Source organism: Kitasatospora sp. NPDC034035 (assembly GCF_055575755.1).
Window position 1 is genome coordinate 85,682 of sequence record NZ_JBVISA010000018.1, and the last position, 54,451, is coordinate 140,132.

Below are 54,451 nucleotides of genomic sequence, written 5' to 3' on the forward strand. Positions count from 1 at the left end.
CCGGCTACGTCCAGATGCTGATCCGCCTCGGCTACGGGCCCGAAGGCGCCCCCACGCCCCGCCTGGCCGCCGATGACGTGCTGGACCCGTTGTGACGGCGAGCCAGGTGCGGGCCCTCGCGCATGGCGCGAAGGCCTGCCCGGTCCTCGGGCGAGAGGTTGATGACGATCGCGTGCCCCCGCCGGCTCCCGTAGTCGTGGCCGGACACACCCGCACACCCCGCCGGTGTCCCGTGTGGCAGCTCGGGACGGGCCCTAATCATCGGGCAGCGGTACCCGCCAGACCAGTTCGGTGCCGCCCTCGGCGCGGGTGCGGACGGTGAAGGTGCCACCGAGGGCGTCGGCGCGGTCGGCCAGGTTGGCGAGCCCGCTGCGCCGCCCGCCGTCGGACAGGCCGATCCCGTTGTCGGTCACGGTGAGGGTGAGGTCCGTACCGGCGGCGACCGATGCCTCGACGGCGTCGGACTTCGCATGGCGGGCCACGTTGGACAGGGCTTCCTCCAGGACCGCAACGGCGGCGTCCGCGATCTCGGCGGGCACGGTGGCGTCGAGCAGGCCGGTCATCCGCAGGGCCGGGGTGAAGCCGAGGGCGCGCGTAGCGTGTTCGACGATATCGACGAGCCGCGTGCGAAGGCCGACTGCAGCTGGGCCGGACTCGCGCAGGCGTAGGCCGAAGATGGTGGCGCGGATCGTCTTCGCCGTCTCGTCCAGGTCGTCGATGGCCCGCAGGACGCGGTTGGTGGCCTCCGGATGGTCGATGAAGCGGGTGGCACCCTGGAGCGTCATCCCGGTGGCGAAGAGCCGTTGGATCGCCAGGTCGTGGAGGTCGCGGGCGATCCGGTCGCGTTCCCGCAGCAGCGCGACCTGCTCGGAGTCCCGGCGGCGCTCGGCGAGTTCCATCGCCACCGCCGCCTGGCCGGCGAAACCCAGCAGCGGCACGGACTCGCTCTCCTCGAACAGCGGGGCGCCGGCTGCCCGGGCAAGCATCAGCACACCGCGTACGCCCTGTTCGGCGGTGCCGATGGGGACGGCGACGGCCGGGCCGAGGCCCTCCCAGCGTGGCGGACCGGCGGTGATCCTACGGTCCTTCTGGACGTCCGGGCTCACCACGATCCCGTCGGTGCGGACGGCCGCGCCCATGAACGAGCCCTCGACTGGCAGCACCAGACCCCGGTGGTCCTCCTCGCCCATACCGACGGCGATCCGGACCTCCAGTCCGCCGGTGTCCGGCAGCGGTACGGCGACGACGGCGAGGTCCGCCTCGGCGAGTTCTGTGGCGCGGGCGATCAGCAGGTCCAGCACCTCCTGCTCCGTGCTGCCCCTGAGCAGGCTGTTGGTGACCTCGGCGCTCGCCTCCAGCCAGCGCTGCCGCTGCCGGGCCCGGGCGTACAGCCGGGCGTTGTCGATCGCGACCCCGGCCGCGACGGCGAGGGTGGCGAGCACCGCCTCGTCGTCGGCGTCGAACGCGCCGCCGCCGCGCTTCTCGGTCAGGTAGAGGTTGCCGAACACCTTGCCCCGGATCCGGATCGGCACTCCCAGGAAGCTGCTCATCGGCGGGTGGTTGGTGGGAAAGCCGTAGGACGCCGGGTGGTCGGAGATCCGCGCCAGCCGCAACGGTTCGGGGTGGCGGATCAGCTCGCCCAGCACACCGTGCCCGGACGGCAGCGCGCCGATCAGCTTGACCTGCTCGTCCGTGACGCCGACCGGGATGAACTGCGACAGCCGCTGGTCCTCGCCGATCACGCCGAGCGCGCCGTACTCGGCGTCCACCAGGGTGACCGCCGCCTCCACGATGTGCCGCAGGGCCTCGGACAGCTCCAGGTCGCGGCCGACCGCCAGCACCGCCTCCAGCAGGCTGTGCACCCGGTCACGGGTACCCCGGGCTGTGTCCAGCCGGGCCTGGAGCTCGTCCAGAAGGTCGTCCAGGCGCAGCTTCGCCACGGGGGCGGAACTCTCCGACGCGCTGCCCAAGGCATCCTCCACGGCTCACCCGACGCCACTGACCAGCGTAGGTGCGCCCGGCTTGCCGCGCCGGACACGAAGGGGGCCCATCGGTCCAGCGCCAGGACCCCACCGGGCCCCTGGCGGCGGTCACGGATGCGCGGAAACCTGGAAGGGCGAGTGGAACCGGCCCGGCTCCGCCGCCCGAGAGGAGTAGTCAGGGCATGAAGGCACTCACCTACCACGGAAGCGGCCGTCGTACCTGGGGCGACGTCCCTGATCCCGTCGTCCGCGACCCCGAGGACGCCGTCGTCCGGGTGGACGCGGTGACCATCTGCGGCACCGACCTGCACATCCTCAAGGGCGATGTCCCCGAGGTCACCGAGGGCCGCGTCCTCGGCCACGAGGCCGTCGGAACCGTCACCGAGACCGGACCCGGGGTCCGTACCGTGCAGGCCGGTGACCGGGTCCTGGTCTCCTGCATCTCCGCCTGCGGCCGCTGCGCCTACTGCCGAGCCGCGAGCTACGGCCAGTGCACCGGCGGTGGCGGCTGGATCCTCGGCCACCTGATCGACGGCTGCCAGGCCGAGTACGTCCGCACCCCCTTCGCCGACACCTCGCTGCACCCGCTGCCCGACGGCGTCACCGATGAGGACGCCCTGCTGCTCGCCGACATCCTGCCCACCTCCTACGAGGTCGGCGTCCGCAACGGCCGGGTCGGGCCGGGCGACACCGTCGCGATCGTCGGCGCCGGGCCCATCGGACTCGCTGCGGTCCTCACTGCCCGGCTCTACAGCCCGGCCCGCATCATCGCCGTCGACCTCGCGCAGAGTCGTCTCGACGCGGCCGAGCGCTTCGGCGCCGACACTGTGCTCACCGCCACCGAGGCCACCCCGGAGGCCGTCCGGGAACTGAGCCGGGGCGGTCTCGGCGTCGACGTCGCGATCGAGGCGGTCGGCGTCCCCGACACGTTCGAACTGTGCACCCGCCTGGTGCGCCCCGGCGGCCGGGTTGCCAACATCGGCGTCCACGGCAAGCCAGCGGTGCTCCACCTGGAGGACCTCTGGATCCGCGACGTCACCATCACGACCGGCCTCGTCGACACGCACAGCACCCCCATGCTGCTCGACATGCTGGCCGTCGGCCGACTGGACGTCGCCGGGCTGGTCACCCACCGCTTCGGCCTCGACGAGATGCAGGACGCGTACGACGTCTTCGCTGACGCTGCCGACACCGGGGCCCTGAAGGTCGCGCTCTTCCGGACGTGACCGCTGTCGCACGGAGGAGCTGACACCATGACCGACCGGCCCGACCCCGCCGACCTCGCCCGCCGGATCATCCGGCGCCGCGACCAACTCGGCCTGAGCGAAGAGAGGTTGGCTTACCAGGCCGCCATGGCGCCGACCTACCTGCGGCATCTGCTGGAGGCCGGGCCGGAGTTCGACCCGCCCGGGTTCGTCCGGATCGCCGCCGTGCTCGGGATGACCTGGCCGGAGCTCATGGAGGGCCATCGCCCCGACGCCCCGCCCGGACAGACGGAGCCCGCTTCGCGCCCCCTGTTGCTGCATCTCACCGAGCCCCAGTGCTGGGAGCTGATCGGCACCCACGGCATCGGCCGGATTGTCCTGCCCGTCCAGCCGGGACCGGCCGTCTTTCCGGTCAACTACGCGGTGGATGCCGCGACGATCGTCTACCGCACGGCCCCCGCAGGCGCCGCCGCCCCGCCCGACGGCTCCCCGGTCTCCTTCCAGGTGGACCACATCGACGACCGCCGGAGTCGGGGTTGGAGCGTCCTCGTCGTCGGCCACGCCCAGCACGTCGACGATCCCGAGGAGCAATTGCGGCTGTCGGCCCTGCCAGGCGCAACGCCGTGGGCCGGCGGCTCCCGGCCGCTGTGGGTGCGCATCGGGGCGGACCAGATCACCGGCCGCCGAATCGGCACCGGGTGAACGTTTCTCCAGGACACGGGGCCGCGTGGCTCGCCGTGCCGGCCGACGACCAGTCGCTGCTCCGGTGACCTGGCGATCGGGTCGGCCTCAAACGCCCGCGGCGGTGATAACGGCATCGGTGGCGAAGCCGAGCAGCAGGCCCAGCAGGATCATCCTGGTGGTGAGTTCCTTCATCGCGGCGCGTCGGGCTACCGCGAGCAACTCGATGACCACGTAGAGGACGGAGCCGGCGGCCAGCCCCAGGAACGCGATGTTGACGGTTGCGTCGGCCACCTGTTGGCCGACGAGGGTGCCCACGAAGGTGGGGCCGCCCCCGATGAGGCCGAGCAGGGCGAGGGTGCCCCAGGACGGGCGTTCACCGGCGGCGGCCAGTGGGGCGACGATCCCGAAGCCCTCGGTCGCGTTGTGCAGACCGAAGCCGATGACCAGCAGGAGGGCGAGGGAGAGTTCGCCCTTGGCGGCGGAGTTGCCGATGGCCAGGCCCTCCGCGAAGTTGTGCAGACCGATGCCGACGGCGATCACCAGGGCCAGATCGGCGGCCCGGGAGCGGCTGGGGGTAGCGGGTTGTCCGGTCGCTGCCGACGCGCCCGGTCCGCTGGACGTCGGTGCGTTCGGTGCCCGGCGGCGGGTGATCCATCGGTCGTAGCGCACGAGGCCCAGCAGCCCGACGGCCAGGCCGGTCGCGAGCAGCGGGCCATCGGTGGCGACGGTGCTCCATCGGTGCGCGGTCAGGGCCGCGTCGATCGGCTTCCAGGCGACGGTGAGGATGTCCCAGAGCAGGAAGAGCAGGATGCCGACGGCCAGAGCGTTCGGTGCGGCTCGCGGCCGTGGAGCGGGGTTGCGCACGCGCCCGATCGGTAGGCCGAGGTAGATGGTGAGGCCGGCGAGGGCGCCGAGCAGGGCGATCTGCGGACCTGACATGGGAGGCTCCGGGGAGCACGGGTTCCGGGCGGGGCATGCCCTATGAGGTAAGCCTAACCTAACTATCTGACCCTGGTGGTCTCCCGGAGCGTCCGGACGCCAGGGGCGGACGCCGCCGGGCCGGGGAGGGCGAGCCTCCGAGCAGCGCGATGTCGTCCGCGATCCGCCCGGCGAGGGATTCCACGACGGCTGCGACGGGTGCCGACAGGCCGGTGCCCAGACTCGCGTCGGCGCCCTCCACGGCGTACACGACGAGGTGTCCGGGGAGCCTGTCGAGCGCTCGGGCGAGCTCGACGGCCTCGCCGAGGCCGAGCCCGTGGGAGCTCGTCGCGCCGCCCGCCGGCGTCAGCCGTTCACTCTCCAGTGCCAGGCGGTGGACCCGTCCGGGGCGTCCGGGGTGGGCATGGGCGGCATCCACCACGATGGCGAGTTCGGCGCCATCCCACAGCGTGATGAGCCGGGCCGGGTCGCCGTCGCACACCCGCAGCACGGTCCCGCCCGGTAGGGGCTGCCGCTCGGCCCGCTCTGCCAGCCGCGCCACGACGGCCCAGCCCACACCGTCATCGTGCCGGTACTCGTTCCCGACACCGATGACGGCGATCCTCGTGGCGACGTTCATGCGGTTCGCCTTCCCGTTCGTCGTGGCCGCCAGTCGCACCGAGGCCGTCCCGGGACCGTACGGGGAGTGGACGCCGCCACCTGGACCACGCCGAGACGCCTGGTCACGGGTCCGCGCAGATACTGGCCGGGACAGCTCCTGGCCGGGCTGCGTGATCGGTGCGCGGAGGTTGACGTGGCGGACGGCGCGGTGGTGATCGAGAAGGACGGGCTGAGCGTGCTCATCGCCGTCCTCGCCGGGCGCGGTCGTACGGTCGTCGGGCCGACGGTCCGCGACGGGGCGATCGTCCTGGCCGAACTCTCCGGCGGCGAGGACCTGCCCTACGGCTGGGGAGTCGAACTGGAGGCCGGGACGTACCGGCTACGGGCCCGCGAGGACGGCGCCGGGTTCGCCCACAGCGCGGGCCCGCAGTCATGGAAGACGTTCCTGCACCCGCCACGAGAGCGGCAGTGGACGGCCGACCGGGGCGCCGACGGGGAGCTGGTGGTGACGGAGGACCGGACGCCGCCGCCCTCCTATGCGTTCCTCGGCGTCCGCCCCTGCGACCTGCGGGCCATTGCGATCCAGGACCGGGTGCTGACCGGCGGGACGCACGCCGACCCGGCGTACCGGGGGCGCCGCGAACGGGCGTTCCTGGTGGCGGTGGAGTGCACCGAACCGGGCGCGACCTGCTTCTGCGTGTCCATGGGCGCCGGGCCGGCCGTCGGACCCGGCTACGACCTGGCGCTCACCGAGGTGCTCGACGCCGACGGCCACCGCTTCCTGCTGCGGGCCGGGAGCCAGGAGGGGGAGTCGGTCCTGGCCGAACTGCCGAGCCGCACCGCCGATGCCGCGACCCGGTCGGCCGCCCGCGAGCGGGTCGCCGGTGCGGCCGACCGGATGGGCCGCAGCATGCCGCCGGTGGACCTGCGGGCGCTGATGCGCGAGACCCTCACGGCCGAGCGCTGGGACGACGTCGCGGCCCGCTGCCTGACCTGCGGCAACTGCACGATGGTCTGCCCGACCTGCTTCTGCACCACCGCCGAGGACGTCACCGACCTGACCGGCGACCACGCCGAGCGGTGGCGGCGCTGGGAGTCCTGCTTCGATCTGGACTTCTCCCACCTCCAGGCGGGCCCGGTCCGGGAGACCCCGCGCAGCCGCTACCGGCAGTGGGCCACCCACAAACTCGGCACCTGGTACGACCAGTTCGGCAGCTCGGGCTGCGTCGGCTGCGGGCGTTGCATCGTGTGGTGCCCGGTCGGCATCGACATCACGGAGGAGGCCCACGCGCTGCACCTCGAGCGGGAGGGCGCGGCTCGGCCGACGGAGGAGGAGGGTCCGTCGTGACCGTCGCCCGCCACGGATTCCTCGGTGCCCTGCCGCCCGGTCACCGCGACCGTCTGCTGGGCTTCTCCTGTGAGGTCGCCTTCCCCGGCGGCACCCGAATCTTCGAGGAGGACGGCGTCGCCGACCGGTTCTGGATCATCAGTTCCGGGAGCGTCGCGCTCGACGTCCACGTCCCGGGCCGGCGCGAAGCCGTCGTGGAGACCCTCGGCGAGGGCGATCTGCTCGGCTGGTCCTGGCTGTTCGAACCGTACCGCTGGCACCTCGGCGCGCAGACCCGCGGCACCGTGCTGGCGTCCGAGTTCGACGCCGAGCGCATCCGCGCCGCGTGCGAGGAGGACCCCGCGTTCGGCCTGGCGGTGACGAACGGCGTCGCCCAGGTGATCGCCCGGCGGCTGAAGGCCACCCGTACCCGCCTGCTGGACCTCTACGGGCTCCCCGGTGACGGTGGGGCGCGATGACGGCTCCCGTCCCTTACCGGGTGGTCGGCCGCGAGGCCGACACACCCGACACCGCCACGGTCGTCCTGGAGCCGCCCGGCCCGTCCCTCCCACCGTTCGCCCCGGGGCAGTTCGCCATGGTGTACGCCTTCGGTGTCGGGGACATCCCGCTGTCGGTCAGCGGTTTCGACGGGCACCGGCTGACCCACACCGTCCGCGCGGTCGGCGCGATCTCCGGCGCGTTGCACGGGCTGCGGCCCGGCGCGACGGTCGGGGTACGCGGCCCGTTCGGCACCGGCTGGGAGCTGCCCACCGCCGCAGGGCTCGACCTGGTGGTGGTGGCCGGAGGCATCGGTCTGGCGCCGCTACGCCCGCTGGTGCGCGCAGCGCTTGCCACACCCGAGCAGTACGGGCGGTTGAACGTCCTGATCGGAGCGCGGACGCCCGGTGACCTGCTCTACGCCGAGGAGGTGCGCGGCTGGCGGACGGCCGCGAGGACGATGACCACCGTCGACCGCCCCGACACACAGTGGCGGGGCGAGGTCGGTGTCGTCACGACCCTGCTCGACCGGGCGGCCTTCGACCCGCCGGCGGCAACGGCGTTCATCTGCGGGCCCGAGCCGATGATCAGGGCTACCGCCCGCGACCTGGTGCAGCGAGGCGTCGCCCCCGACCGGATCAGGGTCTCCCTGGAACGCACCATGCACTGCGGGACCGGCCACTGCGGGCACTGCCAGCTCGGCCCCCTCCTGCTCTGCCGTGACGGCCCGGTCGTCACCTGGACCCGCGCCCAACCCCTCCTCACGGTCAGGGAATTGTGACGATGCCGAGCACTGCCGACCGGCGCCCGACGCTCGCCGTGTGGAAGTTCGCCTCCTGCGACGGCTGCCAACTCACCCTGCTGGACTGCGAGGACGAACTCCTCGCCATCGCCGAGCAGGTCGAGATCTCGCACTTCCCGGAGGCCTCCAGCGCGAGCACTCCGGGCCCGTACGACCTGTCGCTCGTCGAGGGCTCGGTCACCACCCCGCAGGACGCCGAGCGGATCCAGCACATCCGCGCGGTCTCGCGCCGCCTGGTGACCATCGGCGCCTGCGCCACCGCGGGCGGCGTCCAGGCCCTGCGCAACTACGCCGACGTCGCCGAGTTCCAGGCCGTCGTCTACGCCCGACCCGACTACATCGACACGCTCGCCACCTCCACACCGATCAGCGCCCACGTCCCCGTCGATTTCGAACTGCGCGGCTGCCCCATCGACCGGCACCAGCTCATCGAGGTCATCACCGCCCACCTGGCCGGCCGCAAACCGGACGTCCCCGCGCACAGCGTCTGCTTCGAGTGCAAGCAACGCGGCACGGTCTGCGTGACGGTCGCCCACGGCACCCCCTGCCTCGGCCCGGTCACCCACGCCGGCTGCGGTGCGCTCTGCCCCGCCTACGACCGGGGCTGCTACGGCTGCTTCGGCCCCTCGAACTCCACGAACCTCCCCTCCTTCATCCCCCTCCTGCGCCGCGACGGCATGGACACCCTCGACGTGGTGCGGGTCCTGCGCACCTTCAACGCGGCAGCTCCAGAGTTCGAGGCGGCCTCCCGGAAGGAGCTGGACCGGTGACCCACCGCTGCTCCAGGGTGCTCCACGTCGGATCGCTCGCCCGTGTCGAGGGCGAGACCGCACTGCACCTGGGCCTGGACGGCGGCGAAGTCACCGAGGCCCGGCTGGCGATCTACGAACCCCCGCGGTTCTTCGAGGCGTTCCTGCGCGGACGCTCCTACACGGAACCGCCCGACATCACCTCGCGGGTCTGCGGGATCTGCCCGGTCGCCTACCAGATGAGCGCCTGCCGGGCCGTCGAGGACGCCTGCGGCGTCATCGTGGACGGGCAACTCGCCGCGCTCCGCCGACTGCTCTACTGCGGCGAGTGGATCGAGAGCCAGACGCTGCACATCCACCTCCTGCACGCACCCGACTTCCTCGGCTGCGACAGCGCCGTCGACCTGGCCCGCACCCACCGGACCGACGTCGAACGCGGCCTTCGACTCAAACAGGCCGGAAACGCGATCATGGAACTACTCGGCGGCCGGGCGATCCACCCCGTCAACGTCCGCGTCGGTGGCTTCCACCGCACCCCGACCACCGCCGAACTACGGCCCCTGGCCGAGCGGTTGCGCCGAGCCCGGGACGACGCACAGCAGACGGTCCGCTGGGTGGCGGGCTTCGACTTCCCCGACGCCGGCTGCGACCACGACCTGCTCGCCTTGGCCGAGCCCGGCAGCTACGCCATCGAGTTGGGCACCCCGACCGTGATGCCCGCCCCGCAGACCGCCGGGCTGCCCGACGGGTCCGACCGCGCACTGCCCACCCGTGCCTTCGACGTCCACGCGTTCGGAGACCACGTCGTCGAGAGCCAGGTGCCGCACTCCACCGCCCTCCACTCCTTGCTGGACGGCCGCCGCCACCTCACCGGCTCGCTCGCCCGCTACGCGATCAGCGGCCGCTGGCTCTCCCCGATCGCCCTCCAGGCCGCCCAGGACGCCGGACTCGGCGACCCGCGCCAGGGCACCGTCTGCCGAAACCCCTTCCGCAGCATCGTCGTCCGGGCGGTCGAGGTGCTCCACGCCGTCGACGAGGCGCTGCGCATCATCGACGCCTACCGACCCCCACCGCGCCCCCACGTCGGGGTGTCACCGCGAGCCGCCACCGGTCACGGAGCCACCGAGGCACCGCGAGGGCTGCTCTACCACCGCTACGCCATCGACGGCGACGGAACCGTCACCGATGCCGTCCTCGTCCCGCCGACCGCGCAGAACCAGGGCGCGATCGAGGCGGACCTGCGCCGCATCGTGCAGGACCGCCTGGGAGCCGGCGATGCCACCGACGCCGAACTGACCGCCCTGTGCGAGCGGGCGATCCGCAACCACGACCCGTGCATCTCGTGCTCGGCCCACTTCCTCGACCTCACCGTGGAGCGCACCTCGGCCGGTACCTGAGCCGGTCCCGAGCGGGGCGCGCTCAGACGGTGCCGCGAACGACGACCACGGGGCAGGGGGAGTGTTCCACGCAGTACCGGCTCACGGAGCCCAGCATCGTGCCCTTGAAGCCGCCGAGACCCCTGCTGCCGACGACCAGGAGCCGAGCTCCGCGAGCTGCCTGCAGCAGCACCTCGGCAGGGTGGCCGTATTCGACGCGCTGCCGGATCGGTACCGGGGATTCCATGGTGTCCTCCTCGCGCTCCACGGTGTTCGAGAGGGTGAGACGGGCCGCCTCCTCCACCTCGGAGCCCGGGATCGGCAGGCCCCAACCGCTCCACGGCAGGTAGTCCCAGGCGGTCACGGCTTCAACCGCGGAGCCGTCCAGCCGAGCGAGTTCCACTGCCCAGCGCAGTGCCGTGGTCGAGGACGGCGAGCCGTCGACGCCGACGACGATGGTGCGGGCACCTCGGCGTGCGGATTCCATGACGAACCTCCTGGTCGCTGTGCGGTTGGCGGGATCAGGGCTGTTCAACTGTCCGCCCTGTCACGACGTGACGCTCTTCCGCAGCCGATCTCCCCATCTCCGCGGTGAAGGCCGCTCGGGTCGGCGACTGGACGGGGCGGGACACCGGGCCTCTGCTCGGTGTTCGTTCGGCGGCGGGTTCAGCGGCGGTTGCCGAGGGCGAAGAGCAGGATGACGAAGCCGGCGAACAGGTGGGTGCCGAGGACGTAGATCCCGGCCCGGACCGGCCCTCCCGGGCCCGGGCATTCGGAGAGACCATGAGGGTGTCCGAGAACGCGCCGCGCCGCGCCCGCCTCCCCCGTCACCGGTCGGGGAGGGGCTGCCGTCCGGGTGCGGCGCTCCGGAGGTGATCGCCGTGGTTGGTGCCGATCCGTCGGCCGTCCGGGTGGAGGCCCGGCCGGACCTTGCGCTCTCGCGCCGACTCCGGCCGGTCACGTGGCCGGCCGACCGGGTGGTGCGGTGACCCGGACGGTCAGCCGTCCTGCCGGTCTGACCGCGGAGCAGGCGGCCCGGTCGCTGGTGCTGCACGGGCCGAACGTGGTCGGGGCGGCGCCGCGACCGCCACTGTGGTCGAGGATCGCTGCACAGTTGCGCGACCCGCTGATCATGGTGCTGCTCGCCGCGGTCGTGCTGACGGTGGCGACCGGTGACCACGCCGATGCCATCGTCATCGGCCTCGTCGTCGTGGTGAACACCGCCGTGGGCGTCACCCAGGAGGTCCGGGCGGACAACGCGGTGGCAGCGCTCTCGGCGCTGTCCGCGCCTGCGGCGCGGGTGCTGCGTGACGGCCAGGAGCGCGAGGTGGCGGCCGCCGCCGTGGTGCCGGGGGATGTCCTGCTGCTCGGCGAGGGGGACATCGTTCCCGCGGACACCGAGCTGTTCGAGGCGTCCGCGCTGCTGGTGGACGAGGCGATGCTGACCGGCGAGTCCGTCCCCGTGGAGAAGGACGTGGCCGGTGCCGCCGGACTCAGCGCCGGCACGGTGGTGGTGCGCGGCCGGGCGGTCGCGACCGTCACCGCCACCGGCGCGGACAGCGCCCTCGGCCGGATCGCCGCCGCGCTTCACCCGCGCCCTCGGGCCACACCGCTGCAGCAGCGGCTCGCCGGGCTCGGCCGGGTGCTGGCCCTGGTCACCGTCGCCCTGTGCCTGGTCGTCTTCGTCCTCGGGCTGGCCCGGGGCCTGGCGCCCGAGGCGATGGCGGTCACCGCGATCAGCCTGGCGGTGGCGGCCGTGCCGGAGTCGCTGCCCGCCGTGGTGACGCTCGCGCTCGCGATCGGCGCCCGTCGGATGGCCGCCCGTCATGCCGTGGTCCGCCGGCTCCCGGCCGTCGAGACCCTCGGTTCGGTGACCGTGCTCGCGACCGACAAGACCGGCACGCTCACCGAGGGGCGGATGGTGGTCGAGCGGCTCTGGGCACCCGGCTGGGAGGCCACCGTGACCGGCACCGGCTACCGGCCGCAGGGCGAGATCCGGGTGGACCCACCGGACGGTTTCGGCCAGGCCCGGGCGCTGCTGCGGGCGGCGGCACTGTGCAACGACGCCGGGCTGCGGCCGCCCAAGCCGGGTGAGAACGGGCAGTGGACGGCTCTCGGGGACCCGACCGAGGCCGCTCTGCTGGTGGCCGCCGCCAAGGCGGGCCTCGACCCGGCCGAGCTCGCCGAGCGGTTCCCACGGGTGGACGAGCTGCCGTTCGACAGTCTCCGCAAGCGGATGACCACTGTGCACCGGACATCCGACGGGCGCCTGGAGGCCTGCCTGAAGGGCGCTCCCGAGGCCGTTCTCGACCCGGCCGTACTCGACGAGGACGCGAGCACCCTGGCACGGGCGTCGGCGCGGGCGGCGCAGTTCGCCGCTGACGGCTACCGGGTCCTCGCGGTGGCCGGCGGACCCCGGAGCGCCCAGGCCGGGCCCGTCGAGTCCGGCCTGCGGCTGCTCGGCCTGGCGGCGCTCAGTGACCCGCCCAAGCCCGAAGCCACCGCCACCCTGGCCGCCTGCCGCCGGGCCGGGATCACCCCGGTCCTGATCACGGGTGACCACCCGGCCACGGCCCGCGCGATCGCCGAGCGGGTCGGCCTGCTGGAACGCGGCGCGGGCACGGTGGCCACCGGCCGGGACCTGGCCGAGCGAACCGTCCCGGATCTCACCGCCGTGCGCGTCTTCGCCCGCACGGACCCCCAGCAGAAGCTCGACATCGTCGAGGCCTGGCGTGCGGCCGGCGCGGTCACCGCGATGACCGGCGACGGCGTCAACGACGGCCCCGCCCTCCAGCAGGCGGACATCGGCGTGGCGATGGGTCGGCGCGGGACCGAGGTGGCCCGCCAGGCCGCCGACCTCGTCCTGGCCGACGACGAACTCGCCACCCTCGTCGCGGCCGTGGAGGAGGGCCGCCGGGTCTACGACAACATCCGCCGCTTCCTCCTGTACGCCATGTCCGGCGGTGCGGCGGAGATCCTGGTCATGCTCCTGGGTCCGCTGTTCGGTCTCGCGCTGCCGTTGCGCGCCGGCCAGATCCTGTGGATCAACCTGCTCACCCACGGCCTGACCGGTGTCGCGGTCGGCGCGGAACCGGTCTCCGTCCGGGCGATGCGGCGGCCGCCCAGGGCCCCGCACGAGCACGTGCTCGGCGCCGGCCTCTGGCAGGGCGTCCTCGCGCTGGGCGCGATGGTCACCGCCGTGAGCCTGGCAGCCGCCCGCTGGGCCGAGGCTTCCGGGCGGCCCTGGCAGAGCGTGCTGTTCCTCGCCCTGCTGGCGGCCCAGCTCGGCGTGGTGCTCGGGCTGCGTGAGCGGTTGTTCACCCGGGCGAATCCGTTCCTCCCGGCGGCCGTACTGACGTCGGCGGGGCTGGCGGCGGGCGCGTTGTATCTGCCGCTGCTCCAGGACGTCCTGAAGACCGTACCGCTGTCCTGGACGGACGTCGGGCTGGCGGGGGCAGCCGGGCTGGCGGCCTTCGGGGCGGCACGGCTGGGTGCGCGCGGGCTGATCCTCCCGTCACAGCGGCCGGGCTGAGCAGGGCCCCGGCCCGGTTCCGGTACGTGGAGGGTCCGCCTCACGGCATGCGGCGGCCGTGCTCGGCGGCGACCCGGCGGGCATGGGTGACGATCTCGTCGGCCGCGTGCTCGCTGACCCCGAGGGCGCGGGTGAGCCGGTGGGCACTCCAGCCGTGCCGGGCCAGGAGGACGGCGAGCGGATGGTGCCCGGACGCCTCGGCGACGGGAGGCACTGGCGCGGGCACGACGGCGACCGGCGCCACGTGTTCCGCCGTACGGCGGCGCACCAGGGCTCTGCGTATCTCGTCCGCGCCCCAGACGACGAACGGGAACGGGGCCACGACGGCCAGTTGGGCCGGGGTGAGCGCTGCCGTCCCGAAGACGTGGTGCAGGGGCGGCAGGTAGACGATGGCGGCGGCGAAGGCGAGGGAGAAGCCGATGCCGCCGAGCAGCCGCGGGTTGCTGAGGACGCCGATGGAGCGCAGTGAGGCATGCTCGGTGCGGGCGGCGAAGGCGGTGCCGATCTGGCAGGTGACGATGCCGAGCCAGGTCACCGTGGTGGCCTGCTGGTAGGTCAGGTGCAACGCGGTGCCGGGGCCGGTCGGGTCACCGGGGTGCCAGCCTCCCAGCGTCAGGGTGAGCAGGAACCCGAACATCACCAGGCCGGCCGAGATCAGTCCGAGGAAGCCCCAGGCCCTGGCCAGCATCGAGGGCTGGATCACCCGCTGGCCGCGCGGTCGCGGGGGGCGGTCCATCAGCCCGGGCTCGGCGCGTTCGCGGCCGAGGGCGAGGGCCGGGAGGGTGTCGGTGCCGAGGTCGATGGCCAGGATCTGCATCACCGTGAGCGGCAACGGGATGGCACCGCCGGCGAGCGCGAACACAAGGAAGGGGACGACCTCGGGGACGGCGTGGGTGAAGATGTAGACGATGAACTTGCGGATGTTGTCGTACGTCCGCCGCCCGGCCTCGACGGCCGCCACGATGGTGGCGAAGTTGTCGTCCGTCAGCACCATCGTCGCCGACTCGCGGGCCACGTCCGTGCCGGAGCGGCCCATGGCGACGCCGATGTCGGCGCGCCGCAGGGCGGGGGCGTCGTTGACGCCGTCTCCGGTCATGGCCACGGTGTGGCCTTCGGCGCGCAGCGCGTCCGCGATCCGGAGCTTGGCCTCGGGCGAGGTGCGGGCGAAGATCACCTCCTCGCCCCGGGCAAGCAGTGTGTCCAGTTCCGGCTCGCTCATTGCCGCCAGCTCCGTGCCGGTGACGATGCGGGAACCGCGGTGGCCGATGCCGACCTGCGCGGCGATGGCAGCCGCGGTAAGACCGTTGTCACCGGTGACGACGTGCACGGTGATGCCGGCCCGGTGGGCGAGCGTGATCGCGTCGGCGACCTCGGGCCGGGCCGGGTCGGCCATGGCGATCAGGCCGACCAGGCACAGGTCACGCTCGGCCTCCTCACGGCGGGCGGGCGGCGGTGCGCCGGCCGGCAGCCGACGCACGGCCACGGCGAGCACTCGCAGGCCCCGGGCGGCCAGGACACCGACGGCGTGGGCCACCTCGGTCCGGTCGTCCGGTGTGAGGGCCCGCTCCGCGCCGTGGTCGAGGAAGTACGCGGCGTGGAGGAGCACCTCCTCCGGCGCGCCCTTGGTGCGCAGGACGACCGTGCCGTCCTCGGCGTCGGCGGTGGTCATCAGCTTGATGCGGGGGTCGAAGCGGTACATGGCCCGACGGTCGCGATCACGCCGCTCGGGCGGACACGGCACGCCGAGCCGGTCGGCCAGGTCGAGCAACGCGAGCTCGGTCGGGTCGCCGTGGCCCGAGTCCGGATGAGCCGTCGTGCAGGCGGCCGCCGCCTCGGCGACCAGCCGCACCTGCGGCGGGACGTCCGGCAGGGCGTCGACTGCGCTCTCGCCGCCCGGCGTCCAGACGGCCGTCACCAGCATCCGGTTCTCGGTCAGCGTGCCCGTCTTGTCGGTGCACACGACCGTCGTGGAACCCAGCGTCTCGACGGCGGACAGTCGCTTGACCACCGCGCCGCGCCGGGCCAGGTCGCGCACTCCGGAGGCCAACGCGAGGGTGATGGTCGGCAGCAGGCCCTCCGGAACATTCGCCACCAGCAGGCCGATCGCGAAGCTCACCGCGGCGGCGAGTGAGAGGCCCGCGGCGAGACCGATCGGCAGGAAGGCCAGCCCGACGCCGACCGCGACCACCGCGATCAGCCGGGCGGCCCGCTTGACCTGGTGCTCCAGCGGGCTCTCCTCACGGTGGGTGCGCTGGCTGAGCGCCGCGATCCGGCCGAGCTCGGTGTGCATGCCGGTGGCGGTGACCACCGCCCGGGCCTGGCCACCCGTGCACGTCGTCCCGGAGAACAGCAGGTCGCGGGCGTCCAGCAGCGAGCCCTCGACATCCGCCAGTTCCGCCGAGCGGAACACCGGCACCGACTCACCGGTCAGCGCCGACAGGTCGACCTCGACGCCTCCCGCGAGCAGCCGGGCGTCGGCGGAGATCCGCTCGCCCTCCTCGACCACCAGTACATCCCCCGGGACCAGCGAGCGGGCGGCCACGTCCCGCCGGGCGCCGTCGCGCACCACGGTCGTCTGCTCCGGCAGGAACGCGGCCAGAGCCTCCACCGCCCGCTCGGCCTGCTGCTCCTGGGCGAAGGCGAGCGCGGCGTTGAGCAGGATCACCGCGACGATCGCCACCGCCAGCGCCAAGGCCCCACTGACCGCCGCGAGCGCGGCCGCGAGGGCCAGCAACAGGGCGAGTGGGTGGGTGAACTGCTGCGCGAGCTCGCGGGGCCAGCGCCGCCCGCCGCGCCGGGCAAGGGTGTTGGGGCCGTACACGGCCTGGCGCCGGAGCACCTCGCGCTCCGCCAGACCCGCCGGTGACGTGCGCAGATCCCGGAACAGCAGTGCGATCGGCTCGCGCGGGTCGGGGGCGTCCGAGCGGTCGGACGACCGGAGCTCGGCGGTCGGTGCCATGTTCCCTCCCCGGTGGTCGTGGGGCGGCCCGGTGACCCCGGGCCCTGTACGAACCGTAGGCAGCGGTCCGGGCCCCGCGGCAGGGCCGACCGGCCCCGGGAACGGGGCGAGCGGCCCTGGCCGGGGTGCCGACGACGGCTCACGCTGAAGCTGTCGGCCTCGCCACGCGAACCGACGGCGCAGGCACACGCAGGAGGAGCGCCATGAAGAAGCAGAGGGTCCTGGTGGCCTACGGCAGCAAGCACGGCGCCACGGCCGGCATCGCCCAGGAGATCGGCCGGACCTTGGACCAGGACGGGTTCGACGCCGTCGTCGTCCCCGCCGCAGAGGTACAGGACGTGTCGGACTTCGACGCCGTCGTTCTCGGCAGCTCGCTCTACGAGGGCCACTGGCACCGCGACGCCCTGCGCTGCGCGCATGACCACGCCGAGGCCCTGGCCCGGCGCTCGGTCTGGCTGTTCAGCAGCGGCCCGGTGGACAGCTCCGCCGAGCAGCACGACATCCCGCCGGTGCACGGAGCCGCGAAGGAGGTTCGGCACCTGCACGCCCGCGGGCATGTCACCTTCGGCGGCAGTGTCACGGCGGACACCCCGGGCCGGATCGCCCGCAGCCTCGTCAGACACGGCAAGGGCGGCGACTTCCGCAGCCCGGAGCACATCCAGCGCTGGGCGCACGAGATCGGGAACGCGCTGCGCTCCCCGGACGGGGCGTAACGCCGGGGCGGGACGTCCGCGTGGGCTCAGCGGCCCAGCCCTCGGGGCCGAGCGGCCCTGGCACGGGGGAGCCCTGGCGGCGGAGGGTTGAGGTGTGCCCAGCCGGAGCGCGCAACCGTCGTCGGACCGGACCGAGGAGCCTCAGATGTCCACCGCCCAGTACCAGCCGCCCACTGCCGGGGCCCCGTCGGCCGACGGCGTCGGCGCGCTCACCGGGCCGCTCGGCGCGGAGGACCACGAGACCGGGACGGACACGGATCGGGCGTCGGTCCGGTTGGCCCCCCACCTGGTGGGCGCGGTCGTCCTCGACACGGACGGTGTCCTGACCGACTCCCAGCCGCTGCGCACCATGGCCTGGCAGGACACTCTCGACGCCTATCTGGCCCAGTACGCGCACGTCACCGGTCGTCCGCAACGCCCCCTCGATGCCACGTCCGACCTGCCCGCCCACCTGACCGGCCGACTCGACGCGGACACCGGCGCCGCCCTCCTGGCCGAACGCCCGGTGATCGCCGACCTGGCCGTCCATCACCTCGGTCCGTCGGGGGAAGACCTGCTGCGCTTGCTGGTCCGCCACCAGGACCAGCGTTTCGAGGAACTCCTGAACTCCCGGGGCGCACCGCCGCGTACCGGCGCCGTCCGGTTGCTGCGGGCCTTGCGTACCGCCGGCATCCGTACGGCGGCGGTCTCGACCAGCCGGCGCGGCACGCTCCTGCTTCACCGTGCCGGGCTGGACAACCTGGTGGACGCCTGTGTGGACGCCGGGGACGCAGGTCACTACGGGCTCGCCGGACCGCCTGACCCGGGCCTGTACGAGCTGGCGCTGAGACTGCTGCAGACCGCAGCGGCGCGCTCGGTGCTGCTGGCAGGCACGCCGATGGGCACGGCGGCCGGTGTCCGGGCCGGATTCGGCCGGACAGCTGCCATCTCCTTCGATCATGAAGGGCCCTCGGCGCCGTGGCCGACCGGGGAGCCCCTCGTACGCGGACTGGGCGCTGTCGCGGTCGCCGCGTAGCGGCTGGGTCATCAGCAGACGAGAACACGCTCACCCGATCGCGGTACGACCGTTCAGCCGAATTGTGGTCGATGTTCCGTGCCACGGAGGACGTACCGAGGATGACCGTCATGAGCCCGACCGTGTGCGGACCGCAGCATCGCAATGGGGCGCTCCAGAGGATCAGGGTGTCCGGGTTCAGCTCGGGCGTCGCCTACGGGTCCGGATGCAAAGCGCCGGCCTCGATCGCGTCCGCAGGTCACGCCGGTGGAAGTCGGGGTCCATGCCGCAGATCAGCTGCGCCTCCTCCCAGGCCAGGGAGTGCACGCCCAGCTTCGGCTTCCAGTGGAACTTGACCAGCGTGCTCGCGCCGTCGGCGTTGACGAGGCGGAAGGTGTGGACGCCGAAGCCCTCCATCATCCGGTACGAGCGGGGGATGCCCCGGTCGGACATGTTCCACAGGGTGTGGTGGGTGGCTTCGGTGTGCAGCGACACGAAGTCCCAGAACGTGTCATGAGCCGACTGCGCCTGCGGGATCTCCCGGTCCGGGTGGGGCTTGGCGGCGTGCACGACGTCCGGGAACTTGATCGCGTCCTGGATGAAGAACACCGGGATGTTGTTGCCGACCAGATCGAAGACACCCTCGGTCGTGTAGAACTTCGTCGCGAAGCCGCGGGTGTCGCGCACGGTGTCCGCCGACCCGCGCGAGCCGAGCACGGTGGAGAACCGCACGAACACCGGTGTCTCGACCCCGGCCAAAAACGCCGCCTTGGTGACGGCGGCGGCTGTGCCGTAGCCGCGGAAGACGCCGTGCGCCGCCGCGCCACGGGCGTGCACGGCCCGCTCGGGAATCCGCTCGTGGTCGAAGTGCATGATCTTCTCGCGCAGGTGGTGGTCCTGCAACAGCACCGGCCCGCGCGGCCCGGCCTTCAGCGAATGGTCCGAATCCGGCAGCCGAACGCCCTGGGCGGTCGTCAGATACCCGCCGTTCTGCGCCCGCAGGTCCGCGGAAGCGCCTGTGCCACGGCCGGTCGCGGACAGGCCGGCGGGCGCGCTCTGGTCCGGCTTGGGCGGCAGCGGCGCGCGCGGCTCGGTGGGCTCGGCGACCGTCGGCGACTCTGCCGAGGGCGCACCCGGAACCTCCGGACGGTGGCGGTCCACCATGCCTGTCACGGCCTCAGCCACGGTGTGCACGGCCTTCTGGACGGGCTTGGACTCGCGCATTGATCCTCCTGATCGAACATGTGTCCACCCACTTCGGGATGGATGGGCCGCCTACACACGACTATCGGCCGGGCTGGACGGCTCGCGGCGGCGGCGTACCGCGAGAGGCCGGCTGGATGTCGGGGGTCGTCTGCCCGGGAGCACAGGCGGTACACCCCGGGCCGCCGCAGCATGCACCTGCTTGGCCTGACGGCGCCCGATTGCCCGTCGGGGCAGACCCGCGAACCCCGCCGTGCCGTCCGGTCCGACGGATCAGGCCTGCGCTGCGATGGCGGCGCAGAGCACGGCCACGCCGACGGCCAGCCAGGCGAGGTAGTCGCCGAGGTGCCCGGAGTGCAGTCGGCGCAGCACGCGCACGGCGGAGGGGGCGGGACCGGTAGGTCGGGGCCGCAGGGCGGCTGCGGTGGCGAGGGCGCAGGCCAGTCCGGCGGAGAGCAGGCCGAGGGCGATGCCCGCTCCGGTCCAGCCGGCCACGGCGGCACCGGCTGCCGGGCCGGGGCCGGCGGCAGGAAGGACCGCGGCGGCGTAGCGGGCCGGGTCGGTGAAGGTGGCCGCGCCGCGCGCCACGGCGGTGGCGACGGCGGGTACGCAGCACAGGACGAGTCCGGTGGCCAGCAGGACGGCGGGGACGGCCGGCATCGTGGGTGGCAGGCTCCGCTCCGGCCCGCGGATCTCCGGTTCCTCTCCGTCGCCGGTGGTCTCGTCCTCGCCCTGCCGGATGGCGGGCACCGGCCCGACGCCCCAGAAAACGCGCAGTGCGGCTCGGAGAACGGCTGCGCCGGTGACGGCCGAGGTGGCCACGAACACCACGGGGAGCCAGGACTGGAGGTGGCCGGCGGCGTCCTCGGTCAGGGCTTTGCCCAGGCCGGTGCCGAACGGCGGCAGCCCGGCCAGGGCCAGCGCACCGACGACGAACAGCACGCCCACGAGGCGCAGCGGGCGGGCCCTTCCGTGCAGGCTGAGCTCGTCGACGGATCCGTAGCGGTCCAGCAGGACGCCGGTGAGGGCGAACAGGGCGGCCTTCACCAGGCCGTGCCCGGCGACGTAGAGGGCGGTTCCGGCGGCGCCGGCCGGGGTGAGCAGGGCGACGCCGGTGAGGAACAGGCCGACGTGGCTGATGGTGGAGAAGGCGAGCAGGCGCTTGAGGTGCCGTTGCTGCCAGCACATCAGGGCACCGAGCAGGGCGGTCACCACGCCCAGCGCGACGAAGGTGGTGCGGAACGCCTCGTGCGGGATGCCGCCGGGGCCGGCGAAGACGGTCCAGTAGATCCGGGCGATGCCGTAGACGCCGAGTTCGACCATGACGCCGGACATCAGCATGCACACCGGGGTGGGCGCGACGGCGTGGGCGTCGGGCAGCCAGAAGTGGAACGGCGCGGCGGCGGCCTTCACCAGCAGTGCCGTGCACACCAGGACGAACGCGACGACGGTCAGCGGGTCGGCGTGGTGGGCGGCGAGCTGCCGGCCGAGGCGGGCGAGGTTGAGCTCACCGGTGCGGGCGTACAGGAGTCCGATGCCCAGGAGGGAGCAGTAGGCGGCGAACGAGGTGACGATGCCGAAGGTCAGAGCGCCGTGCAGGGGACGAGGGTCCTCGATGCGGTAGCCGGTCAGGGCGTAGGCGGCCGCGCCCATGAGCTCGAAGAAGACGAAGGCGTTGAAGAGGTCGCCGGTGAGGGCGAACCCGGCCATGCCGGACGGTCAGCGGGCGGACCCGCTGGAGGACGCGGTAGTCGGCGGCCACGTAGGCCAGGTGCAGGGCGGTGGCGAGCACGACGCCGCCCTGGAAGCCGCCGCCGGGCGACAGCTGGCCGTGCGCGATGACGTACACGCCGACCACGAGGGTGACCGGCAGCAGGACGGCGCCGAACAGCCGGGTGGTGGGCAGCACCCGCTCGGGCACGGGCTGTTTCTCGCGTTCGTCGCGGGCCCGCCGGAGCAGCAGGGTGGCGCCGAGGACGGTGGTGAAGAGGATCGACTCCTCGCCGAGGGTGTCGAACGCGCGGAGGTCGAAGTTCACCGAGGACACCACGTTGGCGGTGCGGTTGGCGAGCGCGGCGGCGACGGCCCGGTCGCCGTAGGGGTGTGCTTCGGAGCCGAACCGGGGCAGGCCGGTGCAGGCGGCGATGAAGAACGCGGCGATCACCGCTGCGGCGGCCAGGAACAGCACGAGCCGGACGCGGGCCGTCACCCTCCGCTCTCCTCGCCGTCACGGCGGTCGTCTGCCGTGGGGCGGTTGACCTTGCGGACCGTGAGGAGGATCAGCAGCGGCGTCAGGGCGGTGCCCACGGCCAGCTGCGACAGCGCCACGTCGGGGGCCTGAAGCACCGCGAACAGTACCGAAAGCCCCAGTCCCAGGACGGCCAGGACGACGGCCTGACGGGCCGGATCCCGGCACAGCACCGCCACCGTCGCCGCGGCGGCGACGAACACGACCGCCACACCGATCAGCCACTCGTTCACGTCTCGCCCTTCCCTTCCGAATGCCAGGTGGCCTTGCCGAGCGCGATCGTGGTCACCGTCCCGCCCGCCGCGAACAGCAGACCGATCAGCAGCGTCTTCACCGCCCCGCGCCCGGCACCCTGGTCGAGAGCCACCGCTGCCGCGATCAGCGGCACCCCAGCACACGTGGCCGGGGCGAGCGCGTGCAGCCGCAGGAAGGTGCCCTTGAGGACGGCCAGTGCCACCACGGACAGCAGCACGAATCCGACTCCTGTCCACAGCAGGATCAGGACCAGGACGTGACCGGTTGTCATACGCCCCCGCCCTCGGACTCGTTGCCGCCGGGCGCCCGGCCCTGGCCCGTGACGAAGCGGGTGAAGACGAGGGTGCCGGCCGGGGAGAGAACCGCGAGGACCAGTGCGAGGTCCTGGTAGGAGGAGCGTTGGTAGGCCTGCGGCAACAGCAGGAACACACCCCCGACCACGGTCGACAGCAGGCACATCCCGGCCAGTCGATGCACCGCGCTGCCTCGCGCCGCCACCCACAGGCACACCGGCACCGCTGCCACCAGCAGGACGAGGGCAGCTGCGGCCCAGGCGTTCATGACGCCCTCGCCGCACCGTCGGTGACGACGCGCTCCACGGGGCCCGGCGTTGTGCCGAGCGCGTGTACCAGCACCTCGTCCGGCTCGCCGATCTCCAGGACGCACGTGTCCTCTCGCACCGCACCGCCCACAGCTGCCCCTCCCGTCCCCAGCCGACTGGTCTTGAGTCATCGTCATTCTTCGGAGTCGCACCAGCCGACAGCCGCCCGGCCACCAGGGTGGCCACCGTGCTGGCGCCGACCCAGTACTCGCGCCGCCGGGGATGGTCGGCGGCGAACACGACGGCGCGGGCGGCGACTTCGAGCTCGGGTCCGGCGACACCCTCCTGCTGTACACCGACGGCCTCATCGAGCGGCGGGACTGCTCCGTGGAGGACTCGCTCGCCAACCTCCTCAGCCTTACGCAGAGCAACCGCGCTTCCGACGGCCCGGACGACCTGGAACACAGGCTCGACCACCTGCTGCGGTACACCGACGCGGACACCGACGACGACACCTGCCTCATCGGCGTGCGGGTCGGCTGACCCGCCACACCGTGGCCCAGCCGCCGCGCCACACCGAGGCAGTCCGGTCACGCTCGACCTCCGTGTACCGGGCGATCGAGCAGCCGAGTCGTCGTGGACCAGGGCGGGACCGGGTGTGCGCGTCTTTGGGCTCGGCTGATGGTCCTCTGGTGTTCCGGCGCGGCGTCGGTAACATGAGGAATCCTCACATTACCGCCAGGAGGCTGCCATGCCGGATCGCTTCGACCTGCCGGCGGGGTTCCGCTGGGGTGCCGCCACCGCCGCCTACCAGATCGAGGGGGCGGTGGACGAGGACGGCCGCGGCCCGTCCGTGTGGGACACCTTCACCGCGCGCCCGGGCGCCGTCCGCGACGGGCACACCGGCGAGGTCGCGTGCGACCACTACCACCGGTACCCCGAGGACATCGCCCTGATGAGGGGCCTCGGGCTGGACGGCTACCGCTTCTCCATCGCCTGGCCCCGCGTCCTGCCCACCGGCGCCGGCAAGGTCAATGAGGCCGGACTCGCCTTCTACGACCGCCTGGTCGACGCCCTGCTCGAGGCCGGCATCGCCCCGCTGCCCACCCTCTTCCACTGGGACCTTCCCCAGGCGCTCGAGGACACCGGCGGCTGGCTCAACCGCGACACCGCCTACCGCTTCGCCGAGTATGCGGCCGTCGTCACCGACCGCCTGGGCGACCGCGTTCCCACCTGGATCACGCTCAACGAGCCCTTTGTCCACACGGTCTTCGGCTACGCGCTGGGCACCCACGCCCCCGGCCGCACCCTGATGTTCGAGGCGCTCCCGGCCGCTCACCACCAGCTCCTCGCCCACGGCCTGGCCGCGTCCCTGCTCCACGATCGCGGCCTGGAGGTGATGCTCTCCAACAACCTCACCCCGGTGGAGACGGCCTCCGACTCCGCCGAAGACGCGGCCGCCGCCAAGGCCTACGACGCCCTGCACAACCGCCTGTTCACCGACCCCGTCCTCCTCGGCCACTACCCTGACCTCTCCGCCCTCGGCGTGCCCGAGGACATCTTCGGCGCCGTCCGCCCCGGCGACCTGGACCTCGTCCACGCCCCCGGTCTCGACGGCCTCGGCCTCAACTTCTACAACCCCACCCGCGTCGCCGCCCCCACCGAACCCGGGCTGCCCTTCAACCTCGTCGACATTCCCGACGCTCCCCACACCGCCTTCGGCTGGCCCGTCGTCCCCGTCGCCCTCACCCGACTCCTCCTCGGCCTCCGCGATACCTACGGCAAGGCCCTCCCGCCCGTCACCATCACCGAGAACGGCTGCTCCGTCACCGAGGAGACCGTCCCCGACCAGCCCCGCATCGACTTCATGTCCGCCCACCTCGACGCCCTCGCCCAGGCCGCCGCCGAAGGAGTCGACGTCCGCGGCTACTACACCTGGTCCCTCCTCGACAACTTCGAATGGGCGGAGGGGCTGTTCCGTCAGAGGTTCGGTCTGGTCCACGTCGACTTCGCGACGCAGCGGCGCACGCCGAAGGCCTCGTACGCCTGGTACCGAGACCTGATCGCTGCCCACCGGGCGCGGAGTGCAATGTAGAGCTCGGTAACTTCTTTGCGATATCGGCGAGTTGGGAAAGCTCGTGACTGGTGGTTACGGTCCTCCTGTCATGACAGCCTGTTCGACGGGCCGAAGCCCGCCTCATGCGGTCACCTGCTCCAGCGCGACTCCGGGTGCTCGCACTCCTTGAAGAAGCTGCCCATGCCGCGGGTGAGGCCTGTGGTCGCCATGTGGTCGGAACCTCCGGGGGGCCGTTCGTCGCCTACTCGGCGCGGTTCCTGATCGAGGCGCGGAAGCCGGGAGCCCCGGCGTAAAGGGCGCAGTAGCGTTACGTCGATATGACAAGTACGCTGCGTGTCGCTGGTTGAACACCATGCGGGCCTGGCCGCCGCTCCGTGGGGGGAGTCACGTCCAGGCCCGGCCGCCGGCCAGGTCCCGGTTGGGCTCGTGGGGGAGCTTCAGCCGGGCCCGCCGGTGGGTGAGGGTGTTATGCCCGGTCGAACAGTGGTTCAGTCATGACATGCCGTCAGTATTTCGGCGGCGCCTGGGGTGTTGTCGCTCCGCCCGCGGGGGCGGGGTCGGCCGCGGGCCTCAGCGCTGCGCCGCCGGGCCGGAGTTGGCGGCGTCCCGGCCCGCCGGTTCGGCCTGCTCCGTCGCTTTGGTCCGGTCCGAAGGTTCGGTCGGCGCCGAGGTCGTGAGCGTTCGTTCGGTGAGCGCGAGGGTCGGCCTCAGCACCAGCACGGCGGCGCAGGCCGCGGTGACCGCCGCCATCACGATCAGCGGCGTCCGGTAGTCGAACCGGTCGATGAGGACCGTGCCGGCGGCGAGCGACAGTGACTGCGGGACCAGCACCAGCATCGTGCACGTGGCGTTGACACGGCCCTGGAGCCGGGACGGCGTGTGGAGCTGCGCCGCGGACGACAGCACCACCATGGTCCAGGTGAGCGCGACCCCGTCCGCGACCTCGCCCGCGACGACGAACGCCAGGTGCGGCACGCAGTAGGCGAGCGCCGCCAGCGTGAACGCGAAGGTCCCGAGGCCGGCGGTGCGCGCCATGCCGACCCGCCGGATCAGTGCGGAGACCGTGAGGCCGCCGATCGCCGTGCCGACGCCCTGGACGGCGTTGAGCGTGCCGAGCGCCGAGGGCGGCCGGCCCAGCCCCTCGTCCACGACCGCGAACATGACGGTGTGGCTCAGGCCGATGACGCAGAACGCGCAGGCCGCGGCGTAGCCGATCTGGGCCAGCACCGGTGTGGCGCTGATGTGCCGGATGCCCGCGAGGGCGCTGCGGAGGAAGGGCTCGTGGGACGGCTCCGGTCCGAGCGACTCCTCGAGGAGACAACACGTGGACTGGGAACGCCTGAGCGAGCGCCCCGGGCTGGATCCCTACCTCCAGGAGCCGGCGCTCTTCCTGGACGCCCACTTCGCCCGCACCTTCGGGCTGCTCTGGCCCGAGAACGACCCCCTCGTCCCCCGGGGCGCGGGCGGGCCGCCGGACACGGCACTGGCCGGGTACGTCGCCGCGGGCCTCACCGCCCTGCTGGGCTGGAAGGTCGAGCACGCCACCGGTGCCCGCCTGCCCAACGGCCACGTCCTGGTGATCCAGTCCGCCGGATCGAGCCGCTGGACGCTCCGGTCCCCGGGTGGCCCCGCCGCCGAAGTCCCCACCCTGAGCGGCGAGGCCCTGTACCTCCCGCCCGGCTACCGGGCCGGCGCCGTTCACAGTGACGACGCGAGGCACGTCATCCTCGTGGTCACCGATCCCGGGGAGGAGTCGCCGGCGCCGCCTCCTGCCGCGCCGGCGGCCTGAGCCCCGCAGGACCGAGTGCCGCGCGGTAGCGTTACGTGGATATGGCATGTACGCTGCGTGTCGCTGGTTGAACACCATGCGGGCCTGGCCGCCACTCCGTGGGGGGAGTCACGTCCAGGCCCGGTCGCCGGCCAAGGGCCCGGTTGCGCTTCGTGGGGGAGCTTCAGCCGGGCCCATCGGTGGGCTATCGATGGTATGCCCAGCCCGATGGTGTTTCAGTCATGACAAGCGGTCAGGGTCGGCCCGTCTTCGAATGTTTGAGCGCGGGGCCCGGTCGGCTGGTTCACGGAAGCCCGCCTCCGCGAGTACCCGGTTTCGGCCATGGCGTTCGGCGGGTGGCCTGGGAGGCTGTCTTGTGGCCGGCGGGCGGTGGCCGCTTCCATGGCCGGATGGACCGACCTGATCTCGTTCTCCTGACCGATCACAGCTCGACCGAAGGCAGTCGGGAGGTGCTTGCCGCCGCCGCACGGGCGTTGACCGGGCGGGAGCCCGTGCACGTGGACGCCCGGCCGTTCATGGACGGTGGCGGCGGTCGGATCGAGGCCGACGGCGCGGACGGGTTCCGGCTGGTGACGGACGGTCGGGCGGTGGCCGCCGACGCGGTGGTCGTGTACGAGATCCCGCCGCACCGGCGCCGAGCGTTCGAGGACTGCCAGCGGCTGCTGCGCGGCCACGGTGCCCGCTCGCTCGGCACCGACGCCGAGGCGTGGCGGGCCGCCACCGAGAAGGACTCCACCGTCGCGAGCTTCGTCCGGGACGGCGTCCCGCACATGCCCAGCGTCGCGTTCTCCCGGCCGAGCCCGGAGGCCGCCGCCGAGGCCTTCGAGGAACTCGGCGGCGACGTCTGGGCCCGGCCCTGCGTCGGGATGGGCGGCGACGACGTCTTCCATGTCACCACCCATGCCCAACTCGCCGCCGCCGCACGGTACTACGCGCAGACGGGGGCGGAGTGGCTGATCGCCCGCGACGCCCGCAACTTCCTGCCGGACGGCCGGCGCCACCAGTTCCGGGTGGTGGTGCTGCACGGCCGCGTGGTCCGCGCGGTCGAGCACGTGCAGCCGGACCCGGACGCCCCGTGCAACGAGTGCCGTGGCGCCGTGTCCACCCTGCTGGACGACGGTGAACTGCCGGACAAGCTGGCCGAGTTGGCCATCAGCGCGACCGCGTCCCTGGGTCTCGACCTGGCGGGCGTGGACCTCGCGGCCGAGAGCGGCGGCGTGGTCTTCGAGGTCAACGTCCACCCCGCCTTCGGCCGGCGCGCCCTGGAGCAGGTGGCGCTGCCCTACGTCGCCGCGCACCTCGGCGAGTAGCGCCCGCCGCCGGGAGCGGCCCGGCACGGAGCCGGTTCAGCTCCGCAGGACGGCGCCCAGCACCGACGGGCGGAACAGCAGCGACGGCGGCTCCACCAGGGACATCACCTCGTGGAAGGCCGCGGTGACCACCGGGTCGCGGGTGGCGCCGGCCAGCACCTTGTCCAGGAAGCGGTGCTGGAGCTTCAGCAGGGCGCCGGAGGGCGCGCCCGTGGTGGTGGCGAAGCGGGCGTCCTCGGCGCAGGACATCACCCACGGGTTCTTGGACACCGCCGCGATGGCGCGCCGCGCGTCCCGGGCCGCGGCGTGGCCGATGCCGCCCTGCCGTAGCGCGGTGCGGCGCAGCGCCTGGGCGCAGAACAGGGCGACGGTGACGCCCTGGCCGTACACCGGGTTGAAGGTGCTCGCGGCGTCGCCCACCACCACCAGGCCGTCCGGGCAGCTGCGGTCGTAGTGCCGCCGCACGCCCGGGCCGGGGACGAAGCCGCGCACCTCGCCCGCCGGTTCGGCGTCCCGCAGCGCTTCGCGGAGCAGCGGGTCGCGCAGCCCGGCCAGGTGCCGGGTGAACCCCTCCTCGCCGGGTTCGGGTTCGGCGCCGCGCATCCCGGCGAGGCTGACGATCCAGCGGTCGCCCTCGACCGGCAGCAGGACGCCCATCCGCGGCGCGTCCGGGGCCTTGGTCTGCAGGTAGACGGCCTGGCCGCCGAGGTCGACCCCGGCCGGGCGGTGGAAGAGCCGGGAGGTGTACGCGACGCCCGCGTCCACCCGCTCCTCGGGCGCCGGGCGGCAGCCCAGTTCGGTCAGCCACTTCGGCACCGAGGTCGAGCGGCCCGCCGCGTCCACCACCAACTCGGCCGGGAGGTCGCGGACTTCGCCGCGCTCCGGGCCCCGTTCGCGGATCTTCACCCCGGTCACCGTCCCGGCCGACCCGAGCAGGCCGACCACGTCGGTGCCCTCCAGGAGCTCGATCGAGGACTCGGTGCGGACCCGGTCCAGGACGAGCTGGTCCAGCACCGGCCGGGTGCAGGAGAGGAAGGCCATCCGCGCCGGGTACTCGGCCATCCACCCGGCGGAGCTGAGCCACTTGACCTCCGAGGTGGTCACCCGGATCGCGCCCGCGGCCGTCAGCTCCTGCTTGATCCCGGGCATCATCTCCTCCAGCGCCCGGTGCCCGGCCTCCAGTACCAGGTGCGCGTGCCGGCCCTGCGGCACCCCGGCCCGGAACGCCGCCTCCGCCGGGTAGTGGTCCCGCTCCACCACGACGATCCGCTCGGCCTGGCCGCGCAGCGCCCAGGCTGCCGCCAGCCCGGCCAGCCCGCCGCCCATCACCACCGCCGTGCCCCGCCCGGGGGCCCTCTCCGAAGAACTCATGGCACGTAGCGTAGTGGTGCGTGCCGACCTCCGTAACCGCTTCACCTGGACGAACATCCTCGTAGCGGGCGCCTGTTGACACTCCCTGACACCCCCCCCGGGTCGCGGGCGCTAAGGAAGCGTCAAGAACGGTGCCCGGCGGTGTCAAGGAGGCGTCAGGGAGCGCTCTACCCGGGGTGGTGTGGCACTAGCGTCGCGCGGCGGAAGAGAGATCAGTAGCGAGAAGCGGCAGACAGAAACGGTTCTGCGTTCGGGTTCGCCGGTTATGTCCGGGGCACCGGCGGGCCGTGCCACGGGGGAAAGGGACGTGTGGTCATGACGACCTCCACAGAGCACAGGGACGGGGCGGCGGCCACCTCGAAGGAGGAAAGCCCGCCCGAGACGGCGGAACCCGTCCCGCCGGGCGCCCTCGCCCGCCTCGTCCGGGGCGCCCGTACCGTCGGCAGCCGGGCCCACTGGACCACCCCGCGCCTGGTGCGCGGCCTCACCGCGCTGAGCCTGGCCGCCCTGCTCGGCCTCGGGGTGACCGCCACCGCGGTGCTCGCCGGGGCCCGCGACGGGACCGACACCATCGGCCACCGGGCCGCCCCGCAGGCCACCCGCGCCGCCGACCTGTACTTCGCGCTGAGCGACATGGACGCCCAGGCCGCCAACCTGCTGCTGGTCGGCGCCGACCCCGAGTACACGACGCTGCGCACACAGACCCTGGACACCTACGAGCAGCGCCGCGCCCAGGCCGACGACGACCTCCAGCAGGCCGCCCAGGCGGCGACCGACGACCAGGCCGGGCAGCGCGCCGTCCAGCTGGTGCTCGGCCGGCTCGGCAGCTACGAGGCCCTGGTGGCCCGGGCGCAGCTGCTGGAGGAGCAGGCCGGGTCGCCGGCCGGTCAGCCCTCGCCGGCCGCGCTGGAGACCTACCGGCAGGCCACCGACCTGCTGCGCGGGCAGCTGCTGCCCGCCGCCGACCAGGTCACCGTCGCCAACGACGCCGCCGTCGAGCGCGTCTACCAGCAGCAGCGCGACGCGCTGGGCAGCGGCTGGTGGTGGCTGCTCGCCGTCGGCCTGCTCACCCTCGTCGTGCTGCTCGGGCTCCAGCGCGCCCTCGCCGTGCGCTACCGCCGGGTGGTCAATCCGGCGCTGGCCGCCGTCACGCTGCTGACCGGCGCGGTGCTGGTGATCGGGCTGAACCTGGCGGGCCGGGCCGAGGACCACCTGGTGACCGCCAAGAGCAACGCCTACGACTCGGTGATCGCGCTCAGCCGGGCCCGCGCCGTCGCGTACGACATGAACGCCGACGAGAGCCGCTACCTGATCGACCCGACCCGTGCCGTCGCGTACGAGCAGGTCTTCCTCGAGCAGACCCAGGCGATCGCCCGGATCGAGGGCGCCACCCTGGCGGACTACAACGCCCGGCTGGCGGACGCGGCCGAGCGCCACCGCGCCGACCGCGCGGTGGTCCCCTTCGGCGGCTACCTCGGCAGCGAACTGCGCAACGTCACCTTCGCGGGGGAGCAGGACGCCGCCGAGCGCGTGCTGGACACCTTCCGGCAGTACCAGGCGACCGACCGCAGGATCCGCGACCTGCGCACCGCCGGGAAGCTCAAGGAGGCGGTCACGCTCAACACCGGCCTCTCGAAGGGGCAGTCCAACTACGACTTCGAGCAGCTGGGCAACGCGATCGGGGACACCATCGCGATCAACGCCGCCGCGATGGACCGGGCGGTCGCCGAGACCGACGGCGACCTGGACGGCACCACCGCGGCCCTCGCGGCGGGTGTGCTGGCGGTGGCGCTGGGCCTGACCGCGATCGGGGTGCGGCCCCGGCTGCGCGAGTACCGGTAGCCGGAGGCGCGGTCGGCTTCAGCGGAGCCGCTGGTCCTCGGTCTCAGCGGAGCCGCCGGTACTCGGCGTCCGGGTCGAGTTGGCGCCGGTACTCGACGTGCAGCCGGACGGTGCCGTCCGGTCCGGCCAGCCCGGCGAGCGGGCCCCGGCCGGCCGGCAGCGGGCGCGGCCGCGGCCACTGCTGGGCGAGGACGGCGAGCGCGGTGCCGTCGGCGCCGCGCACCACCCAGGTGGCGCGGCCGCCGCCGATCAGTGGCAGCCGGGGCCGGGGGAGCCCGAGGGCGGTGAGGGCCGCCGGGACGTCGAGGCCGTCGGGGAGGGCGGCCGTCGCGGTGTGCGGGGCGTCCACGTCGTCGCCGGCGGCGACGCTGTCCCGGGTGAGGAGGATGCGCATGACGCGAGGTTAGCTCGCGGCGGAGCTCACCCGGGTGCCGGATTGACAAGCCACCTTGCCGTACCGGCAAATGGCAGGCATGGTCGACGAAGACTTCGAGAGCGTCCTCACCACGGTGGGTCCCCGGTTGCGGGCCCTGCGCCGGGAGCGGGGCACCACGCTCGCCAAACTGGCCGCGGCGACGGGCATCTCACTCAGCACCCTGTCCCGGCTGGAGTCCGGGCAGCGCAAGCCGACCCTGGAGCTGCTGCTGCCGCTGGCCCGGGAGTACCGGGTGCCGCTGGACGAACTGGTCGGCGCACCGGCCACCGGCGACCCGCGGATCCATCCGCGCCCGGTGACCAGGAACGGCCAGACGATCATCCCGCTCACCCGTCACCTGGGCGGGATGCACGCGTTCAAGCACATCGTGCCGCCGGGCCGGAACACCGAGCCGGAGCCGGAGTTGAAGGTCCACGAGGGCTACGAGTGGCTGTACGTGCTGTCCGGCCGGCTGCGGCTGGTGCTCGGATCGCGCGACCTGGTGCTGACGGCCGGTGAGGCCGCCGAGTTCGACACCCGCACCCCGCACGCGTTCGGCAACGCGGGCCCGCAGCCGGTGGAGTTCCTGAGCCTGTTCGGCCCGCAGGGCGAGCGGATGCACGTCAGGGCGCGCCCGGGAACCTCTGTTCGGTAGGTTCGTTCCTGACAGGGGGTCTCCGTTGGGGCTCCCGTCAGGCCGTCGGGAGGGGCCGAGAACATGAGTGTGCAGCAGAGCGCGGAGTCCGGCGAGAGCGGCGGAGCCGGGGAGCGCGACGAGGCCGAGGACGGCCGGGCGGCCGGGGGCGGGGGCGGGGGCGTGCGCGCGAGCGCGGGGCCCGGTGCGGGGTCGGGCGCGGGGTCGGGCGCAGGGGAGGATCCGGACAAGGGAGCGAAGCGCCCGCGGAAGAAGCGCCCGTTCTGGCAGGAGCTGCCGATCCTGCTGGTGATCGCCCTGCTGCTCTCGCTCGGCATCAAGACCTTCTTCGTGCAGGCCTTCTCCATCCCGTCCGGGTCGATGGAGCAGACCCTGGCGATCGGTGACCGGGTGCTGGTGGACAAGCTCACCCCGTGGTTCGGCGCGGAGCCGGAGCGCGGGGAGGTGGTGGTCTTCCACGATCCGGGCGCCTGGCTGGAAAGCACGCCGACCACCTCCGGCGACTCCGTCATGGACTCCGCCCGGAAGGCGCTGAGCACCGTCGGCCTGATGCCCTCGGCGGACGAGAAGGACCTGATCAAGCGGGTGATCGGGGTCGGCGGGGACACCATCCAGTGCGAGGCGGGCGGCCCGGTGAAGGTGAACGGCTTCGCGCTGGACGAGCCGTACCTGTTCCCCGGTTCGACGCCCTGCGACGACGACCCGGTCGGCACCATCACCGTGCCCAAGGGCAAGCTCTGGGTGATGGGCGATCACCGCAACAACTCGCGGGACTCCCGCTGGCACCACAACGTGACCGGCGACGGCTTCGTGCCGGTGGGCAACGTGATCGGCCGGGCCTTCGTGGTGGCGTGGCCGCTGTCGAACTGGTCCACCCTGCCCGTGCCGGGCACCTTCGACAAGGTGCCGGCGGGGGCGGCCGGGGCGGCCGGCGCCCCGTTCGAGGCGCCGCCCGCGTCGGCGGCGCTCGCGCTGGCCGGGGTCGTGCCGGTGGCGCTGTGGCGGCGCCGGCGGCCGGTGCGCACGGGCCGCTGAGCTGATCCGCCCACCGGCTCGGCCCGATTCGGCTAGGCCCGTTGGGGATTGGGTCGACCGGCTTCGACGAACCCCTCCCGCCGTTCTCTACACGCCTGTAGAGTCCCGGGGTGTGCTGTGCTGCACCTCCGGCCGCGACGGCCGCCCCGCACCGGGCGGCCGCCGCGGCCGAGGCCGGGTCGGGAGGCGGAGCCGTGATGGAGAGTCAGTGCGGTCCCCGGGGAGCCGAAGAGCCGGCGGACCGGGAGAACCGGGTGGACCGGGTCGACCCGGCGGACCGCGACGTCCAGTGGGTCTACCAGCCGGTCGAGGTGGACCTCGGCGACGGCGTCTGGGCGCTCGGCCGGATCAGCGGCTGGTGGCAGGACACGGCCGGCGGGCGCTGGTGCCGGCTGCGGGTCGGTCGCAGCGGTCGGCCCGCGCGCTGGGAGAGGTTCGACCCGGCGCGGGTGCTGTTGTTACCGGTCGCGGGGCTCTGAACAGCCCGGCCGCAACTCCTTGGCGGAACCGTCGGGCGGCCCCTGTCGTCCCTGGGAGCGACCGCCGACATGCCACTTCAGCGACCGGGGACGACGTGACTTCGGAGATCTACTTCAGCAGCAACTACCGCGACCTGTGCGAGCAGCACGGCACCGGCGCGGGCTTCCAGTTCGAGTTCTCCTGCTACCGCTGCTCGGACACCTGGCGTTCGCCGTTCGAGGCGTTCCGGACCGGCCAGATGGCCGGGTGGATCGGCAAGGGCGTCAGCGCGGCCTGGAACCTCATCGGCGGCAACGCCAACACCATCAGCAACGCCGCCGACGGCCTGGCCGGTCAGACCTGGGGCGGCTCGCGGGACGCCGCCTTCCAACGGGCGATAGCCAACGCCCAGACGCACTTCAACCGGTGCGCCCGGTGCACCCACTACGTCTGCGGCCGCTGCTTCAACCCCGCCCAGGGCCTCTGCTTCAGCTGCGCCCCGGACACCGCGGCCGAGGCGACGGCGGCGCAGCACCGCGGCCTCAACGACGCGGTCAGCGACCGCGCGTACAAGGCGGGGCAGCAGTCGGGCGCCGCGTTCGACGTCGACGCGCCGCGCCAGCTGGTCTGCCCGCAGTGCCACACCGAGACGCACGGCACGCCGTTCTGCCCGGGGTGCGGCTTCCGGCTGGCGCAGGCCGTCCAGTGCGCGAGCTGCCACCAGGACGTTCCGGACGGTGCCGCCTTCTGCCCGTCCTGCGGGACGAGACGCTGACACGGAGTCGGCGCGGAGGGCGAGACGGCGGGGCGACCCCGGGACGGCGGTCCGGGGCCGCCCCGCCGTCGTGTGCGGGGGAGCGGCCGCGGGCCGCCGCTCAGCCGTACGAGACGTTGGCGCAGGGGTCGTCGTCCGCCGAGCGGGCGGTGCCGCTGACGCTGGTGGGCAGCGGGGCCGGGGTGGTGGCGCCGGGGGCCGAGGTGGCGGCGGTCGCCGGGTTGGCGGCCGCGAAGTCGTGGCCGAGGACGACGTTGACGCCCCGGCCGCCGGGCTGGACGGTCGCGCCCGGGAACAGCTTGGCGACCGCCTCGGCGGAGCCGCGCTCGCCCGCGCCGTACTCGACGACCGTGGTGCTGCGGGCCTTCCCGGTCGCGTTGCCGACGGTGGTGACGGTGTATCCGGCGCCCTTGACGGCCTCCGCGGCCTTGCCGCCGAGCCCGGCCTGGCCGGTGCTGTTGAGCACGGAGACCTTGATGTCGGCGGCCCTGGCGGCATCCGTGGTCGAGGTCTCGGACGGGGTGGGTGTCGCCTCGGCGGCGGATCCGGAGCCGGCGGGCGCGCTCGCGTCCTGGCCGTCGATGGTGCGGTCGGCCTTGAGGGCGGCCCAGAGCTGGTCGACGTCCGGGTGGACCAGGGCGACCCGCGGTCCCTCGTAACGCCAGGGCGTGGTCAGGAACTTGACGTCGTGCAGGTCCACGTTCTTGAGGGACATGGCGAAGTCGAGCAGTTTGGCGGCCGAGCCGAGGTCGGGGTCGACGGTCAGCGACTTGGTGGCCGCGTCGGCGAGCGGCAGCAGGGTGGTCGGGTCCATGCCGCGGGACTTGATCTCCTTGATGAGGGAGGAGAGGAAGGCCTGCTGGCGCTTGGTGCGGCCGATGTCGGAGCCGTCGCCGATGCCGTGGCGGACCCGGACGTAGTCGAGCGCGGTCTGGCCTTCGACCTTCTGCTTGCCCTTGGCGAAGATCAGCTTGCCCTTATGGCCCAGATTGGGGTTGAGGTCCCCCTCGTGGATGTCGTTCGGGAGGCAGACCTCGACGCCGCCGACCGCCTTGGTCATCGAGGCGAAGCCGTTGAAGTCCACCACGATGGTGTGGTCGACGCGCAGGTTGGTCAGCTTCTCGACGGCGTTCTGGGTGCAGGCCGGGTTGCCCTGCTCGGTGTTGCCCACGGAGAAGGCGCTGTTGAACATCACATTGGTCTGCTCCTTGGTCCACTTGCCGCCGGGCAGCTTGCACGGCGGGAGGTTGACCAGGGAGTCGCGCGGGATGGAGATGCCGACGGCGTGCTTGTGGTCGGCGTAGACGTGCAGCAGGATCGCGGTGTCCGAGCGGGCGCCGCCGTCCCCGCCGCCGCCCAGGTCGCTGTTGCCGTTGCCACGGCTGTCCGAGCCGATCAGCAGGACGTTCACCGGGGTCCGGCCCTGGGCGTCCGGGGCCGCGGCCTCCGGGCGGTCCTTGCTGACGGCGTCGCGGTCGAAGGTGGAGATGTTGCTGTCCAGGCGGTAGTAGAGGGCGCCACCGGCGAGGAGCACGAGCGCGGTGCAGCCGGCGGTCGTCCAGAGCACCTTCTCCTTGGTGCTGCGCTTGGGCTTCTTCTTCGCCCGGCTCGCCGGACGGCCGTCCGCGGTGTCCGGTGTGTCCTTTTCGCCCCGATCCGGAGTGGCCTTTCGGCTCGCCGCCCGGCGTCCGCCCGCCCGGTTCGGCGAAATCTCGGCGTCGGGGGAACCCTTGCGGCCAGACACGTCGTCATCCTCCACAGTTGCCACGGAGCCCCCGTCGGAGCGGTGGGCTTGCGTGGCCCGGGGCCGGAGCCGATCCGGGCGAGGGCCCGTCGCCAAACTTTTACACCGCTGTAGAACTTCAGTGGAGCATACTAGGCGCAGATGAGAAAACCAGCTGGTCAGACCATGAGAATTGGCTGACCGGGCTCATCCACACCACCCCGAACCCGCACGAGGAGCACGATGACTCACCGGATCGCACGTTCGATAGCCGGCGCCCTGGTGGCACTGCTGGCCGCCGCAGGCCTCACCGCCGCGGCGTCGAGCGCGACGGCCGTGGCCGCACCCCGAACCGTCGCCGCTGCCGCGTCGGGCCCCGGCGCACCGGCCTACGCGGGCCGGGCCACCGCCGCACCGGCCGCCTCGTCGATCGCCTCGTCCGTCGCCCCGTCGAGCAGCGATGCCTCGCACCTCGCGGCCAAGGACACCAAGAAGAAGAAGGGCTTCCTCGCCAAGCTGGGCAAGTTCTTCCTGGTCGTGATCATCCTGATCATCCTCTTCTTCGTGCTCCTGATCGTCGGGATCATCTACGCCGCGAAGCGGATCTTCAGCCGCCGCAAGTAGGCACAGTTCGCCGACACTCCCGTCCGGGCCGGCTCGACACCGGCTCACCGACGTTGATGCGGAGCCGCCCCCGAGGGCGGCTCCGCGCACGACCTGCCCAGCCGTACGGCTAGTGTCCGGTCACGTCCTTCATGGCGTCCTTGGCCTTGCGGCCGGCCTGGGCGATGTCGCCCTTGACCTGGTCGCCTTTTCCTTTGGCGATGAGTCGTTCATTGCCGACCGTCTTGCCAGCGGCTTCCTCGACCTTGCCCTTGGTCGTGGTCGCGGTGTGCTTGGCCTTCTTGCCGACACTCATGGTGTCCTCATTCCTCGAGGAGACGGGATCCATTGACGCGTATGCCCCGGGTCGGCGATTTCAGACCCGTGGCCTGCGGAAATGTGAAGCCCGAGCCGGTCCGCGAGCCGGCGGCGCCGCGGTAGGTCGCGGTCGGTCGGGGTCAGTCGGGGGCGAGGAGGGGGCCGAGCGGGCCGAGGTCGATGTTGAGGTCGTCCGGGGTGAGACCGAAGTGCTCGCGCAGCTCGTCGACGCGTTGTTCCAGGGCCATCAGGGTCAGGCCCAGGGACTCGACCTGGTCGTCGTCGAGGTCTCCCTGGTCGATGCGACGCAGGGCCTGGCGCTCCATGAGCTGGTGGACCAGCTCGACCAGGGCCAGGACCAGGCAGGTGAGGTCGCGGGCGACGGTCTCGGGTTCCAGCGGGACACGGCGGGCGGCCTGGGGTTGTGTGTCGGGCGCGCTCACGTCGGCTCCTGGTCGGTGGCTTGGGTCGCGGCGCGGACCGAGGCGATCATGGCGCGCAGGCTGATCCGCACGAGGTCCACATCGGCGATGGACAGGGTGATCTCGCCCGCGATGACGACCCCGCCGGCGAGCAGACGGTCCAGCAGGTCGACCAGGGCAACGTTCCGCTCGGGCACGGTGGGCGGCAGCCCGGGCCGGGCGGTGGGGGGTCGGGAGCCGGTGGTCATCGCTGCTCATCGCCGGGTTGGACGGCCGCGGTGAAGGAGTAGGGCGGCCAGGGGCCGGTCGTCTCCAGGCGCAGGCCGGGAAAGCGGGCGGACGCCGCGTCGACGGCCGCGTGGAAGGCGGCCGTGCGGGCCTGCTCGACGAGGTAGGTGCCGTTGAGGACCATGGGCTCGGTGCGGCCGACCGTTTCGGGCCGCTGCAGGGGGTGGCGGGTTGCCTCGGCGGCGGCCTGCGCGAGCGCGGTGTGGACGTCCTGGGCGTCGTCCGCGGCCTGCTGCTGGTCCTGCTCCCGGCGGTGGTGCTGGGCCTGGCGGCGCAGGAGGTAGGCCGTGCCGGGGCGCGCCGCCGGATCCTGCCGGGTATCGCCGCTCTCGGCGGCGGCGTCGGGCGTCGGGCCGGCGAGCCTGGCGTAGGCCTTGACACCCCACTCGACGCGCCCGGTGACGCGCCCGAGTGAGGCGAGCAGTTCGTCGTGGTGCCGCTCGAGCATGGCGGCCGCCCGCCGGTCGTCCCGGTAGAGGGTGGCGAAGCGCAGGGGCAGCATCGGGGCCGTACGGGCGAGGGTGTCGACCACGCGGTGGTGCGCGCGGACGGCGTGCTCCAGCCAGGCGGCGTCCGCGAGGTGCGCGCGGAGCGGCTCCTCGTCGAAGTCTCCCCGGGGCACACTGCCGGCCAGCGCGGTCAGGTCCGGCGCGGCGATGGCGCGCAGCGTTTCGCCGGCCACACCGGTGAGACCGGGCGGGGGTGTGCATCCGGCGTCGGCGATGGCGTAGAGCCAGGTGTTGGTCGGCGGCTGGGTGCTCATGAGGGGTCGATCCGGGGCGTGCGCCGGGTGCGGGTGGTCTTGCGGGCGGGGCGGGGGGCGGCCACCTGCTCGGGGGTGGTGTCGGTGGTGTCGGTGGTGTCGGTGGCACTGGAGGCGTCGGTGGCGGCGGACAGGCTGTGGGAGGCCTCGAGTTGGCCGAGGCGCTCGCGGAGGAGCCGGTTCTCGGTGGCGAGGTCGCGCCGGCCGGAGGAGAGACTCGGGTCGTGCTCCCACCAGTCGATGCCCATCTCGCGGGCCCGGTCGACCGAGGCGATGAGCAGGCGGATCTTGATCGTGAGGAGCTCGATGTCCAGCAGGTTGATCCGGATGTCCCCGGCGATGACGATGCCCTTGTCGAGCACCCGCTCGAGCAGGTCGGCCAGATTCGCGGACTGCGGAGCCGCGGAGGTCCTCGGCAGGTGCGACAGCGGGCCGGCGCCGCCGTAGCCGCTCAACTCACTCATGACAGCTCCTCGTTCGCCCGGCCCCGGTGATAGCGGCGTTCCCTGCGGTAGGAGACGAGCTCGCCCTCGGGATCCAGCACGACCTGGTAGACGGCCAGGATGTCGGTCGAATCGGGAATGCGGTGTGCCTCCAGCACCTCCACCCCCACCTGCCAACCGTCCTGGGTGCGGTCGAGCGAGGCGACGCCCTCCGGGCTGCGCCCGGTGAGGTCCTGGACGCAGATGGCCGCACGCACGGCGGCGCCTCGCGCGTCGAGCCGGTCGGCGGAAGGGGCACGGCGCCGGGGTGGTGCGGCGGGGTGCTCGGTCTCCTCCTGCGGCTCGGGGGAGTGGCGGCGGGGTGCGTGCCGCGTCGGATCGGACGTGGCGCGGCGCCGAGGTGCCGGGGCCTCGTCCTTCCGATCGGGCTTGGACGTGGGGCGGCGCCGAGGGGCCGGTGGTTCGTCCTCCCGATCGGGCGCGGGCGCGGCCCGCCGCCGTGGCCGGGTGGGCTCGGAGTCCGCGGCGGGGCGGCGGCGCCTTGGAGGCTCCTCCGTGTCCCGGGGCGGGGCGGAAGGGCGACGGGGGCGTGGCTCGCGTTCGGGCATGGTCTACACCTCCAGGCCTCCGGCGGCGCCTTTGGCCTGCCACAGGCGCTGTACGAGTTCCTCCTCCTGCGCGGCGGCGTCCTCCTCACCGATCGTGCCGTTGGCGCGGGCTTCCTCCAGTTCGGCGAGCTGGGCGCGGATGGCCGTGGGGTCGGTCAGCTCCCGGCGGGCTTGCTCGTAGAGCTGTTCCGCCACCCAGACGACGCCGCGTACAGGGGCCAGGGGAAGGGTGAGCAGTCCGGTGATCAGACCCATGGCTAGGGCGCCTCCTCCGCGGGTGCGGCCTCGGCCACGGCGTCGGTGGCGAAGTCGTAGGGGGCGAGCGGGCCGAGCAGGCGTGTGGTGATGTACCCCGCCCAGTCGCGGGCGAGGTCTTCCGCGGCTGCTTCGAACGCGTCCCAGTCGGTCTTGGCGACGAGGAAGGACGCGCTGACCGCCTGGTCGCCGGACCCGTCGGCGGCGGGCGAGGCGTTGACGGCCGCCGCGAGCGGCGCGAGGCGTTCCAGTGCGATCGCGGTGTCGGCCTCCCGGTGGGCGGCGATCTCGTTCGCGATCATCTCGCCGAGACGCACCCGGTCGTAGTAGGCGGCCTCCTCCGGGAGGGCGGTGACCTCCTCCCGTAGCCGGGCGATGTCCTCTCGGTCGGTGAGTACCGTTCGCAGGATGCGGTCCTGCTGGTAGATCGCGCGCAGGGTGAACTGGGCGGTGTCGCGCAGGCCTTCCAGTGCGCGCAGGAATTCCTCCTCGTGGGGGGCGAGCAGGTCGTCGGCCACGGCCGACACGTCGCGGACCACCGCACCGAAGCGCAGCGGCAGCACCGCCGCGTGGGCGGCCACGGTGTCCAGGACACGCGCGTGGCCCCGCAGGTCGGCCGCGGTGCCCAGCGGTCGGTCGGTCACCACATCGCTGACCAGCGCCGCGATGCCCCGGTGTCGCACCAGGGTGACCGGCACGGGCGGGTCACCGATCCCCTCCAGTCCTGAGGGGTCGGCGCCCGCCGGCACGATGCCGTAGACGTAACAGGCCCGTTCGTCGGCGGGTGCACGGCCGTTCATCACTCGCGCTCCCTACGCTGGGTGCGCGAGCGGGTCCGGGGCCGTTCCTTGGGCTCGGGCTCCTCCTCGTCGTTCCCCGTGACCCGGTCGATCACTTCGCCGACCGTTTCCTTGACGCCTTCGAGCGCGCCTTTCGTCTTGCTCCGGGCCCCGCCCTGGCGCATGTTCTGCATCAGTTCGGGCAGCCCCTCGCTCTTGTCCTCCTTCAGGTCGAGGCGGTTGACCGCCTCGGCGAACCGCAGGTACGTGTCGACGCTGGCGACGACGATGCGCGCGTCGATGGTCAGCAGCTCGATCCCGACCAGGGAGACACGGATGTAGATGTCGATGACCAGTCCCTTGTCGAGGATCAGGTCGATGACGTCGACCAGACCGCTGGACGAGGGCCGGTCCAGGTAGTGGCTGGGACGGGGGGCGACGGTCATGACGGCTCACCTCACCCGTGCCGGCGCGCGCCTGCGGGCCCGTGGGGCCGGTCGTTCGTCGGTGTCCGCCTGCGGGGGCTCCTCGTCCTCGTCCTCGTCCTCGGCGTCTTCGTCGTACTCGTCCTCGGCGTACTCCTCCGCCGGTTCCTCCTCGTCGTCGTACTGCTCGTCTTCGCTCTCGCGCTCCTGCTCCTCGTCCTCGCCATCCGGTTCGTCCTCCCATTCCTCCTCTGCGGCGTAGTCGTCCTCGGGCTCTTCCTGATCCTCGTCCTCCTGGTCCTCCTGGTCCTCCTCGTCGTACTCCCCGGGCTCCTCGTCGTACTCGTCCTCGCCTTCCTCGGCCGGTTCCTCCTCCTCGTCGTACTCGCCGGATCGCGGCTCCCGCTCGTCCTCGGAGTCGTCCTCGGCGTCGTATTCGGCCTCGTCCTCGTCCTCGGGTTCGTCCGCGGTTTCGTCCGCGGTTTCGTCGAAGCCGCCCTCGGCCTCTTCCTCTTCGAGGGCGTCCTCGTGGGAGCGCACGACCTCGCTGTCGCGGATCTCCCCGCGCCAGCCCTCGACCCCGTCCGGGTCGAGAATGGTGCGGGTCATCACGTGCCGGCGGAAGTGCTTGAGTTCGAGGCGTGTCCGCCGACCCTGGGCCCGCCACAGGTTGCCCGTGCGCTCGAACAGGCCCTTCGGGTGGTACTCGAGGACCAGGAGGATCTTGGTGAGGTTCGGCGTCAGCTCGTGGAAGGTGACGGTGCCGTCGGTGGAACCCTTCTCGCCCTGCGACCGCCAGACGATCAGCTCGTCCGGCACCTGCTCGATGATCGTCGACTCCCAGGTGCGGTGGGAGAGGAAGATCCCGGCCTTCCACTTGAGCTTCTCCTCGGATTCCTGAGACACGCTCTCCAGCCGTTTGGTGAAGCGGGGAAAGTCCTGGAACTGGGTCCACTGGTTGTAGGCGACCCGCACGGGGACACCGACCTCGATCTCCTCGACGATGTTGGTGACCTTGAGCTTGGCGCCCTTGCCTCCGCCTCCTCCCCCGCCGGTGAGCTTGTTGCCGACCATCTGCTTCACGCCTGCGGCTCCCGCACTCAGCAGAACCCGCATCGCGGACGTTCCGCCGCCCCCGCCCTGTTCACCGTGATCGTCGGAGGGACGACCGCCGCGCTCCACGTAGTCGGCGAGCCGGCCGGTGGTCTCCGCCACCTTGTCGCTCGCCACCGCGACGGCCCGTTCCCCCGCCGCGGTCGCCAACTCGCGCGCCTGTTGCAGCAGCCGGTCGGTGGGCAGTGCCTCCAGCACCTCGCCCAGCCCGCCCAGGCCTCGGTCCTTGGTCTGCTCGGCCATCACCTTCACCCCCGCTTGCGCGCCGACGAGGCGCGCGCGCTCGTGGTCTTGCGCGCGGCGGTGGCGCTGCTCTTCTTCGCCGGCGCAGCCGCGCTCTTACGGCCGGTGGAGGAGGAGGCCGCGCTCTTACGGCCGGTGGACGAGGAGGCGGCGGTCTTACGGGTCGAAGCCGACGCCGTCTTCTTCGCGGCCGCGGCCTTGCGTGGGGCGGCCGCCTTCTTCGCCGGAGCCTTCCTCTCCGGAGCCTTCGACGACGGAGCCTTTGACTCGCTCGACTTGCTCGCCGGTCGACCGGACGATGCCGCACTCTTGCGTGTCGTGCCGCTGCTACCGGTCGTACGGGAGCGTGAAGGGGTCGTCTTCGTCGCGGAGGCGGAAGTCCGCTTCGACGCGGACGGCGACGCGCGGCGCGGGGCCGACGACGTCGAGCGAGAGGTGGCAGCCCGGGAACGCGGCGCCCGCTGCTTCTTCGCGGTGCCGCTGTCGTGGGCCTGGTCCTCCTCGGGCTCCTCGTCCGGCTCTTCGTCCGGCTCCTCGCGCTCCTCGTCCGGCTCTTCGTCCGGCTCCTCCTTCTCCTCGTCGGGCTCTTCGTCCGGCTCTTCCGGCTCCTCGTCGCGTCCTGCGGTGCCCTCCCGCAGGTCCTCGGTGCGCCGCTGCAACTGGTCGGTCAGGGCGCTGACCCGGTTGCTCGCCGCCGCGATGGCCGCTTTCTTCCCCGCCTGGGCCAGTTCGCCGCGCACGTCGCCGGCCAGCTGACGAAGCTGGGGCGACGATTCCAGCACCTCACCGAGCAGCACCCCGGGGTTGGCATTCAGACGTTTTCCCGCCGCCATTCCGGCGAGGGCCAGCGCCCATCGGGCCTTGTGGAAGCGCCCGAGGACGTAGGCCGCGCCCAATGCGACGGCAAGTTTGGCGTTATTCATGATCGATGTCCCTGGAAGAGTCCCTGAAGCGGCCCCGGCCCTCTCCAGTGGGAAAGCCGCTCCACGGCCCGCCCGTGTACCCCGGCCCGGCCCCGACAAACAACCTAGGGTCACTGTGTCCGGCGCACCCGACTCGGCTGAGGGCCGAATCGGTCGACTGAATCGTTCGGGGCCGGGCCACTTGACTGGGCTTCATATGTGTCTCTCGGTGCCGGATGCCTCTCAGCGCACCACGCCGTGACAGCACGTAACCTCCGTGCTGCCGGCGCTACCCCCTTGCCCGATGACCGCGGGGCAGGGGCGGGTCAGCGCAGCAGGGTGGAGAGGAGTTCGGCGATGGTGGGGCCGGCGTCGGCGGGGTGCCGCAGCTGTTTGCTGTCGATGACGCTGTAGTGGTTGGCGCGGCCGCGGCGCTCGTGGGTGAGGTACCCGGCCTGTTCGAGGTCGACGATGATGCGTTGGACGGCGCGTTCGGTGAGCAGGCAGCGGGTCGCGATGTCGCGCACGCGGATGCCGGGGTCGCGGGCGATCTGGACCAGGACGCGGGCGTGGTTGGTCAGGAAGGTCCAGTGCCGCTCGGTCCTGGTGCCGTTCTCCATGTCTCCACCATAGGACTTCCGCTTCACGACTGCCGAAACACGACAGCAGATTCGTGCAATGGTTGACATGCCCGGAGAACGGGCGAAGAGTGGGTGAGCCGCACTTCGCGTCGCGTCCGCAGTGGATTCGCACGGCGGCCTGTCGTTTGGAGATGGTTTGTGTGAACCCGATCAACAGGAAGGCACCGGAAGAGCTCAGGGTGAAGGGCGCGGAGAAGTGCTTGCTTGCCTGAAGTCGGAGACCGTCCGGGTCGGCGATGCCCTCGTGTGCTCCTTCACCGGGGACATGATCATGGACAGTGGGCCCATCGCCGCCCAGGCCCTGGACGCCGCGCTCGACCGGCGCCCGGCTCTGCTCGCAGTCGATCTGGCCGGCGTCACGCTGTTCACCTCCACCGGCCTCAACCTGCTTCTCCGCACCCGCCGACGTGCGCTGGAGGCCGGCATCCCGCTCGTGCTGATCGCCCCGTCGCCGCGGACCCTGCGGGTCCTGGACATCACCGAGACCGCCACGCTGTTTCCCGTCCACGCCACCGCCGAAGACGCCGTCCGGAGGAGTGGGCCGCGTGGCCCGGGCCCGGTTCCTCTCAACTGACCCGGTGCGAGGGACCGGCGCTGGGGGTGCGGGTTCGCTGTCGGGGGACCGGGACATACCGGGACACCGACCTATTGCCGTGCGGGGAGGGTCTCCTCCTCCGGGGCCGCCGCCGCACCACCCGCCGCAGGGCCTGCGCGCAGCCCGGGCGCGAGCAGCAGGGTGGTGGCCAGTGAGGCCGCCGCCGTCACCACCATGCCGGTGGCCGGCGACGTCAGCTCGGCCACCGAACCGGCCACGGCCGCGCCGACCCCCTGCATGGTCAGCATTCCGGAGCTGTGCAAGCCCAGCGCGTGCCCGCTCAGTTCGTCCGGTGTCAACGCCATCAACCGCTCCTGCAGCAGCAGCCCCGCCGCGTACCCGAAGGCGGCGACCGTGACCAGCACCAGGGCTACCGGCCTCCCCGGGTGGACCGCGAAGACCAGGTACGGGGCGGCGAGCAGGACGCAGAGCGGGACGGCCAACCGGTCCCGCCGGCGGGCGGGCAGGAAACGGCCCGCGACGGTGTCCCCGACCAGCATGCCCACCGCCCCGAGGGCGAACATCAGGCCGGCGTCGGCGGGCGAGTACGGGACGTAGAGCGACTCCACGCCGACGATCAGGCCGTTCGGTACCCACAGTGCGAGACAGACGTACCGTCGCGGCACCGAGGACCAGAGGCGCGCATTGGTGCGCCAGGTCTCGGCGACCGACGTCCGCCCCGCGCCCCGGGGCGGACGGCTGCCCAGCCCGCACCGTGCCAGCACCGCGGCCGGCAGGTACAGGCCGGCGGACAGCAGCAGCGTGCCGCGCGCCGAGAGGACCGTCACCAGCGCGCCGCCGACCGCGAAGCCGCAGATCTGGATGACGCCGACCGACATGTTGAGGACGGACCGCCCCAGCAGGTACCCGTCCCGGGTCAGGACCTCGTTGAGCAGCCCGTACCGCACCCCGCCGCCGACGGAGTCGACGACGCCGAGCCCCAGCAGCACCGCGAACACGGCCCAGACCGGCAGCCCGGGGATCGCCTGCAGGGCCGTGCCCGCGCCGAGGAGCAGGCTGAGGCCGGTCATCGCCGCGCGGGGCGGCAGCCGGTCCGCGCCGGACAGGACGGTGGCCGCACCGACCAGCTGGGCCAGCGCGGGGCCGAACATGGCCAGGGAGGAGAGCAGCGCCGAGCCCGTCCGCTGGAACACCAGAATGCCCAGGGCCAGCCCGCCCACCGTCTGGGCCGCGGTCTGCCCGGCCGAGGCGAGGAGGAGCGGGGTGAACTCCCTGGTACCGAAGAGCTCCCGATACGTACGCATGCGGGGAGTCTCTCCGGCATGATCGACGCGTCGGCAGACTTTCGCGGGGAGGCGAAACCACATGGGCTGGTGGCGGGTCGACGCGGACACCCTCGCCGGGGGCCGGTTCGTGACGTCACCGCTGGCGGAGGCGCTCGCCGGCCTGAAGACCCTGCACCGCGGCAGCGCGAGTCACGTCGGCGAGCACCGATGGCTCGCCGCCCACCTCGCCGACTACCGGGACCGCCTGGCCGGCGACCCGGTCACGGCGGCCTTGGTCGGGGCCGCGTTGGGGCGCCGGTGGAACGCCACCTTCCTCACCCCCACCCCCCTCGGCGACGGCGAACCCACCTTCGCCGAGGAGCTGGAGCAGGTACGCGGCACCCCGGCCGCCGTCGTCCGCGCCGACCTGGCGGAGTCACTCGACCGCTCGCTGCCGGACCTGCTGCGGCGCGACGACCTGGCCCCACGAGCCGCTGACCTGCTGGAATGGGTGTGGACGGAGACGGTCCAGGACACCTGGCCGCGCCGCCGGCGGATCATCGAGGCCGACATCCTCGCCCGCACCGCCCGGCTCGGCCTGCACGGCTGGGCCACCACCCTCGACGACATGCGCCCCGGGATGCGCTGGCTCGGGGAGGACCGCCTGCAGATCACCGGCTTCGACAGCCCGCCGCTGGAACTCTCCGGCGTCCAGCTGATGTTCGTCCCGGTCACCCTGAACCAGAGCTGGGTCTGCTGGGACGCCCCGCCCGTCGACGGCCGGCGCATTCCCCCCGCTCGGCGCCTGCCCCCCGCCGGGCGCATGCTCCCCGCCCGGCGTTTCGCGGTCGTCTACCCGTGCTCGGGAGTCCTGGTCGACGACGACCGCCGCCCGGTGCCGAAGGCCCTGGCCGCCCTGCTCGGCCCCGCCCGCGCCGAAATCCTCGCCCTGCTCGACACCCCGAAGACCACCACCCAGCTGGTGGCCCTCACCGGCCTCCCGCTGGGCTCGGTGGGCCGGCACCTGCGGATCCTGCGCGAGGCCCGGCTGACCCAACGCCGGCGAGCGGGCCGCTCCGTCCTCTACTGCCGGACCACGACGGGCCGGACCCTGGTGGACGCACAGCTGTCCGAACCCGGAGCGCACTGACAACGGCGCGGCACGACGGTCTCGGGGGATTCGAGCCGGGCCCGGCCCCGTCGGGATCCGGCGGGCTCGCCGGATCCCGACGGGGCAGTCGGCCCGGTGTCAGCTCTTCGGCGCGGCGGCCGGGCTCGCGGCCGGGCCGGCGTTGCTGTACGCGCCCGTCACGATCGGCCACTCGTGCTGGTAGATCTTGAAGGGCAGGTCCTTCTCGAACAGCGGGGTACCGAAGACGGCGATGCGGCCGAGCACGGCGCCGTCGATCTCGACCCCGCCGGAGAGGGCGGCCTTGCCCTGGACGACCGGCTTGCCGGCGCTGCTGTCGATGGTGACCGCGCCGTCCACCGCGGCCTTGAGGTACGGCTCGACGGTGGCCTTCACGCCCACGGAGTCGTACAGGGCGACCGAGCCGTCCGCGACCAGCCCGCTGCGCACGTTGGCCTTGCCGTCGAGCGAGGCCTTCACCGGGGAGATGGTGGTCTTGATCGGCTCGCTGGTGCCGGTCCAGCCGCCGGCCTTGGTGTAGTCGGCGTGGACGGCCCAGTCGCCGTCGGCGGCCTGGGCGACGTCGACGGTGACCGTGCCGTCGGCGGAGACCTCGGCGTAGACGGTGACGTTGACCGTGATCACGACCGGCACCTCGCCGACCATCACCGTGTAGGGGGAGGTGAGCGTGGCGATCGGTATCTTGACCTGGCTGATCGACTTGCTCAGGCCCGCGGTGACGCGCCAGTTCGCGTGCGCGCCGAGGTCGAAGCCGACCTTCGCCTGGTCGAGGCTGAGGAGGCCGCCGCCCTGGTAGGAGAAGGTGACGCTCGGGTCGAGTTCGATCGAGCCGGTGAGCTGGGCCTTCGCCCCGCCGGGCAGGTCGATGGTGTCGTCGGCGTCCAGCTTCAGCGCGGCGGAGGCGGAGCCGGCGGCGCCGTCGGCGCGGGGGACGTAGGAGACCTTGACGTCCTTGAGCTGCGGGGTGACCTTGATCTTGTGCGGGTCGAGCGCGGTCTTGACGTTCGCCCAGGCCTGGCCGAGCAGTTCGGAGATGGTGGCCGGGCGGGTGCTGACCTCGACCTTTCCGGCGGCGGCCGGCTTGACGGCGGTGACCGCGAGCAGGGCACCGTTCGGCGCGGCGGCCGAGGGCGGGCTGTCGATCACCTGGCCCGGCTTGACGGCGGCGGCGACCGCGGCCGTGGCGGCCGGACTCGGGGTGCCCTTGCCGCTGTCGACGACGGCGAGCACGGCCTTGCCGGACTTCTGGTCGTAGGCGGCGAGCTTGAGGTCGGGCGTGCCGGTCACGACGGCGGGCGTGCCGGACGGGGCGGGGGCGGGTGCGGCGGCAGCCGCCTTGGACGGGGACGACGGCGAGGACGAGGCCGGGGCCGGCGCGGGCACTGGTGCGGCGGCCGGTGCGGCGGCCGGGGTGCGGTCGGCGACGGGGGACAGCAGGGTCACCTTCGCGTCGCCGGCCGGAGCCGGGCCCTGGGCCTGGGCGGTGGACGCGGAGCCGGGGGCGCCGGCGACCGTGTCCGGGGCGGCGGCATCGGTGGACTGGACGGCCGGCGTCGTCGGGTCGCAGGCGCTGAGCGTGAGCACAACGGACACGGCGAGCGCGGGCAGCACGAGGGTGCGCATGTTCATGCGGAGGGTCACCTTCAGTGAATGTGGGACAGGAGAGGAGCAGCGCACCGGCCGCCATCCACCGCGAGAGTGTCAGGGGCATGCCAGGCGTCGCGTCGGCAAGGTCCACCGCGGGAGGAACGACAGGATTCCGGGGCGAAAAGCGCCTCGGATCGAAGCCCGGGGTGCAGGTGCGGCACCGGGCGCGATCCACCGGCGCCCTAAAACTAGAGCCAGTAGTTTTACCTGGTCGAGAACGTACACTAGTCCGTGATCACAGCACGCATCGGGGGTGGCGCAGCCGAAGGAAAGAGGAGAGACGATGGGCAGACCGCCGCGGTCGCTGCTGACCAGAGAGGGGATCATGCGGGCGGCCCTGGAGCTGGTCGACGAGGAAGGCGCCGACGCGCTGTCGACCACGCGCGTCGCGGCCCGGCTGGGCGTCAAGGGCCCGTCCCTCTACAACTACGTGGCGGGGCGCGACGAGATCATCCAGGGAATGTTCGAACTCATCGTCGCCGAGATGGACCTCGACCCGGCGGTCCGGCCGTGGACGACCGCGCTGGCCACCTGGGCGCGCGCCTACCGCGCCACGTTCACCGCCCACCCCAACGCCATGCCGCTGCTGGCTGCCCGTCCGGCCCAGTCGGTGGCGGCACTCCAGGTCTATGCCAACGCCTTCGCGATGCTGCGTGAGGCCGGCTTCCCGGAGGATCGCCTGCTGACCGTGACCATGGCCCTCAAGCAGTTCGTCATGGGCTCGACCCTCGCCCTCGAAGGACACCCACTGGGCACCGCACCGGCGGAGGACCTTCCGCCGGGACTCGAACCGTTCTTGAACCCCGCGCCCGACTTTCGCGAACAGGTCTTCGAAACCGGGCTGGCCCTTCTGATCCGGGGATTCCGGGACGAACTGGACGACCTCCGGGCCCAGCAGCCGAGCTGACGCGCCCGAAGCGCCGCGCCGGAGCCCTGACGACCCGCCGCCGCACCGGGCGTCGCGGCCCGTCGCCCGGCGCGGGCGCGTTCGACCTGCTCCGGGACGACGTCCACCTCGGTGACCGCCGCGAAGCGGAACCCCGTCAGCGCGGCCTGGCCCGGGCGGCGAGGAGGGCGATGTCGTCCTCGGCGGCGGGCGACGGGGGCGGGACGAGGGAGTGGAGGACGGCGTCGAGGAGGTCGTCGAGGTCGCCGGTGGCGGGCAGACGCAGCGCGGCGAGGCGCTCCAGGGAGGCGTCGATGTCCTCGCCGCGCCGTTCGACCAGTCCGTCCGTGTAGAGCAGCAGGGTCCGGCCGGGGTCGAGGGGGTGGGAGGTCTGCTCGTAGCCGCCGAGGCCGGTGCCGAGGGGCGGGCCGGTGGGGACGGGCAGCAGTTCGGTGGGCTGGTCGGGGGTGATCAGGGCGGGCGGCAGGTGGCCCGCGCTGGAGAGGGTCCAGCGGCCGCGGCCCGGGTCGGCGAGGGCGAGCAGGCAGGTCGCGGGGCGGGCGGAGTCGTCGGCCGAGATGACCGTGTCGAGCTGGCGCAGGATCCGGTGCGGAGGCAGGTCCATCCCGGCGATGTCGCGCAGGGCGGAACGGTAGTGGCTCATGTCGACGGCGGCCTCGACGCCGTGCCCCATGACGTCGCCCATCGCGAGCAGGGTGCGGCCGAACGGCAGCCGGACCGTCTCGTACCAGTCGCCGCCGACCACCGAGCTGGTGCCGGACGGCAGGTAGCGGGAGGCGAGGGCGAGGTTCTGGTGCGGGTTGCCGGGTTCGCTGAGCAGGGCCCGCTGAAGCTCGAGGGCGATGCCCTGGGAACGGGCGTAGCGGCGGGCGTTGTCGATACCGGTGGCGGCCCGGGCGGCGAGGTCGCCGAGCAGGACGGCCTCGTCGGCGGTGAAGGGCGGGGTGGCGGCGGTACGGCCGAGGGTGAGCAGCCCGACGAGGCGGCCGCGGGCGGCGAGCGGCAGGACGAGCAGGGAGGCGGTCCCGGCGGGGCAGGCGTCCTCCGGGCCGGGCTCGGCGAGCACGGCGATGGCGCCGGCGAGGCTGCGAGCGGCGGCCGATCCCTCCCGGTGCCGGATCGATTCGCCCGGGCGGGTCAGGTCGGCGAGCGCGTCGGTCAGGGCCGGGACGGCCCGCACGGCGGCGCGGTGCAGCCGCTGGGATGCGCCGCGGCCGGCCCGGGCGGGTTCGGCCTCGGGCGGCAGGACGTCGACGACGGCGAGGTCGGCGAGGCCGGGCACCGCGAAGGCGGCGAGTTCGGCACAGGTGGTGCCGATGTCGAGGGTGGTGCCGATCCGCTCGGCGGCGGCGTCGAGCAGCGCGAGACGGGCGCGGGCCTGTTCGAGCTCGCGGAGCTGCTCGCGGGCCGGGTCGGGGTCGTCCAGGACGACGACGATCACGCCGGTGGTCCGTCCGGCGTGTCGCAGCGGCCGGTAGCGCACTCGCAGGCCCGGCGGGACGGGGTGGCCCGCGCCCGCGCCGCCGGTGGCCTGTTCGCGATCGAGGCCGTCGGCGAGGACGCGGCGCAGCACGGCGGCGGCACCGGCGAAGGCGGTGGCCTCAGTGGTGCGGCCGAGCAGGTCGGCCCGGCGCAGGCCGGTGGCGGTGGTGAAGGCGGGGTTGAGGTACTGCCAGCGCAACCGCTCGTCGAGCACGGCGACGCCGACCGGGGCGGCGTCGAGGACCGCGCGGAGCAGGTCGGGATCGTCGCCGCCGGGGTCGTTGCCGTGGCTGCTGCCCGGGTCACCGTCGCGGGCACCGCCGTGGTCACCACCGGTGATCGCGCCGATCCTCGCGGCGAGGGCCGCCGCCGTCGCCGCCAGCGACCGGGTGCCCGGTGTCGCGGGCGGGGAGCCCTCTGCTCGGTTGTCGCGCCGGAAGTGCATACGCCCATGATCACGCGCCGGAGCGCGGCACGCCCACAACTGGACGAAACCTTGACCGGCCGGGGACGGTGTTGTAGCCGCAGCGGTGCCGCAGGAGCGAGGAACCGGGAGGGATGAGCCGCACGACCTGGAGCGGCGCCCGGGTGGCGTGCCGGAGAGCGGCCTGCGTCCGGCGGGCGAACGCCGGATGATCACCGGTCATACTGGGGCGTCGGCGCCCGACACCGGACGCCGCAGGCCGTGCCAGACCACCCGCAGACCAGCGTCAGACCCGTGCGAAACCCGTGCGAACCCGTGCGCGACCGTTCGAAACCGTGCGCGACCCGTGCCAGACCGCGTGACACTCATGCGCGACACTCATGCGCGACGCGTGCCGGACCGCGCGAGGCCCGTGCCGGAGACGTCCGTGAGCACCAGACCGGAGGAACCGATGAGCCCCCACCAGCCGACCAGTCGCCCGGCGGCCGGGGCCCCCGCGGTGCCCTGGAACCGGCAGCGGCTGCGCAGCAACAACGAGTGGCTGCTGCTGGAGCTGCTGCGCACCGGCGGTGGCTCCTCGCGTGCCCAACTGGCCCGGGACACCGGCCTGTCCAAGCCGACTGTCTCGGCCGCGCTGGCCGCCCTGGAACAGGCCGGGTTGGTCCGCGAGGCCGGGCGACTGGCCCCCGAACGCGGCCGCACCGCCGTGCTGTACGAGGTCGACCCGACGGCCGGGCACGTACTCGGCGTCGACATCGGCCGGGCCCGGCTGCGGGTGGCCGTCGCTGACCTCGCCGGGACGGTCGTCGCCCGCCGGGACGTGGCCAACCGCGGCCGTTCGGCGAACGCCGTCGCGGACGCCGTGGTCGCCGCCGCGCACGAGGCGATCGCCGAAGCGGGCCTGGCCGCCGGCGACATCGTGCACGCCGTGATCGGCACCCCGGGCGTGTGGGACGAGGAACGGCGCGGGGTGCGCTACGCCTCCAGCCTGCCCGGCTGGGGCCGGCCCGGGCTGTTCGACCGGATCGGGGAGGGACTGGGGACGGCCGTGTCGGTGGCCAACGACGCCAACCTGGCCGCGCTCGGCGAGTACACCCTGGGCGCCGGGCGCGGCAGCCGGATGTTCGCCTACCTGCTGGTCGGCACCGGCCTCGGGCTGGGCGTGGTCAAGGACGGCGAGCTACTGCTCGGCGCGCACGGCGCGCTGGGCGAGATCGGACTGGTGCCGCTGCCCGCCCGCCCCGACGAGCCGGTGGCGACCATCGAGCAGGAGGCCGCCGCGGACGCCGTGGTGCGCACCGCCCGGGACTTCGGGCTGGGCGGGGAGGGCACCGCGCGGCAGCCGACAGCGAAGCAGGTCTTCGAACTGGCCCGGGCCGGGGAGGCCGCGGCGCTCCGGGCCGTGGAGCGGGAGGCCGAGCAACTCGCCTACGCCGTCGCCGTGTTGTCCGCCGTGCTGGACCCGGACCTGGTGGTGCTCGGCGGCGGGATCGGCAGCAGCGCCGACCTGCTCCTGGAACCACTGGAGCAGGCCCTGCACCGGCTCGCCCCGATGCGTCCGACACTCGCGCCGAGCCTCCTGGGGGAGGAGGCGGTGCTCCTCGGCGCGGTCTCCACGGCGCTGGAGTCCGCCCGCCCCGAGGTGTTCGAGCGCCGGACGGCGGGGCTGCGCTGACGGCAGGACGGCGCTGAGGGTGGGTGCTGCGCCGACGACGGGGCTGCGCCGGCGGATGCGGTAGGGGTGTCAGCCGGTGGCCGGGGTACTCCGGCCAGGCTCGCCCGCGGCTGCCGTCACAGGCTCAGCAGCAGGTCCCGGACCGCTGCGGGCCGGGACAGGAACGGGTGGTGGCCGGTGTCGAGCTCGACGACGCGGCCGGCCCGGCGGGCGAACTCGCGCTGCAGCCGCGGCGGGGTGCCCCGGTCCTGGGCGCAGACGAGGTACGTCGAGGGCACCTGCTGCCAGGCGGCCGCCCCGACCGGCTGCCCGGTCACCCGCACGCTCTGCCGGGCGAGGTGGTCGGCGGCCTGCGCCTGGACCTCGGTGTCGCAGTCCTGAAGGAACGTCTCCACGAGCAGCTCGGGGCGGACGCCGAAGGTGCCGGCGCCCGCGTCGACGTCGATGAACGGGGCGGGGCCGCCGTCCCCGAACTCCGACAGGCTCTGCCCGACCTCGGGCAGGTAGCTGGTGACCAGCAGCAGGTGCCGCACCGACCCGATGCCCGCGGCGGCTTCCGCGGTGACGATGCCGCCGTAGCTGTGGGCGACCACGACGGTCGGCTCCTTACCGGTCTGCAGCACCTGCCGTACCGCGGCGACGTCCTCGGGCAGCCCCGGACCGTCGGCGCCGCCGGGCGCGCCCGTCTCACCGCAGCTCGGCAGCGCCGGGGCCACGCTCGCCACCCCCCGCTCGCGCAGTAGCTCGGCGGTGCGGTGCCACCACCACGACCCGTCCCGCACGCACGCCCCGTGCACGAACACGACCCTCATCGCCACCTCCGCGTCGGCCACTCCCGGGAAGAACAGGCCTACGATCACAGGTTCCCACGGGCGTCGATTCCCCTGCGGGCGGCGGAGGTCGGGCGTGGCGCGGCGGCGGTGCCGGTCGGAGTTCGGTGTGGTTCCAGTCGCCGGTGCAGCTGACCTGGCCGGCGACGCCGATCAGCAGCAGCGCTCCGAGAGCGTCCACCGGCGGCGGGTGCCCGCCGGGCCGACTGTGCGGCGGGCGACGCGCGAACCCGTCACCCGTCACCCGTCCGACAGTCGCCCGGCGGACAGCGGCTCTCGGCCCCGCTCGTGGGTCACCCGGCGGTCACGGGACGGGTGGTGGTCCGGTGCAGGTGGGCTTCGATCAGCGCGGACGTGGCCTCCGGCTGTTCGAGCTGCGGGAGGTGTCCTGCCCGGGGGACGAGTTCGAGGCGGGCGTCGCCGAAGGCGGCGGCGTAGGCCGCGCCGTAGGCGGGGGTGACGATGCGGTCGCTCTCGCCCCAGAGCAGGAGGGTCGGGACCCGGACGCGGCCGAGCCGGCGCAACAGCTTGGGGTCGTGCATGTAGGGGTCGCCTGCGAGCGTTCGCATGGTGGCCAGGTTGGCCTGCCTGCGGGCGAGTTCGCCGGGTGGCAGGTCGGCGGGGTCGACGTGGTAGCGGTCCGGGTCGTGCCAG

56 protein-coding genes and 2 pseudogenes (2 of these 58 cut by a window edge) are annotated in these 54,451 nt (G+C 73.2%); 25 read left to right on the plus strand and 33 right to left on the minus strand.

Annotated features, from left to right (window positions below):
- Positions 1–95 carry the final stretch of an Acg family FMN-binding oxidoreductase gene (locus ACZ52J_RS24760; protein ID WP_465621777.1) on the plus strand. The gene continues 886 nt to the left of window position 1, outside the view, so the window shows 95 of its 981 coding nt (coding positions 887–981); its start codon lies beyond the left edge, outside the window; the stop codon is at positions 93–95.
- 159 nt (positions 96–254) lie between these two features.
- Here the strand turns inward: ACZ52J_RS24760 and ACZ52J_RS24765 are convergent, their stop codons facing one another.
- The gene (locus ACZ52J_RS24765) at positions 255–1,970 is read right to left on the minus strand and encodes a sensor histidine kinase (RefSeq protein ID WP_465621779.1); all 1,716 of its coding nucleotides are present in this window, start codon (positions 1,968–1,970) and stop codon (positions 255–257) included.
- A gap of 194 nt (positions 1,971–2,164) precedes the next feature.
- Between ACZ52J_RS24765 and ACZ52J_RS24770 the strand changes: the two genes are divergently transcribed.
- Positions 2,165–3,208: a zinc-dependent alcohol dehydrogenase family protein gene (locus tag ACZ52J_RS24770; protein WP_465621781.1), complete on the plus strand. Its 1,044-nt coding sequence runs from the start codon at positions 2,165–2,167 to the stop codon at positions 3,206–3,208.
- Between the two features lie 27 nt (positions 3,209–3,235).
- The gene (locus ACZ52J_RS24775) at positions 3,236–3,889 is read left to right on the plus strand and encodes a helix-turn-helix domain-containing protein (protein WP_465621783.1); all 654 of its coding nucleotides are present in this window, start codon (positions 3,236–3,238) and stop codon (positions 3,887–3,889) included.
- A gap of 87 nt (positions 3,890–3,976) precedes the next feature.
- Here ACZ52J_RS24775 and ACZ52J_RS24780 read toward each other — a convergent pair whose 3' ends face one another.
- Both ACZ52J_RS24780 and ACZ52J_RS24785 read right to left on the minus strand, forming a co-directional pair.
- Complete coding sequence (locus ACZ52J_RS24780; protein ID WP_465621785.1) at positions 3,977–4,810, minus strand: ZIP family metal transporter; 834 nt, start codon at positions 4,808–4,810, stop codon at positions 3,977–3,979.
- A gap of 58 nt (positions 4,811–4,868) precedes the next feature.
- On the minus strand, positions 4,869–5,429 hold the full coding sequence (locus ACZ52J_RS24785; RefSeq protein ID WP_465621787.1) for a hydrogenase maturation protease: 561 nt from the start codon (positions 5,427–5,429) through the stop codon (positions 4,869–4,871).
- Between the two features lie 174 nt (positions 5,430–5,603).
- On the opposite strand from ACZ52J_RS24785, the gene ACZ52J_RS24790 reads away from it, so the two are divergent.
- From ACZ52J_RS24790 to ACZ52J_RS24810, 5 genes are read left to right on the plus strand one after another with little or no spacing between them, the layout of a single operon-like run.
- Entirely contained in the window at positions 5,604–6,758 is a 1,155-nt protein-coding gene (locus ACZ52J_RS24790) for a 4Fe-4S dicluster domain-containing protein (protein ID WP_465621788.1), read from the plus strand.
- Positions 6,755–7,216 carry a Crp/Fnr family transcriptional regulator gene (locus ACZ52J_RS24795; RefSeq protein ID WP_452185545.1) on the plus strand — a complete coding sequence of 154 codons (462 nt, stop codon included), beginning with the start codon at positions 6,755–6,757 and terminating at the stop codon, positions 7,214–7,216. The genes ACZ52J_RS24790 and ACZ52J_RS24795 overlap by 4 nt, the downstream gene beginning before the upstream one ends.
- Complete coding sequence (locus tag ACZ52J_RS24800) at positions 7,213–8,016, plus strand: FAD/NAD(P)-binding protein (protein WP_465621790.1); 804 nt, start codon at positions 7,213–7,215, stop codon at positions 8,014–8,016. Before ACZ52J_RS24795 ends, ACZ52J_RS24800 begins: the two co-directional genes overlap by 4 nt.
- 2 nt (positions 8,017–8,018) lie before the next feature.
- On the plus strand, positions 8,019–8,807 hold the full coding sequence (locus ACZ52J_RS24805; RefSeq protein WP_465621791.1) for an NADH-quinone oxidoreductase subunit B family protein: 789 nt from the start codon (positions 8,019–8,021) through the stop codon (positions 8,805–8,807).
- Positions 8,804–10,183, plus strand: a complete 1,380-nt coding sequence (locus ACZ52J_RS24810) for a Ni/Fe hydrogenase subunit alpha (protein ID WP_465621792.1) — start codon at positions 8,804–8,806, stop codon at positions 10,181–10,183. The genes ACZ52J_RS24805 and ACZ52J_RS24810 overlap by 4 nt, the downstream gene beginning before the upstream one ends.
- A gap of 22 nt (positions 10,184–10,205) precedes the next feature.
- Here the strand turns inward: ACZ52J_RS24810 and ACZ52J_RS24815 are convergent, their stop codons facing one another.
- Together ACZ52J_RS24815 and ACZ52J_RS24820 are read right to left on the minus strand one after the other, a co-directional pair.
- A complete protein-coding gene (locus tag ACZ52J_RS24815; RefSeq protein ID WP_465621793.1) occupies positions 10,206–10,649 on the minus strand; it encodes a universal stress protein in 444 nt (147 codons plus the stop codon).
- 179 nt (positions 10,650–10,828) lie between these two features.
- Positions 10,829–10,993 carry a DUF6126 family protein gene (locus tag ACZ52J_RS24820; protein WP_465621795.1) on the minus strand — a complete coding sequence of 55 codons (165 nt, stop codon included), beginning with the start codon at positions 10,991–10,993 and terminating at the stop codon, positions 10,829–10,831.
- 154 nt (positions 10,994–11,147) lie between these two features.
- On the opposite strand from ACZ52J_RS24820, the gene ACZ52J_RS24825 reads away from it, so the two are divergent.
- The gene (locus ACZ52J_RS24825) at positions 11,148–13,694 is read left to right on the plus strand and encodes a cation-translocating P-type ATPase (protein WP_465621797.1); all 2,547 of its coding nucleotides are present in this window, start codon (positions 11,148–11,150) and stop codon (positions 13,692–13,694) included.
- A gap of 40 nt (positions 13,695–13,734) precedes the next feature.
- Here ACZ52J_RS24825 and ACZ52J_RS24830 read toward each other — a convergent pair whose 3' ends face one another.
- A complete protein-coding gene (locus ACZ52J_RS24830; RefSeq protein ID WP_465621799.1) occupies positions 13,735–16,653 on the minus strand; it encodes a cation-translocating P-type ATPase in 2,919 nt (972 codons plus the stop codon).
- Between the two features lie 203 nt (positions 16,654–16,856).
- Here ACZ52J_RS24830 and ACZ52J_RS24835 point away from each other — a divergent pair, with 203 nt between their 5' ends.
- Positions 16,857–17,366, plus strand: coding sequence for a flavodoxin domain-containing protein (locus ACZ52J_RS24835; protein WP_465621801.1), 510 nt, complete (start codon positions 16,857–16,859; stop codon positions 17,364–17,366).
- 145 nt (positions 17,367–17,511) lie between these two features.
- Positions 17,512–18,381 (plus strand): HAD family hydrolase, encoded by an 870-nt coding sequence (locus ACZ52J_RS24840; protein ID WP_465621802.1) that lies wholly within the window; start codon positions 17,512–17,514, stop codon positions 18,379–18,381.
- A gap of 211 nt (positions 18,382–18,592) precedes the next feature.
- On the opposite strand, the pseudogene ACZ52J_RS24845 reads toward ACZ52J_RS24840, so the two are convergent.
- The 6 genes and pseudogenes from ACZ52J_RS24845 to ACZ52J_RS24870 all read right to left on the minus strand — a co-directional run.
- Positions 18,593–19,584, minus strand: a pseudogene (locus ACZ52J_RS24845) (catalase); the annotation flags it as partial.
- Between the two features lie 252 nt (positions 19,585–19,836).
- Entirely contained in the window at positions 19,837–21,273 is a 1,437-nt protein-coding gene (locus tag ACZ52J_RS24850; protein WP_465621804.1) for a complex I subunit 5 family protein, read from the minus strand.
- Positions 21,274–21,283: 10 nt separating this feature from the next.
- Positions 21,284–21,772, minus strand: a pseudogene (gene mbhE, locus ACZ52J_RS24855) (hydrogen gas-evolving membrane-bound hydrogenase subunit E); the annotation flags it as partial.
- Positions 21,769–22,044, minus strand: a complete 276-nt coding sequence (locus ACZ52J_RS24860) for a Na(+)/H(+) antiporter subunit B (RefSeq protein ID WP_360500183.1) — start codon at positions 22,042–22,044, stop codon at positions 21,769–21,771. The pseudogene mbhE and the gene ACZ52J_RS24860, both read right to left, overlap by 4 nt.
- Positions 22,041–22,337, minus strand: coding sequence for a cation:proton antiporter (locus tag ACZ52J_RS24865; RefSeq protein ID WP_360500186.1), 297 nt, complete (start codon positions 22,335–22,337; stop codon positions 22,041–22,043). The genes ACZ52J_RS24860 and ACZ52J_RS24865 overlap by 4 nt, the downstream gene beginning before the upstream one ends.
- Positions 22,334–22,627, minus strand: coding sequence for an MrpF/PhaF family protein (locus tag ACZ52J_RS24870; RefSeq protein WP_465621807.1), 294 nt, complete (start codon positions 22,625–22,627; stop codon positions 22,334–22,336). The genes ACZ52J_RS24865 and ACZ52J_RS24870 overlap by 4 nt, the downstream gene beginning before the upstream one ends.
- Before the next feature lie 262 nt (positions 22,628–22,889).
- Here ACZ52J_RS24870 and ACZ52J_RS24875 point away from each other — a divergent pair, with 262 nt between their 5' ends.
- Positions 22,890–23,150, plus strand: coding sequence for a SpoIIE family protein phosphatase (locus ACZ52J_RS24875; RefSeq protein ID WP_465621809.1), 261 nt, complete (start codon positions 22,890–22,892; stop codon positions 23,148–23,150).
- 208 nt (positions 23,151–23,358) lie between these two features.
- The gene (locus ACZ52J_RS24880) at positions 23,359–24,702 is read left to right on the plus strand and encodes a GH1 family beta-glucosidase (RefSeq protein WP_465621811.1); all 1,344 of its coding nucleotides are present in this window, start codon (positions 23,359–23,361) and stop codon (positions 24,700–24,702) included.
- A 552-nt stretch (positions 24,703–25,254) separates the two neighbouring features.
- Here ACZ52J_RS24880 and ACZ52J_RS24885 read toward each other — a convergent pair.
- Positions 25,255–25,911 (minus strand): MFS transporter, encoded by a 657-nt coding sequence (locus tag ACZ52J_RS24885; RefSeq protein WP_465621813.1) that lies wholly within the window; start codon positions 25,909–25,911, stop codon positions 25,255–25,257.
- Positions 25,912–26,008: 97 nt separating this feature from the next.
- Here ACZ52J_RS24885 and ACZ52J_RS24890 point away from each other — a divergent pair, with 97 nt between their 5' ends.
- Together ACZ52J_RS24890 and ACZ52J_RS24895 are read left to right on the plus strand one after the other, a co-directional pair.
- Entirely contained in the window at positions 26,009–26,473 is a 465-nt protein-coding gene (locus ACZ52J_RS24890) for a hypothetical protein (RefSeq protein WP_465621815.1), read from the plus strand.
- 389 nt (positions 26,474–26,862) lie between these two features.
- Positions 26,863–27,783 carry an ATP-grasp domain-containing protein gene (locus tag ACZ52J_RS24895; RefSeq protein WP_465621817.1) on the plus strand — a complete coding sequence of 307 codons (921 nt, stop codon included), beginning with the start codon at positions 26,863–26,865 and terminating at the stop codon, positions 27,781–27,783.
- Between the two features lie 36 nt (positions 27,784–27,819).
- Here the strand turns inward: ACZ52J_RS24895 and ACZ52J_RS24900 are convergent, their stop codons facing one another.
- Positions 27,820–29,154: an NAD(P)/FAD-dependent oxidoreductase gene (locus tag ACZ52J_RS24900; RefSeq protein WP_465621819.1), complete on the minus strand. Its 1,335-nt coding sequence runs from the start codon at positions 29,152–29,154 to the stop codon at positions 27,820–27,822.
- A 315-nt stretch (positions 29,155–29,469) separates the two neighbouring features.
- On the opposite strand from ACZ52J_RS24900, the gene ACZ52J_RS24905 reads away from it, so the two are divergent.
- The gene (locus tag ACZ52J_RS24905) at positions 29,470–30,996 is read left to right on the plus strand and encodes a hypothetical protein (RefSeq protein WP_465621821.1); all 1,527 of its coding nucleotides are present in this window, start codon (positions 29,470–29,472) and stop codon (positions 30,994–30,996) included.
- Positions 30,997–31,039: 43 nt separating this feature from the next.
- On the opposite strand, the gene ACZ52J_RS24910 is transcribed toward ACZ52J_RS24905, so the two are convergent.
- Positions 31,040–31,390 (minus strand): hypothetical protein, encoded by a 351-nt coding sequence (locus ACZ52J_RS24910; RefSeq protein ID WP_465621823.1) that lies wholly within the window; start codon positions 31,388–31,390, stop codon positions 31,040–31,042.
- A 79-nt stretch (positions 31,391–31,469) separates the two neighbouring features.
- On the opposite strand from ACZ52J_RS24910, the gene ACZ52J_RS24915 reads away from it, so the two are divergent.
- The 4 genes from ACZ52J_RS24915 (at position 31,470) to ACZ52J_RS24930 (ending at position 34,335) form a co-directional block, all read left to right on the plus strand.
- On the plus strand, positions 31,470–32,066 hold the full coding sequence (locus ACZ52J_RS24915; RefSeq protein WP_360500253.1) for a helix-turn-helix domain-containing protein: 597 nt from the start codon (positions 31,470–31,472) through the stop codon (positions 32,064–32,066).
- 63 nt (positions 32,067–32,129) lie between these two features.
- Positions 32,130–33,101, plus strand: coding sequence for a signal peptidase I (lepB, locus tag ACZ52J_RS24920; RefSeq protein ID WP_465621825.1), 972 nt, complete (start codon positions 32,130–32,132; stop codon positions 33,099–33,101).
- 254 nt (positions 33,102–33,355) lie between these two features.
- Entirely contained in the window at positions 33,356–33,580 is a 225-nt protein-coding gene (locus tag ACZ52J_RS24925; RefSeq protein ID WP_360500259.1) for a hypothetical protein, read from the plus strand.
- Positions 33,581–33,675: 95 nt separating this feature from the next.
- Positions 33,676–34,335, plus strand: a complete 660-nt coding sequence (locus tag ACZ52J_RS24930; protein ID WP_465621827.1) for a double zinc ribbon domain-containing protein — start codon at positions 33,676–33,678, stop codon at positions 34,333–34,335.
- Positions 34,336–34,435: 100 nt separating this feature from the next.
- On the opposite strand, the gene ACZ52J_RS24935 is transcribed toward ACZ52J_RS24930, so the two are convergent.
- On the minus strand, positions 34,436–36,079 hold the full coding sequence (locus ACZ52J_RS24935) for an LCP family protein (RefSeq protein WP_465621828.1): 1,644 nt from the start codon (positions 36,077–36,079) through the stop codon (positions 34,436–34,438).
- Between the two features lie 222 nt (positions 36,080–36,301).
- Between ACZ52J_RS24935 and ACZ52J_RS24940 the strand changes: the two genes are divergently transcribed.
- Positions 36,302–36,682: a hypothetical protein gene (locus ACZ52J_RS24940; RefSeq protein WP_465621830.1), complete on the plus strand. Its 381-nt coding sequence runs from the start codon at positions 36,302–36,304 to the stop codon at positions 36,680–36,682.
- A gap of 109 nt (positions 36,683–36,791) precedes the next feature.
- Here the strand turns inward: ACZ52J_RS24940 and ACZ52J_RS24945 are convergent, their stop codons facing one another.
- From ACZ52J_RS24945 to ACZ52J_RS25000, 12 genes are all read right to left on the minus strand, one after another.
- The gene (locus ACZ52J_RS24945) at positions 36,792–36,977 is read right to left on the minus strand and encodes a CsbD family protein (protein WP_465621832.1); all 186 of its coding nucleotides are present in this window, start codon (positions 36,975–36,977) and stop codon (positions 36,792–36,794) included.
- A gap of 142 nt (positions 36,978–37,119) precedes the next feature.
- Complete coding sequence (locus tag ACZ52J_RS24950; RefSeq protein ID WP_360500273.1) at positions 37,120–37,422, minus strand: gas vesicle protein K; 303 nt, start codon at positions 37,420–37,422, stop codon at positions 37,120–37,122.
- Positions 37,419–37,649 (minus strand): gas vesicle protein, encoded by a 231-nt coding sequence (locus ACZ52J_RS24955; protein WP_360500275.1) that lies wholly within the window; start codon positions 37,647–37,649, stop codon positions 37,419–37,421. Before ACZ52J_RS24955 ends, ACZ52J_RS24950 begins: the two co-directional genes overlap by 4 nt.
- Positions 37,646–38,452 carry a GvpL/GvpF family gas vesicle protein gene (locus ACZ52J_RS24960; protein ID WP_465621835.1) on the minus strand — a complete coding sequence of 269 codons (807 nt, stop codon included), beginning with the start codon at positions 38,450–38,452 and terminating at the stop codon, positions 37,646–37,648. The genes ACZ52J_RS24955 and ACZ52J_RS24960 overlap by 4 nt, the downstream gene beginning before the upstream one ends.
- Positions 38,449–38,916 (minus strand): gas vesicle protein, encoded by a 468-nt coding sequence (locus ACZ52J_RS24965; RefSeq protein WP_465621836.1) that lies wholly within the window; start codon positions 38,914–38,916, stop codon positions 38,449–38,451. Before ACZ52J_RS24965 ends, ACZ52J_RS24960 begins: the two co-directional genes overlap by 4 nt.
- On the minus strand, positions 38,913–39,152 hold the full coding sequence (gene gvpO, locus ACZ52J_RS24970) for a gas vesicle protein GvpO (protein ID WP_396289086.1): 240 nt from the start codon (positions 39,150–39,152) through the stop codon (positions 38,913–38,915). Before gvpO ends, ACZ52J_RS24965 begins: the two co-directional genes overlap by 4 nt.
- Positions 39,153–39,506: 354 nt before the next feature.
- Positions 39,507–39,758, minus strand: a complete 252-nt coding sequence (locus ACZ52J_RS24975; protein WP_360500283.1) for a gas vesicle protein GvpG — start codon at positions 39,756–39,758, stop codon at positions 39,507–39,509.
- 2 nt (positions 39,759–39,760) lie between these two features.
- On the minus strand, positions 39,761–40,558 hold the full coding sequence (locus ACZ52J_RS24980) for a GvpL/GvpF family gas vesicle protein (protein WP_360500286.1): 798 nt from the start codon (positions 40,556–40,558) through the stop codon (positions 39,761–39,763).
- On the minus strand, positions 40,558–40,983 hold the full coding sequence (gvpJ, locus tag ACZ52J_RS24985) for a gas vesicle protein GvpJ (RefSeq protein WP_360500288.1): 426 nt from the start codon (positions 40,981–40,983) through the stop codon (positions 40,558–40,560). Before gvpJ ends, ACZ52J_RS24980 begins: the two co-directional genes overlap by 1 nt.
- Before the next feature lie 6 nt (positions 40,984–40,989).
- A complete protein-coding gene (locus ACZ52J_RS24990) occupies positions 40,990–42,318 on the minus strand; it encodes an SRPBCC family protein (RefSeq protein WP_465621839.1) in 1,329 nt (442 codons plus the stop codon).
- A 5-nt stretch (positions 42,319–42,323) separates the two neighbouring features.
- Positions 42,324–43,241 carry a hypothetical protein gene (locus ACZ52J_RS24995; RefSeq protein ID WP_465621840.1) on the minus strand — a complete coding sequence of 306 codons (918 nt, stop codon included), beginning with the start codon at positions 43,239–43,241 and terminating at the stop codon, positions 42,324–42,326.
- A gap of 305 nt (positions 43,242–43,546) precedes the next feature.
- Positions 43,547–43,840, minus strand: a complete 294-nt coding sequence (locus ACZ52J_RS25000; protein WP_465621842.1) for a helix-turn-helix transcriptional regulator — start codon at positions 43,838–43,840, stop codon at positions 43,547–43,549.
- Positions 43,841–44,057: 217 nt separating this feature from the next.
- Here ACZ52J_RS25000 and ACZ52J_RS25005 point away from each other — a divergent pair, with 217 nt between their 5' ends.
- On the plus strand, positions 44,058–44,435 hold the full coding sequence (locus ACZ52J_RS25005; protein ID WP_465621844.1) for an STAS domain-containing protein: 378 nt from the start codon (positions 44,058–44,060) through the stop codon (positions 44,433–44,435).
- A 71-nt stretch (positions 44,436–44,506) separates the two neighbouring features.
- Here the strand turns inward: ACZ52J_RS25005 and ACZ52J_RS25010 are convergent, their stop codons facing one another.
- Complete coding sequence (locus ACZ52J_RS25010; protein WP_465621846.1) at positions 44,507–45,721, minus strand: MFS transporter; 1,215 nt, start codon at positions 45,719–45,721, stop codon at positions 44,507–44,509.
- 61 nt (positions 45,722–45,782) lie between these two features.
- On the opposite strand from ACZ52J_RS25010, the gene ACZ52J_RS25015 reads away from it, so the two are divergent.
- Positions 45,783–46,832, plus strand: coding sequence for an ArsR/SmtB family transcription factor (locus ACZ52J_RS25015; RefSeq protein WP_465621848.1), 1,050 nt, complete (start codon positions 45,783–45,785; stop codon positions 46,830–46,832).
- A 99-nt stretch (positions 46,833–46,931) separates the two neighbouring features.
- Here ACZ52J_RS25015 and ACZ52J_RS25020 read toward each other — a convergent pair whose 3' ends face one another.
- Positions 46,932–48,461 carry a hypothetical protein gene (locus ACZ52J_RS25020; protein WP_465621850.1) on the minus strand — a complete coding sequence of 510 codons (1,530 nt, stop codon included), beginning with the start codon at positions 48,459–48,461 and terminating at the stop codon, positions 46,932–46,934.
- Positions 48,462–48,762: 301 nt separating this feature from the next.
- Here ACZ52J_RS25020 and ACZ52J_RS25025 point away from each other — a divergent pair, with 301 nt between their 5' ends.
- Positions 48,763–49,386, plus strand: coding sequence for a TetR/AcrR family transcriptional regulator C-terminal domain-containing protein (locus ACZ52J_RS25025; protein WP_465621852.1), 624 nt, complete (start codon positions 48,763–48,765; stop codon positions 49,384–49,386).
- A 136-nt stretch (positions 49,387–49,522) separates the two neighbouring features.
- Here ACZ52J_RS25025 and ACZ52J_RS25030 read toward each other — a convergent pair whose 3' ends face one another.
- Complete coding sequence (locus ACZ52J_RS25030) at positions 49,523–51,313, minus strand: SpoIIE family protein phosphatase (protein ID WP_465621854.1); 1,791 nt, start codon at positions 51,311–51,313, stop codon at positions 49,523–49,525.
- A gap of 430 nt (positions 51,314–51,743) precedes the next feature.
- Here ACZ52J_RS25030 and ACZ52J_RS25035 point away from each other — a divergent pair, with 430 nt between their 5' ends.
- On the plus strand, positions 51,744–52,967 hold the full coding sequence (locus ACZ52J_RS25035; RefSeq protein WP_465621938.1) for an ROK family transcriptional regulator: 1,224 nt from the start codon (positions 51,744–51,746) through the stop codon (positions 52,965–52,967).
- Between the two features lie 116 nt (positions 52,968–53,083).
- On the opposite strand, the gene ACZ52J_RS25040 is transcribed toward ACZ52J_RS25035, so the two are convergent.
- A complete protein-coding gene (locus ACZ52J_RS25040; protein ID WP_465621856.1) occupies positions 53,084–53,779 on the minus strand; it encodes an alpha/beta fold hydrolase in 696 nt (231 codons plus the stop codon).
- A gap of 311 nt (positions 53,780–54,090) precedes the next feature.
- Positions 54,091–54,451, minus strand: the end of a protein-coding gene (locus ACZ52J_RS25045; RefSeq protein WP_465621858.1) for an alpha/beta fold hydrolase. The gene runs 416 nt beyond the window's last position; the window shows 361 of its 777 coding nt (coding positions 417–777); the start codon falls outside the window, past its right edge; the stop codon is at positions 54,091–54,093.

Coding starts and splice junctions, on each gene's coding strand:
- ACZ52J_RS24805 (WP_465621791.1), top strand. CDS start 8,019: ATGCCGAGCACTGCCGACCGGCGCCCGACGCTCGCCGTGTGGAAGTTC.
- ACZ52J_RS24875 (WP_465621809.1), top strand. CDS start 22,890: ATGGTCGGCGGCGAACACGACGGCGCGGGCGGCGACTTCGAGCTCGGG.
- ACZ52J_RS24960 (WP_465621835.1), bottom strand. CDS start 38,452: ATGAGCACCCAGCCGCCGACCAACACCTGGCTCTACGCCATCGCCGAC.
- ACZ52J_RS25030 (WP_465621854.1), bottom strand. CDS start 51,313: ATGCACTTCCGGCGCGACAACCGAGCAGAGGGCTCCCCGCCCGCGACA.
- ACZ52J_RS24840 (WP_465621802.1), top strand. CDS start 17,512: ATGTCCACCGCCCAGTACCAGCCGCCCACTGCCGGGGCCCCGTCGGCC.
- ACZ52J_RS24830 (WP_465621799.1), bottom strand. CDS start 16,653: ATGGCACCGACCGCCGAGCTCCGGTCGTCCGACCGCTCGGACGCCCCC.
- ACZ52J_RS24900 (WP_465621819.1), bottom strand. CDS start 29,154: ATGAGTTCTTCGGAGAGGGCCCCCGGGCGGGGCACGGCGGTGGTGATG.
- ACZ52J_RS24980 (WP_360500286.1), bottom strand. CDS start 40,558: ATGAACGGCCGTGCACCCGCCGACGAACGGGCCTGTTACGTCTACGGC.
- ACZ52J_RS24780 (WP_465621785.1), bottom strand. CDS start 4,810: ATGTCAGGTCCGCAGATCGCCCTGCTCGGCGCCCTCGCCGGCCTCACC.
- ACZ52J_RS24835 (WP_465621801.1), top strand. CDS start 16,857: ATGAAGAAGCAGAGGGTCCTGGTGGCCTACGGCAGCAAGCACGGCGCC.
- ACZ52J_RS24880 (WP_465621811.1), top strand. CDS start 23,359: ATGCCGGATCGCTTCGACCTGCCGGCGGGGTTCCGCTGGGGTGCCGCC.
- ACZ52J_RS24815 (WP_465621793.1), bottom strand. CDS start 10,649: ATGGAATCCGCACGCCGAGGTGCCCGCACCATCGTCGTCGGCGTCGAC.
- ACZ52J_RS24965 (WP_465621836.1), bottom strand. CDS start 38,916: ATGAGTGAGTTGAGCGGCTACGGCGGCGCCGGCCCGCTGTCGCACCTG.
- lepB (WP_465621825.1), top strand. CDS start 32,130: ATGAGTGTGCAGCAGAGCGCGGAGTCCGGCGAGAGCGGCGGAGCCGGG.
- ACZ52J_RS25000 (WP_465621842.1), bottom strand. CDS start 43,840: ATGGAGAACGGCACCAGGACCGAGCGGCACTGGACCTTCCTGACCAAC.
- ACZ52J_RS25040 (WP_465621856.1), bottom strand. CDS start 53,779: ATGAGGGTCGTGTTCGTGCACGGGGCGTGCGTGCGGGACGGGTCGTGG.
- ACZ52J_RS24955 (WP_360500275.1), bottom strand. CDS start 37,649: ATGACCACCGGCTCCCGACCCCCCACCGCCCGGCCCGGGCTGCCGCCC.
- ACZ52J_RS25035 (WP_465621938.1), top strand. CDS start 51,744: ATGAGCCCCCACCAGCCGACCAGTCGCCCGGCGGCCGGGGCCCCCGCG.
- ACZ52J_RS24770 (WP_465621781.1), top strand. CDS start 2,165: ATGAAGGCACTCACCTACCACGGAAGCGGCCGTCGTACCTGGGGCGAC.
- ACZ52J_RS24905 (WP_465621821.1), top strand. CDS start 29,470: ATGACGACCTCCACAGAGCACAGGGACGGGGCGGCGGCCACCTCGAAG.
- ACZ52J_RS24785 (WP_465621787.1), bottom strand. CDS start 5,429: ATGAACGTCGCCACGAGGATCGCCGTCATCGGTGTCGGGAACGAGTAC.
- ACZ52J_RS25015 (WP_465621848.1), top strand. CDS start 45,783: ATGGGCTGGTGGCGGGTCGACGCGGACACCCTCGCCGGGGGCCGGTTC.
- ACZ52J_RS24910 (WP_465621823.1), bottom strand. CDS start 31,390: ATGCGCATCCTCCTCACCCGGGACAGCGTCGCCGCCGGCGACGACGTG.
- ACZ52J_RS24975 (WP_360500283.1), bottom strand. CDS start 39,758: ATGGGTCTGATCACCGGACTGCTCACCCTTCCCCTGGCCCCTGTACGC.
- gvpJ (WP_360500288.1), bottom strand. CDS start 40,983: ATGACCGTCGCCCCCCGTCCCAGCCACTACCTGGACCGGCCCTCGTCC.
- ACZ52J_RS25010 (WP_465621846.1), bottom strand. CDS start 45,721: ATGCGTACGTATCGGGAGCTCTTCGGTACCAGGGAGTTCACCCCGCTC.
- ACZ52J_RS24990 (WP_465621839.1), bottom strand. CDS start 42,318: ATGGCCGAGCAGACCAAGGACCGAGGCCTGGGCGGGCTGGGCGAGGTG.
- ACZ52J_RS25025 (WP_465621852.1), top strand. CDS start 48,763: ATGGGCAGACCGCCGCGGTCGCTGCTGACCAGAGAGGGGATCATGCGG.
- ACZ52J_RS24775 (WP_465621783.1), top strand. CDS start 3,236: ATGACCGACCGGCCCGACCCCGCCGACCTCGCCCGCCGGATCATCCGG.
- ACZ52J_RS24870 (WP_465621807.1), bottom strand. CDS start 22,627: ATGAACGCCTGGGCCGCAGCTGCCCTCGTCCTGCTGGTGGCAGCGGTG.
- ACZ52J_RS25020 (WP_465621850.1), bottom strand. CDS start 48,461: ATGAACATGCGCACCCTCGTGCTGCCCGCGCTCGCCGTGTCCGTTGTG.
- ACZ52J_RS24995 (WP_465621840.1), bottom strand. CDS start 43,241: ATGAATAACGCCAAACTTGCCGTCGCATTGGGCGCGGCCTACGTCCTC.
- ACZ52J_RS24895 (WP_465621817.1), top strand. CDS start 26,863: ATGGACCGACCTGATCTCGTTCTCCTGACCGATCACAGCTCGACCGAA.
- ACZ52J_RS24865 (WP_360500186.1), bottom strand. CDS start 22,337: ATGACAACCGGTCACGTCCTGGTCCTGATCCTGCTGTGGACAGGAGTC.
- ACZ52J_RS24940 (WP_465621830.1), top strand. CDS start 36,302: ATGACTCACCGGATCGCACGTTCGATAGCCGGCGCCCTGGTGGCACTG.
- ACZ52J_RS24800 (WP_465621790.1), top strand. CDS start 7,213: ATGACGGCTCCCGTCCCTTACCGGGTGGTCGGCCGCGAGGCCGACACA.
- ACZ52J_RS24945 (WP_465621832.1), bottom strand. CDS start 36,977: ATGAGTGTCGGCAAGAAGGCCAAGCACACCGCGACCACGACCAAGGGC.
- ACZ52J_RS24850 (WP_465621804.1), bottom strand. CDS start 21,273: ATGGCCGGGTTCGCCCTCACCGGCGACCTCTTCAACGCCTTCGTCTTC.
- ACZ52J_RS24915 (WP_360500253.1), top strand. CDS start 31,470: ATGGTCGACGAAGACTTCGAGAGCGTCCTCACCACGGTGGGTCCCCGG.